At 66.7% G+C, this 56,222-nt stretch carries 55 protein-coding genes (2 of these 55 cut by a window edge); 30 read left to right on the plus strand and 25 right to left on the minus strand.

Going from position 1 to position 56,222, the window contains the following annotated elements:
* From QW845_RS26180 to QW845_RS26195, 4 genes are all read right to left on the minus strand, one after another.
* Positions 1–175 carry the 5' portion of a BMP family ABC transporter substrate-binding protein gene (locus tag QW845_RS26180; protein WP_315804403.1) on the minus strand. It extends 905 nt beyond the left edge of the window, so 175 of the gene's 1,080 nt are visible here — the first part of the coding sequence; it begins with the start codon at positions 173–175; its stop codon lies beyond the left edge, outside the window.
* A gap of 80 nt (positions 176–255) precedes the next feature.
* A complete protein-coding gene (locus tag QW845_RS26185) occupies positions 256–1,173 on the minus strand; it encodes an ABC transporter permease (RefSeq protein WP_315804404.1) in 918 nt (305 codons plus the stop codon).
* On the minus strand, positions 1,160–2,251 hold the full coding sequence (locus QW845_RS26190; protein WP_315804405.1) for an ABC transporter permease: 1,092 nt from the start codon (positions 2,249–2,251) through the stop codon (positions 1,160–1,162). Before QW845_RS26190 ends, QW845_RS26185 begins: the two co-directional genes overlap by 14 nt.
* Positions 2,235–3,800 (minus strand): ABC transporter ATP-binding protein, encoded by a 1,566-nt coding sequence (locus QW845_RS26195; protein ID WP_315804526.1) that lies wholly within the window; start codon positions 3,798–3,800, stop codon positions 2,235–2,237. Before QW845_RS26195 ends, QW845_RS26190 begins: the two co-directional genes overlap by 17 nt.
* 580 nt (positions 3,801–4,380) lie before the next feature.
* Here QW845_RS26195 and QW845_RS26200 point away from each other — a divergent pair.
* Positions 4,381–5,502, plus strand: a complete 1,122-nt coding sequence (locus tag QW845_RS26200) for a hypothetical protein (RefSeq protein ID WP_315804406.1) — start codon at positions 4,381–4,383, stop codon at positions 5,500–5,502.
* A 52-nt stretch (positions 5,503–5,554) separates the two neighbouring features.
* Here the strand turns inward: QW845_RS26200 and QW845_RS26205 are convergent, their stop codons facing one another.
* On the minus strand, positions 5,555–6,076 hold the full coding sequence (locus tag QW845_RS26205; RefSeq protein ID WP_315804407.1) for a nucleoside deaminase: 522 nt from the start codon (positions 6,074–6,076) through the stop codon (positions 5,555–5,557).
* A gap of 124 nt (positions 6,077–6,200) precedes the next feature.
* Here QW845_RS26205 and QW845_RS26210 point away from each other — a divergent pair, with 124 nt between their 5' ends.
* Positions 6,201–7,163: a cation diffusion facilitator family transporter gene (locus QW845_RS26210; RefSeq protein ID WP_315804408.1), complete on the plus strand. Its 963-nt coding sequence runs from the start codon at positions 6,201–6,203 to the stop codon at positions 7,161–7,163.
* A 90-nt stretch (positions 7,164–7,253) separates the two neighbouring features.
* Here QW845_RS26210 and QW845_RS26215 read toward each other — a convergent pair whose 3' ends face one another.
* Together QW845_RS26215 and QW845_RS26220 are read right to left on the minus strand one after the other, a co-directional pair.
* Positions 7,254–8,390 carry an MFS transporter gene (locus QW845_RS26215; RefSeq protein ID WP_315804409.1) on the minus strand — a complete coding sequence of 379 codons (1,137 nt, stop codon included), beginning with the start codon at positions 8,388–8,390 and terminating at the stop codon, positions 7,254–7,256.
* A gap of 32 nt (positions 8,391–8,422) precedes the next feature.
* The gene (locus tag QW845_RS26220) at positions 8,423–9,196 is read right to left on the minus strand and encodes a DeoR/GlpR family DNA-binding transcription regulator (protein WP_315804410.1); all 774 of its coding nucleotides are present in this window, start codon (positions 9,194–9,196) and stop codon (positions 8,423–8,425) included.
* 122 nt (positions 9,197–9,318) lie between these two features.
* On the opposite strand from QW845_RS26220, the gene QW845_RS26225 reads away from it, so the two are divergent.
* Positions 9,319–10,257 (plus strand): 2-dehydro-3-deoxygalactonokinase, encoded by a 939-nt coding sequence (locus tag QW845_RS26225; RefSeq protein WP_315804411.1) that lies wholly within the window; start codon positions 9,319–9,321, stop codon positions 10,255–10,257.
* Entirely contained in the window at positions 10,254–10,895 is a 642-nt protein-coding gene (locus QW845_RS26230; protein WP_315804412.1) for a 2-dehydro-3-deoxy-6-phosphogalactonate aldolase, read from the plus strand. Before QW845_RS26225 ends, QW845_RS26230 begins: the two co-directional genes overlap by 4 nt.
* 190 nt (positions 10,896–11,085) lie before the next feature.
* On the opposite strand, the gene QW845_RS26235 is transcribed toward QW845_RS26230, so the two are convergent.
* A complete protein-coding gene (locus QW845_RS26235) occupies positions 11,086–13,740 on the minus strand; it encodes a flavin-containing monooxygenase (RefSeq protein WP_315804413.1) in 2,655 nt (884 codons plus the stop codon).
* Between the two features lie 289 nt (positions 13,741–14,029).
* On the opposite strand from QW845_RS26235, the gene serA reads away from it, so the two are divergent.
* Both serA and QW845_RS26245 read left to right on the plus strand, forming a co-directional pair.
* The gene (gene serA, locus QW845_RS26240; RefSeq protein ID WP_315804414.1) at positions 14,030–15,277 is read left to right on the plus strand and encodes a phosphoglycerate dehydrogenase; all 1,248 of its coding nucleotides are present in this window, start codon (positions 14,030–14,032) and stop codon (positions 15,275–15,277) included.
* 21 nt (positions 15,278–15,298) lie between these two features.
* Positions 15,299–15,778 carry a TOBE domain-containing protein gene (locus QW845_RS26245; protein ID WP_315804415.1) on the plus strand — a complete coding sequence of 160 codons (480 nt, stop codon included), beginning with the start codon at positions 15,299–15,301 and terminating at the stop codon, positions 15,776–15,778.
* On the opposite strand, the gene QW845_RS26250 is transcribed toward QW845_RS26245, so the two are convergent.
* The 8 genes from QW845_RS26250 to QW845_RS26285 all read right to left on the minus strand — a co-directional run bounded on the left by QW845_RS26250 (position 15,687) and on the right by QW845_RS26285 (position 23,622).
* Positions 15,687–16,109 (minus strand): LysR family transcriptional regulator, encoded by a 423-nt coding sequence (locus QW845_RS26250; RefSeq protein ID WP_315804416.1) that lies wholly within the window; start codon positions 16,107–16,109, stop codon positions 15,687–15,689. The two genes, QW845_RS26245 and QW845_RS26250, sit on opposite strands and share 92 nt — an antisense overlap.
* Positions 16,106–16,696: a DUF2478 domain-containing protein gene (locus QW845_RS26255; protein WP_315804417.1), complete on the minus strand. Its 591-nt coding sequence runs from the start codon at positions 16,694–16,696 to the stop codon at positions 16,106–16,108. The genes QW845_RS26250 and QW845_RS26255 overlap by 4 nt, the downstream gene beginning before the upstream one ends.
* Before the next feature lie 11 nt (positions 16,697–16,707).
* Complete coding sequence (locus QW845_RS26260) at positions 16,708–17,571, minus strand: xanthine dehydrogenase (RefSeq protein ID WP_315804418.1); 864 nt, start codon at positions 17,569–17,571, stop codon at positions 16,708–16,710.
* A 206-nt stretch (positions 17,572–17,777) separates the two neighbouring features.
* The gene (gene modC / locus QW845_RS26265) at positions 17,778–18,872 is read right to left on the minus strand and encodes a molybdenum ABC transporter ATP-binding protein (protein ID WP_315804419.1); all 1,095 of its coding nucleotides are present in this window, start codon (positions 18,870–18,872) and stop codon (positions 17,778–17,780) included.
* Positions 18,869–19,558, minus strand: coding sequence for a molybdate ABC transporter permease subunit (gene modB, locus QW845_RS26270; protein ID WP_315804420.1), 690 nt, complete (start codon positions 19,556–19,558; stop codon positions 18,869–18,871). Before modB ends, modC begins: the two co-directional genes overlap by 4 nt.
* Before the next feature lie 26 nt (positions 19,559–19,584).
* Positions 19,585–20,352: a molybdate ABC transporter substrate-binding protein gene (modA, locus tag QW845_RS26275; RefSeq protein ID WP_315804421.1), complete on the minus strand. Its 768-nt coding sequence runs from the start codon at positions 20,350–20,352 to the stop codon at positions 19,585–19,587.
* 263 nt (positions 20,353–20,615) lie between these two features.
* The gene (locus QW845_RS26280) at positions 20,616–22,181 is read right to left on the minus strand and encodes an amidase family protein (protein WP_315804422.1); all 1,566 of its coding nucleotides are present in this window, start codon (positions 22,179–22,181) and stop codon (positions 20,616–20,618) included.
* 22 nt (positions 22,182–22,203) lie between these two features.
* On the minus strand, positions 22,204–23,622 hold the full coding sequence (locus tag QW845_RS26285; RefSeq protein WP_315804423.1) for a M20 family metallopeptidase: 1,419 nt from the start codon (positions 23,620–23,622) through the stop codon (positions 22,204–22,206).
* 298 nt (positions 23,623–23,920) lie between these two features.
* Between QW845_RS26285 and QW845_RS26290 the strand changes: the two genes are divergently transcribed.
* Positions 23,921–24,166, plus strand: a complete 246-nt coding sequence (locus tag QW845_RS26290; RefSeq protein WP_315804424.1) for a hypothetical protein — start codon at positions 23,921–23,923, stop codon at positions 24,164–24,166.
* Between the two features lie 6 nt (positions 24,167–24,172).
* On the opposite strand, the gene QW845_RS26295 is transcribed toward QW845_RS26290, so the two are convergent.
* A complete protein-coding gene (locus QW845_RS26295; protein ID WP_315804425.1) occupies positions 24,173–24,361 on the minus strand; it encodes a hypothetical protein in 189 nt (62 codons plus the stop codon).
* A 53-nt stretch (positions 24,362–24,414) separates the two neighbouring features.
* Entirely contained in the window at positions 24,415–24,570 is a 156-nt protein-coding gene (locus tag QW845_RS26300; RefSeq protein ID WP_315717764.1) for a hypothetical protein, read from the minus strand.
* Positions 24,571–24,686: 116 nt separating this feature from the next.
* On the opposite strand from QW845_RS26300, the gene QW845_RS26305 reads away from it, so the two are divergent.
* The 6 genes from QW845_RS26305 (at position 24,687) to QW845_RS26330 (ending at position 30,256) form a co-directional block, all read left to right on the plus strand.
* Complete coding sequence (locus QW845_RS26305) at positions 24,687–25,265, plus strand: cytochrome c oxidase subunit 3 family protein (RefSeq protein ID WP_315804426.1); 579 nt, start codon at positions 24,687–24,689, stop codon at positions 25,263–25,265.
* Between the two features lie 3 nt (positions 25,266–25,268).
* A complete protein-coding gene (locus tag QW845_RS26310; RefSeq protein ID WP_315804427.1) occupies positions 25,269–25,532 on the plus strand; it encodes a cytochrome C oxidase subunit IV family protein in 264 nt (87 codons plus the stop codon).
* A gap of 100 nt (positions 25,533–25,632) precedes the next feature.
* A complete protein-coding gene (locus QW845_RS26315; protein ID WP_315804428.1) occupies positions 25,633–26,085 on the plus strand; it encodes a cytochrome c in 453 nt (150 codons plus the stop codon).
* Positions 26,086–26,122: 37 nt separating this feature from the next.
* A complete protein-coding gene (locus tag QW845_RS26320; RefSeq protein ID WP_315804429.1) occupies positions 26,123–27,469 on the plus strand; it encodes a cbb3-type cytochrome c oxidase subunit I in 1,347 nt (448 codons plus the stop codon).
* A gap of 60 nt (positions 27,470–27,529) precedes the next feature.
* On the plus strand, positions 27,530–28,339 hold the full coding sequence (locus tag QW845_RS26325) for a CbbQ/NirQ/NorQ/GpvN family protein (RefSeq protein WP_315804430.1): 810 nt from the start codon (positions 27,530–27,532) through the stop codon (positions 28,337–28,339).
* 3 nt (positions 28,340–28,342) lie between these two features.
* Complete coding sequence (locus tag QW845_RS26330; protein WP_315804431.1) at positions 28,343–30,256, plus strand: nitric oxide reductase activation protein NorD; 1,914 nt, start codon at positions 28,343–28,345, stop codon at positions 30,254–30,256.
* Positions 30,257–30,259: 3 nt separating this feature from the next.
* Here the strand turns inward: QW845_RS26330 and QW845_RS26335 are convergent, their stop codons facing one another.
* Positions 30,260–30,694: a DUF2267 domain-containing protein gene (locus tag QW845_RS26335; protein ID WP_315804432.1), complete on the minus strand. Its 435-nt coding sequence runs from the start codon at positions 30,692–30,694 to the stop codon at positions 30,260–30,262.
* A gap of 1,263 nt (positions 30,695–31,957) precedes the next feature.
* Here QW845_RS26335 and QW845_RS26340 point away from each other — a divergent pair.
* Entirely contained in the window at positions 31,958–32,200 is a 243-nt protein-coding gene (locus QW845_RS26340) for a hypothetical protein (protein WP_315804433.1), read from the plus strand.
* Between the two features lie 297 nt (positions 32,201–32,497).
* On the plus strand, positions 32,498–33,292 hold the full coding sequence (locus QW845_RS26345) for a creatininase family protein (RefSeq protein WP_315804434.1): 795 nt from the start codon (positions 32,498–32,500) through the stop codon (positions 33,290–33,292).
* 104 nt (positions 33,293–33,396) lie between these two features.
* Here QW845_RS26345 and QW845_RS26350 read toward each other — a convergent pair whose 3' ends face one another.
* Positions 33,397–34,335: a LysR family transcriptional regulator gene (locus tag QW845_RS26350; protein WP_315804435.1), complete on the minus strand. Its 939-nt coding sequence runs from the start codon at positions 34,333–34,335 to the stop codon at positions 33,397–33,399.
* Positions 34,336–34,514: 179 nt separating this feature from the next.
* Between QW845_RS26350 and QW845_RS26355 the strand changes: the two genes are divergently transcribed.
* The 7 genes from QW845_RS26355 to QW845_RS26385 are packed head-to-tail and all read left to right on the plus strand — an operon-like array spanning position 34,515 to position 41,004.
* Entirely contained in the window at positions 34,515–35,465 is a 951-nt protein-coding gene (locus tag QW845_RS26355) for an N-carbamoyl-D-amino-acid hydrolase (RefSeq protein ID WP_315804436.1), read from the plus strand.
* A 26-nt stretch (positions 35,466–35,491) separates the two neighbouring features.
* Positions 35,492–36,313, plus strand: coding sequence for an ABC transporter substrate-binding protein (locus tag QW845_RS26360; RefSeq protein WP_315804437.1), 822 nt, complete (start codon positions 35,492–35,494; stop codon positions 36,311–36,313).
* Entirely contained in the window at positions 36,310–37,167 is an 858-nt protein-coding gene (locus tag QW845_RS26365) for an amino acid ABC transporter permease (RefSeq protein WP_315804438.1), read from the plus strand. Before QW845_RS26360 ends, QW845_RS26365 begins: the two co-directional genes overlap by 4 nt.
* A complete protein-coding gene (locus tag QW845_RS26370) occupies positions 37,164–37,931 on the plus strand; it encodes an amino acid ABC transporter ATP-binding protein (protein ID WP_315804527.1) in 768 nt (255 codons plus the stop codon). The genes QW845_RS26365 and QW845_RS26370 overlap by 4 nt, the downstream gene beginning before the upstream one ends.
* 4 nt (positions 37,932–37,935) lie before the next feature.
* Positions 37,936–38,754: an ABC transporter substrate-binding protein gene (locus tag QW845_RS26375; protein WP_315804439.1), complete on the plus strand. Its 819-nt coding sequence runs from the start codon at positions 37,936–37,938 to the stop codon at positions 38,752–38,754.
* Positions 38,741–39,634 carry a polysaccharide deacetylase gene (locus tag QW845_RS26380; protein WP_315804440.1) on the plus strand — a complete coding sequence of 298 codons (894 nt, stop codon included), beginning with the start codon at positions 38,741–38,743 and terminating at the stop codon, positions 39,632–39,634. Before QW845_RS26375 ends, QW845_RS26380 begins: the two co-directional genes overlap by 14 nt.
* Positions 39,631–41,004, plus strand: coding sequence for an amidohydrolase family protein (locus QW845_RS26385; protein ID WP_315804441.1), 1,374 nt, complete (start codon positions 39,631–39,633; stop codon positions 41,002–41,004). The genes QW845_RS26380 and QW845_RS26385 overlap by 4 nt, the downstream gene beginning before the upstream one ends.
* Positions 41,005–41,010: 6 nt before the next feature.
* Here the strand turns inward: QW845_RS26385 and upp are convergent, their stop codons facing one another.
* From upp to QW845_RS26400, 3 genes are all read right to left on the minus strand, one after another.
* On the minus strand, positions 41,011–41,640 hold the full coding sequence (upp, locus tag QW845_RS26390) for a uracil phosphoribosyltransferase (protein WP_315721502.1): 630 nt from the start codon (positions 41,638–41,640) through the stop codon (positions 41,011–41,013).
* A gap of 224 nt (positions 41,641–41,864) precedes the next feature.
* Positions 41,865–43,079 carry a URC4/urg3 family protein gene (locus tag QW845_RS26395; protein ID WP_315804442.1) on the minus strand — a complete coding sequence of 405 codons (1,215 nt, stop codon included), beginning with the start codon at positions 43,077–43,079 and terminating at the stop codon, positions 41,865–41,867.
* 15 nt (positions 43,080–43,094) lie between these two features.
* Positions 43,095–44,351, minus strand: a complete 1,257-nt coding sequence (locus tag QW845_RS26400; protein WP_315804443.1) for a GTP cyclohydrolase II — start codon at positions 44,349–44,351, stop codon at positions 43,095–43,097.
* Positions 44,352–44,609: 258 nt separating this feature from the next.
* Here QW845_RS26400 and QW845_RS26405 point away from each other — a divergent pair, with 258 nt between their 5' ends.
* Together QW845_RS26405 and QW845_RS26410 are read left to right on the plus strand one after the other, a co-directional pair.
* Complete coding sequence (locus tag QW845_RS26405; protein ID WP_315804444.1) at positions 44,610–45,839, plus strand: amidohydrolase family protein; 1,230 nt, start codon at positions 44,610–44,612, stop codon at positions 45,837–45,839.
* Positions 45,840–46,118: 279 nt separating this feature from the next.
* On the plus strand, positions 46,119–47,045 hold the full coding sequence (locus QW845_RS26410; protein WP_315804445.1) for an N-carbamoyl-D-amino-acid hydrolase: 927 nt from the start codon (positions 46,119–46,121) through the stop codon (positions 47,043–47,045).
* Between the two features lie 224 nt (positions 47,046–47,269).
* Here the strand turns inward: QW845_RS26410 and QW845_RS26415 are convergent, their stop codons facing one another.
* Positions 47,270–47,929, minus strand: coding sequence for an aspartate/glutamate racemase family protein (locus tag QW845_RS26415; protein WP_315804446.1), 660 nt, complete (start codon positions 47,927–47,929; stop codon positions 47,270–47,272).
* A 128-nt stretch (positions 47,930–48,057) separates the two neighbouring features.
* On the opposite strand from QW845_RS26415, the gene hydA reads away from it, so the two are divergent.
* The 3 genes from hydA to QW845_RS26430 all read left to right on the plus strand — a co-directional run bounded on the left by hydA (position 48,058) and on the right by QW845_RS26430 (position 51,437).
* The gene (hydA, locus tag QW845_RS26420) at positions 48,058–49,527 is read left to right on the plus strand and encodes a dihydropyrimidinase (protein ID WP_315804447.1); all 1,470 of its coding nucleotides are present in this window, start codon (positions 48,058–48,060) and stop codon (positions 49,525–49,527) included.
* A gap of 175 nt (positions 49,528–49,702) precedes the next feature.
* Positions 49,703–50,674 (plus strand): NAD(P)-dependent oxidoreductase, encoded by a 972-nt coding sequence (locus QW845_RS26425; RefSeq protein ID WP_315804448.1) that lies wholly within the window; start codon positions 49,703–49,705, stop codon positions 50,672–50,674.
* A gap of 1 nt (position 50,675) precedes the next feature.
* Positions 50,676–51,437 (plus strand): SDR family oxidoreductase, encoded by a 762-nt coding sequence (locus tag QW845_RS26430; protein WP_315804449.1) that lies wholly within the window; start codon positions 50,676–50,678, stop codon positions 51,435–51,437.
* 207 nt (positions 51,438–51,644) lie between these two features.
* Here the strand turns inward: QW845_RS26430 and QW845_RS26435 are convergent, their stop codons facing one another.
* Positions 51,645–52,541 (minus strand): LysR family transcriptional regulator, encoded by an 897-nt coding sequence (locus QW845_RS26435; RefSeq protein WP_315804450.1) that lies wholly within the window; start codon positions 52,539–52,541, stop codon positions 51,645–51,647.
* A 210-nt stretch (positions 52,542–52,751) separates the two neighbouring features.
* Between QW845_RS26435 and QW845_RS26440 the strand changes: the two genes are divergently transcribed.
* The 3 genes from QW845_RS26440 to QW845_RS26450 form a co-directional block, all read left to right on the plus strand.
* Positions 52,752–54,167 carry an NAD(P)/FAD-dependent oxidoreductase gene (locus tag QW845_RS26440; protein WP_315804451.1) on the plus strand — a complete coding sequence of 472 codons (1,416 nt, stop codon included), beginning with the start codon at positions 52,752–52,754 and terminating at the stop codon, positions 54,165–54,167.
* 124 nt (positions 54,168–54,291) lie between these two features.
* Positions 54,292–55,911: an ABC transporter substrate-binding protein gene (locus QW845_RS26445; RefSeq protein ID WP_315804452.1), complete on the plus strand. Its 1,620-nt coding sequence runs from the start codon at positions 54,292–54,294 to the stop codon at positions 55,909–55,911.
* Between the two features lie 18 nt (positions 55,912–55,929).
* Positions 55,930–56,222 carry the start of an ABC transporter permease gene (locus tag QW845_RS26450; RefSeq protein ID WP_315804453.1) on the plus strand. The gene runs 739 nt beyond the window's last position, so only the first 293 of its 1,032 coding nucleotides appear in the window; its start codon is at positions 55,930–55,932; its stop codon lies off the right edge, out of view.

Consider the following 56,222-nt stretch of genomic DNA (forward strand, 5'->3'; position numbering starts at 1 on the left):
CGAGCTCCTTCACCAGCGCCTGGCGCGCGAGCTCATGCTGATAGGTCCAGCCGAGGTCGCCGATCGGTCCGAGATAGATGAAGCCGACCTTCAGCTTGTCGGCGGCGTGCGCCACGCCGGCGATGCTTCCCGCCAGCACCAGCGCAACGGCAGCCCCCAGAAGCCTTTTCATCATCGTCCATGCCTCCAAACAATCGGGGGAAACCTCGTGAGCCAGAGCGCCGCGCCCCATCGCTGGCGCTCCGGATGATTGCTTCAGCGATCCGGCACGAACACCGTCCCCAGCGCCGCCGGCGCAGTGGAGCCGCCGGTGCGGGCGCGCGACAGCAGCACCAGCACGATCACCGTGGCGAGATAGGGCAGCGCCGACATGAACTGCGAGGGGATGCCCACGCCCGCACCCTGCGCATGGAGCTGCAGGATCGTCACCGCGCCGAACAGGTAGGCGCCAATGACGAGGCGGCCCGGTCGCCAGGATGCGAACACGACCAGCGCCAGCGCGATCCAGCCGCGTCCCGCTGTCATGCCGGGAATGAAGAACGGGGTATAGGCCAGCGGCAGATAGGCGCCGGCGAGCCCGGCGCAGCCGCCGCCGAACAGCACCGCGAGCAAACGGATGCGCAGCACGGGATAGCCGAGCGCGTGGGCGGAGACATGGTTGTCGCCGCAGGCGCGCAGCACCAGGCCGGCACGGGTGCGGTACAGGAACCACCAGACGGCGATGATCAGCGCGAGCGACAGATAGACGAACGCGTCCTCGCCGAACAGGATGCGGCCGACCAGCGGAATGTCGCTGAGACCGGGAATGGAGAGGTGCGGCGCGGTGCCGATGCGCTCGCCGACGAAGCGCGCGCCGATCAGGCCGGACAGACCGATGCCGAGGATGGTCAGCGCGAGGCCCGTGGCCACCTGATTGACGGCGAGGCCAAGGGTCATGAACGCGAAGATCAGTGACATCAGCATGCCGGCGACGATGCCGCACAATGCGCCGACGACGATCGAGCCGGACAGCCAGGCCCCGCCGAAGCCGCAGGCCGCGCCGACGATCATCATGCCCTCGACGCCGAGGTTGAGCACGCCCGAGCGCTCGGTGACCAGCTCACCGGTGGCCGCCAGCAGCAGCGGCGTCGATGCGGCGAGCACCGACAGGATGATTGCTTCAACCAGCACCACTTTGCACCTGCCGCGCGGCGAAGACGAGCTTGAAACGGTAGAGGATGAGGGAATCGCAGGCGAGCACGTAGAACAGCAGGATGCCCTGGAACACCTTGGTCACATCGAGTGGAATCTTCATCGTGATCTGGGCCTGCTCGCCGCCAATGAACGTCAATGCGAGGAAGAGCCCTGCAATGAATATTCCAACTGGATTGAGACGCCCGAGGAAGGCCACGATGATCGCGGTGAAGCCATAGCCCGGCGAGATGCCTGGTTGCAGATGTCCGATGGGGCCCGCCACCTCGATGATCCCTACGAGACCGGCCAATGCGCCGGACACCGCGAATGTCAGGAGGATGAGCTGGTTGGCGTTGAAGCCGCCGAAGCGTGCCGCGCGGGGGGCCGCGCCGACGACGCGGATCTCGAACCCCTTGATGGTGCGCTCGAGCAGCACGAAGGCGCCTGCAACGACGAGCAGCGCGATGACGCTGCCGAGATGCAGGCGTCCGCCCTCGATCAGCACCGGCACGGTGGCGACCGGGTCGAACTCCGCCGTGGTGGGGAAGTTGAAGCCGGCGGGATCGCGCCAGGGGCCGCGGACGAGATAGTCGAGCAGGAGATCGGCGACATAGACCAGCATCAGGCTTGTGAGGATCTCGCTGGCGCCGAACCTGACGCGGCACAGCGCCGGGATCAGCGCGTAGAGCGCGCCGGCTGCGGCGCCTGCGACCAGCATCGCCGGCAGCACCCAATGTCCGGCCTCGGTGCCTTGCGTCTTGACCGCGATCCAGCTGCCGGCAACGGCGCCGATCAGGAACTGGCCTTCGGCGCCGATGTTCCAGGCGTTGGCGAGGTAGCACAGCGACAGACCGATCGCGATCATCACCAATGGCGTCGCTTTCACCGCGATCTCCTGCAGCGAATAGCCGTCGGTGAGCGGCGCGACGAAGTAGACGCCGAGCGCGGTGATCGGGTTCTTGCCGAGCACGGCGAACAGCACGCTCATCGTGACGAGTGTCAGTCCGATCGCGATCAGCGGCGAAACCAGCGCGATGGTGCGCGAACGCTCGGCGCGCTTCTCAAGCACGAGCTGCATGCGCCGCCTCCTTCTCGAGGCTGGCGCCGCCCATCAACAGGCCGAGCCTCTCCCGCGTGGCCTCGGCGCGCGGCAGCGCCTCCGACAAGTGTCCATGAAACATCACCGCGATGCGGTCGGCGATCTCGATCAGTTCGTCGAGGTCCTGGCTGGTGACGAGGACGGCAGCGCCGGCGCTGGCGAGATCGATCAGCGCCTGGCGGATGATCGCGGCGGCGCCGGCGTCGACGCCCCAGGTCGGCTGGTTGACGACCAGCACCGCCGGCGTGCGCAGGATCTCGCGGCCGACGACGAACTTCTGCAGGTTGCCGCCGGACAGGCTCGCCGCTTCCGGATCCCGCTTGGCCTTGCGGACGTCGAATGTCTCGGTCGTCAGATCGACCGTCCGCAACGTCGCGGCCGCGTTGATGAAGCCGTGCCGGACCATGTCGCTCGCGGCGTGTCCGGTCAGCAGCGCGTTCTCGGACAGCCGCATCCGCGGCGCGGTGCCGTGCCCCAGCCGCTCCTCCGGCACGAACGCCGCGCCCATCTTGCGCCGTTGGGTGATCGAGAGATTCCCGCAGGCGAGGCCGTCGATGATGATCGTGCCGGGCTCCTTGACGAGGCGTTCGCCGGACAGCGCAGCGAACAGCTCGTCCTGGCCGTTGCCGGCGACACCGGCGATGCCGAGGATCTCTCCGCCCTTCAGCTCGAAGGAAATGTTCTTGAGAGCCACGCCATGAAGCTCGCCCGGGGCGAGGGTGAGATCATTGACGACCAGACGCGGCACGGTGGTGTGCCGCTCGGCCGGCGGCTTCACCTGCTTGATCTCGGTGCCCACCATCATGCGGGCCAGCGAGGCAGCCGTCTCCAGCTTCGGATTGCAGGTCGCGACCTTCCTGCCGCCGCGCAGGATGGTGGCGGTGTCGCACAGCCGCTTCACCTCTTCCAGCTTGTGGCTGATGTAGAGAACAGCGCGGCCTTCCGCTTTCAGGCGCTCCAGGACGACGAACAGTTGGTCGGCCTCCTGCGGCGTCAGCACGGCGGTGGGCTCGTCCAGGATCAGGAATTTTGGATTCTGCATCAGCGCGCGCACGATCTCGATGCGCTGCCGCTCGCCGACCGACAATTGCCATACCTCGCGCTTCGGATCCAGCGGCAGGCCATAATCGCGCGCGACATCCGCGAGCCGCGCCGACATGGCCTTGAACGGCTCCTTGCCGTCGAGCCCGAGCGCCACGTTCTCGGCCACGGTGAGGTTGTCGAACAGAGAGAAATGCTGAAACACCATGCCGATGCCGAGGGATCGCGCTTCGGCCGGGCCGGACAGCTGGACCGGCTCACCCTGCCAGCGCAACTCGCCGGCGCTCGGCTGCACCAGTCCATAGATCGTCTTCACCAGGGTCGATTTCCCCGCACCGTTCTCGCCGAGCAGGGCGTGAATCTCGCGTGGCCGGATCTCGATGTCGATCTTGTCGTTGGCAACGAAGTCGCCATAGCGCTTGGTCAATCCGACCGTCTGCAGGAGCGGAGGCGTAGATTTCGGATCGACCGGCGCTGGGTCAGGCATTTGCTGCGTCATGGGGCAGGGGGAATGAAGCTGCCTCAATTGTGATCTAATTTGCCGCGGCGCGTAAGAGGCGAAAAGCGCCATCCTTTGCCCAACTCTTGTCCAACGGTTCATCCGCGGAGACCGGCGAATGCAGCGCGCCGTCGGTTGCAGGCATCGCAGGCCGCAATCGAGTCGAGCGCAGCGCCCCATGAAGTTCTGTGGCACTTCTGCGACACTGGCCGGGAAATCGATCCGGTCGCAGCAGGCTGCACGTTGGATGAGCAGCGTCATGCAATGCGCGTCCAATGGCGCGCTTGCGCTCACGGGTGATCGCGAAATCGTGCGAGAGGCCAGGCGACGCTTTTCGGAAAAACTTCAGCAATGTGAAGCAGCAAGATCGTGATCCGGGAGCGTCGCGGCCGCGGCCAATCGTCCCATGGTCGCGCCCGCGACCGCCACCGTCGACGCCGCAATACGGCATAACCTTGATCAAACTGCGGGCAAGTCCTGGAGAAAGTTGAGGCTTCTCCGGCCGGTGGAACGGCGCAACTGTGCATGCAAGTCGGGAATCTGCGCTTGTCAACTGGGGGTGTTCGGAATGTCGTTTCGTCAAATAATCGCGGCGGCCGTCGCGCTGGGCGCGGTCGCACTGACGTCAATCGGTGTCGCTGGGGCCGCTGATCTGCCTGCCAAGGCGGTCGCGAAAAAGGCTCCGGCCGAGGTGCCGTTCTTCCTCGTCGTCGACAATCGCGTCAGCTACTCCTACATCTTCGATGCCAGCCAGCCTGGTGCATGGAGCGTGAACGGCAACGGCACATTCAACGCCAAGACCGCCAAGCAGGTCTACTCGTTCACCCATTTCGACGTCTGGGGCTACGGCACCAACTTCTTCACGATCTCGCTGTTCAAGTCGGACCACAACGATCCCGCCGGACCGTGCACGCAGACCGGCGGCATCGTCTCGCCCAACGCCGGCTTCGCGTTCACGCCGGCGAGCTGCGCCGGCGCGACCGAGATCTACGGCCTGTTCCGCTCGACCTTCGGCTGGAATCAGATCTTCAACACCAAGGCCTTCACCATGGGCCCGCTGCAGAACATCTCGTTCGAGGTGGGCATGGATGCCAACACCGAGAACCGCTATTTCGGCGCCGCCAAGCGCGACGTGGTCGCCGGCCTGCAGTTCGCGTTCAACCTGCCCTACAAGGGCTATTTCAACGTCGCTCCCCTGATGTATTGGGAGTTCGCCAACCACAACTCGTTCTCACAGTGCGGCGCCGGCTGGTCGAACCCCTGCATTACTGACGGCAATACCTCGTTCAAGCCGACCTGGGCGGTCGAGACCAACTACTACATGGATCTCGGTTTCCTGCCCGAGAGCATGCAGTTCTTCTCGATCTCGGGCCGCGCCGGCTGGTACGGCAAGAAGGGCACCGATACCGAGCCGCTCCCGGCGAGCGTCGCGAACGGCGTCTATCCGACGAAGGTCGAGTTCAACTCCGAGCCGATCCGCCTGACCTTCGACGCGTCGAAGGCGATGTGGGGCGAGAAGCAGAGCCACATGATCGACGTCTGGGTGGCCTATCGCTACTGGCAGAACAAGTTCGGCCTCGACCACAACAACGCGGTCGGCTGTTCCGTCGCCGGCGTCGGCGGCACCCGCGTCGCCACGGGCGCCTGCACCGAGTCGTCGCTGTATTCAGGCGTGACCGTGAAGTTCTGATATCGACCGAGCCACGCAAGCAGGCACCGCGCCTCCGGTCGCGGCGCCTGCTTCATTTGTCCCAGGCTCCCTCATGCAGCGTCGCGGCTTCGTCCTCCAGCAGGGGGCCGACGACTTCGGTCGCACGCTGGCCGCTCGCGAACACGTCGCGGCAGGGCAGGTCGAGGGTCGGGTTCTCCGGATGGTTGCCGGTGAGGTCGCGCAGCCGCCCTTCGCTCAGCCCATAGACCACGCGTCCGATGCCCGCCCAGTAGATCGCGCCCGCGCACATCGCGCATGGCTCGGCCGACGAATACAGGGTGGCAGCCGCTCTGATTTCGGGCGCAATCGAAATGCAGGCCTGGGTCGCGGCCAGCCGCTCGGCATGCGCCGTGGCGTCATGTGCCGGCATATAGCCGTTCTCGGCCTCGATCAGAACGCGGCCGTCGGCCGCGATGAGCACGGCTCCGAACGGATGATTGCCGTTGGACGTCGCACGGCGCGCGATGGCGAAGCTGTGGCGCAGGAAATGTGCGTCCCGGTCTTGTGCGTCGGCCTGCCTCTGTCCGTCTCTTGCCTGATCTGCCGGTCCCATCGCCACTCTGCTCCGTTGCGGGTCGGGGGATCCTGCGCCGGCGCGGAGACGTCCGCAACCGCGGGAACTGATGGCCCGCGGCTCGCGTTTCCCGGCGCACGAGTGCGGAGAGCGGGCAGGCGACATGGCGGCAAACGCGGATTCCAGGGTGGCCGTGTATGCGGCGCTTGCCGGCAATCTGCTCGTGGCCTGCACCAAGATCGCCGCGGCGATCTGGACCGGCAGCTCGGCCATGATGAGCGAGGCGATCCACTCCGTCGTCGACACCTCGAACGAGCTCCTGCTGCTCTACGGCTTTCATCGCGCGAGCCGTCCGCCCGACCGACGGCATCCGCTCGGGCATGGTCGTGAGCTCTACTTCTGGAGCTTCATCGTTGCGCTGCTCTTGTTCGCGCTCGGCGCCGGCGTCTCGCTGTACGAAGGCGTCGCGCATCTGATGCATCCGCTGCCGATCGAAGACCCGACGGTGAACTACATCGTGCTCGCGCTCTCATTCGTCTTCGAGGCTGGGTCCTGGTGGGTGGCGGTGCGACGCTTTCGTGCGGCTGCCCCGGGTCTCTCCTACCTCGAGGCATTCAGGCGCAGCAAGGACCCGCCGGCCTTCATGGTCGTGTTCGAAGACACCGCGGCCCTGATCGGCATCGTCATCGCTGCTGCTGCCATGGCCGCGGCCGTCGCCTTCGATCAGCCGGCATGGGACGGCATCGGGTCCATCCTGATCGGCGTGCTGCTTGCGGTGACCTCGATGGTGCTCGCGCGGGAGAGCAAGAGCCTCCTGATCGGCGAGCCCGCGGATCCCGAGCTGGCGCGTTCGATCCTCGACATCGCGCGCAGGAGGCAAAGCGTCAAGTCGGCCAACGGGCTGCTCACGGTGCAGCTGTCGCCGCAGCAGGTCGTCGTCGCGCTGAGCATCGAGTTTGCGGACGATCAGCGCGCCGACGATATCGAGCGGGCCGTCGTGGCAATCGAAAGCGAGCTGAGGGCGCGGCATCCGATCGTCGCAGCGCTGTTCGTCAAGCCGCAGACCGGCGCCCGCTATCAGGAAATGCGTGAGAGCCTGCTGCAAGATGGTTCGGCTTCGGCGTGAGATTGGCGGCTCAGCGGTCAGACGCCGCCGTTTCGTGCAGGCGAATGGTCGAGCCATGAGATGCTGGAGCCTGAGCCGCGCACAGCGCTCCTAGGGCGGTGTCCGCGCGGCCAACGGCGCGCTCGCGAGCACGATCACCAGCAGCGCGGCCAACATCCAGAACGCGGCCGGGAGGCTCGTGGCCGCGGCGACGAAGCCGATGCCGGCCGGTCCGAGCAGCACGCCGGAGTAGCCTGCGGTGGTGACGGCAGCGACGGCCAGCCCGACCTGCATCGCGGTCTGCGCCCCGGCCCGGCGGAACAGCACCGGGACGAGGTTCGACGCGCCCAGGCCGATCAGCGCAAAGCCCGCCATGGCAGCAGCAACCAAGGGAGCCGTGAGCAGCAGGACGAAGCCGGCGATCGCGATCGCGCTGCCCCCCAGCAGCGTTGCGCGATCACCGATCCGGGCAACCACGGCATCCCCGACGAGGCGCCCGGCGGTCATTGCGATCGAGAACATGATGTAGCCCAGTCCGGCCTGTGCGGCCGGCAGGCGCCCGGAACCGGCGAGCAGCAGCGCGCTCCAGTCGAGCATCGCGCCTTCGACCAGGAACATGATCGCCGCGAGCGCCGCCAGCAGCAGCACCGCGCCATGGGGAAGCACGAGCAGAGGCCCCGTTTGCGCGGGCTTGCTCGCCATCAGTCGTGGGGCAGCGACGATCATCGCGGCCAAGGCGAGTGCGCAGCAGGCCAGCGTGCCGAGCAGCGGCGCGACGTCGAACGCAAGCAGCGCGGTCATGACGCCGGAGCCCGCGAAGCCGCCGATGCTGAACTGGGCATGGAAACCCGACATCAGCGGACGCTCGCTCAGCCGCTCGACGTCGATCGCCTGGATGTTCACCGCGACGTCGAGCGAGCCCAGCGCCGCTCCGAAGGCGAACAATGCGAGCGCAAGCGTCGCTGGCGTTGCGGCGATCGCCAGCAGCGGCAGGAACAGCGCGAGAGCGATGCCGCTGACGACAACGACCGGCTTGCTGCCATAGCGGGCGCTCAGCAGACCTGCCGCCAGCATCGATGCGACCGAGCCCACGCCGAGCGAGAGCAGCAGCAGGCCGAGCGTTGCATCGTCGACGCCGAGCCGCTGCTTGGCAAACGGCACCAGCGGTGCCCAGCAGGCGATGCCGAAGCCGGCGACGAAAAAGGCCAAGCGGGTCGCGAGCCGCGCCGCGCTGTGATCAGAACTCATTTGGAAGATTCCTGACTTTCTGAAAGGCGCTGTCACACCGGCGGAGCGGCCGTCACGATGGTCGCTCCCGCCCGTTTGAGCAGGGCAAGTCGAGCCGCCGGCGCATCATGCTCGACGGTGAGCTGGCTGATCGTCTTGGCGCCGGCGACACGGTGAGGCGCTCGGGTCTCGAGCTTCTCGTTGGTGACCATTGCGACGCTGACGCGGCTCAGCGACAGCAGCGTCCGCTTGAACGCTGCGTCGGTCGGATCAATCGCGCTGATGCCGCCTTGCGCCGACACGGCGCAGGCGCCGATGAAGCAGCGGTCGATGTTCAAGCGCTGCATCTGCATGAGGGCGTCGGCGTCGACACAGCCGCCGACTGCGGGGTGAACGGAGCCGCCGATCATGATCAGTTGCAGGTCCTGCCGATGCAGCACGGTTGCGGCAATGTCGATGGCGTTGGTTGCGACGGTGAGATCGAAATCATCGGGCAGGACCTCAGCGAGCGCGAGGTTGGTGCTGCCACTATCGAGGAAAAGAAATTCGCCACGCGCGATGCCGCGGGCGGCTGTCCGGGCGAGCGCCAGCTTGCGTTCGCGATCCTGCCCGATCCGCGCCGCCATCGGGGTCATGCCGCCGGCGATCGGCAATGCGCCGCCGTACACCCGGCGGCAGCGTCCTTCGGCGGCAAGCGCGCGAAGATCGCGCCGGATCGCATCCTCGGAGACGCCGAATTCATGGGCCAGGGCGGCCGCGATGACCGCGTGCCCTGTAGCGAGGCGGCCGGCGATCTGGTCGCGACGCGCCAGTGGAAGGTCTGACATGCCTCCTCATATCAGGCAGGAACAAGAATAACAACGTGCATAATCGTGCACGATGCAATTTGTTGTTTGCGCGGCCAGCCGGGCATGTCATTGCCAGATGTCGAACTGTTCGGGAGCAGGACGTGACCGCCGCCGATTCGTCAGCAACGCCGGCCTTTGTCGCCGTCGACTGGGGCACCTCCAGTTTCCGTGCCTGGCTAATGGCAGGAGACGGCACGGAGCAGGCGGAGAGCCGTGGTGGCGAGGGCATGCTGCATTGCGCGACATCGGGCTTTGCGCCGGTGCTGCGCGATCATCTGGCGCAACTCGGCGCGCCGGCCGATGTTCCGGTGCTGATCTGCGGCATGGCCGGCGCCCGGCAAGGCTGGGTCGAGGCGCCGTATCTGCACACGCCGACCCGGCTGGAGGCGTTGCACGCCGGCGCGATCGGCGTCGACACCGAGGGCGACGTCAGGATTCTGCCGGGGCTGGCGCAGGCCCGTGCAGATCAGCCGGACGTGATGCGCGGCGAGGAAACCCAGCTGCTCGGCGTCACCGAGCCGGACTTCACCGGGATCGTCTGTATTCCGGGCACGCACAGCAAATGGATCCGGATCGATGCCGGCGCTGTGATCGATTTTGCCACCTACATGACTGGCGAGCTGTTCGCTGTCGTCTCTCAGCATAGCATTTTGATGCACGCCGTCGAACCGGAAGCCTCGACCGTCGCGCACGACGCGGCATTCCGCGAGAGCCTTGCGGCGGCGCTTGCCGCGCCGACGTCACTGACCAATGCGCTATTCCGGCTCCGCGCAGCCCAGCTCCTCAATTTCGAGCAGCGGTCCGACGGGGCTGCGAGGCTCTCCGGGCTTCTGATCGGCAGCGAGATCGCCGACGCGCGGGTGCGGTTCGGCGCCGAGCTTCCGCTGCGGTTGATCGGAGCGGGCCGGCTCGGCCGTCTCTACTGCGCGGCGCTGGCGGCTGCTGATTTCGACGTGAACGAATGTGATGCCGAGCAGGCGTCCCGGCGCGGCCTGGTCAAGGCCGCGCGGCAGATCTGGGGAGCGCGTTTCCGACCATGACAAAGTCCGTTGCCTGGCCGCACGTCAAGCGGTCGCTCGTCGCGATCCTGCGCGGCATCAAACCCGACGAGTCCGAGGCCGTCGTCGATGTCCTGATCGAAGCCGGTTTCGAGCTGATCGAGGTTCCACTCAACTCGCCGGAACCGTTCGCCTCGATCGAGCGTCTCGCCGCCCGGTTCGGCAAGCACTGCCTGATCGGTGCAGGGACGGTCGTCAATGCCGCAGATTGCGTGCGGGTCGCGGAGGCCGGCGGGCGTCTGATGGTCAGCCCCAACGTCGACGTCGAAGTGCTGGCGACCGCGCAGGCCTATGACATGGTGACCATGCCCGGGGTGTTCACGCCGAGCGAAGCGTTTCTCGCGCTGCGCTGCGGCGCCTCGGCCCTGAAATTTTTTCCTGCCTCAGTGCTCGGTCCGTCGGGAATTGCCGCGCAGCTTGCCGTCCTGCCGAAGGGCGTCGTGGTCGGCGCCGTCGGCGGCGTATCGGACAGCAATCTCGCCTCCTATGCTGCAGTCGGCGTGCGGGCCTTCGGACTGGGCTCGAGCCTGTACAAGCCGGGCATGAGCGCGAGTGATGTACGGCAGACCGCGGCCGCTTCGGTTCGTGCCTATGACGAGGCCATCGCAGCGGCGAGCTGAGTGCGTCCACGCTCGATGACGGTCTCGTGATGTTGTCGGACGAGCGTCGCGACCGCCTTCGTCACCGCAACGACCGGCTGGCTCGTTGTCTCGGTGACGGCGTGGACGATCCGGCGCAAGCTGCGCGTCACGGCAACGGCCCGCAAAGCTGCGGGTCGTTGCGACAACGCTCGGCGGCGGCCTCCGCTGGTCAGCTCGCGGCGGCGTTGATCTCGGGCGATTCGCCTTCCTCCGCAGACTGCGTGAACGCCTGCAGCGCCTCCGCCATCTGCATGCGGCCGCCGACGCCGGTGATGACGACGTCGACCATCGTGAACGACGAGTGGAAGTGGCCGTGGGCCTTGAGTTGCCCGACCGGCACGCCGGCGGCGGCGAGCGCTTCCGCATAGGCGACACCCTCGTCGCGCAGCGGATCGAACTCGCAGGTGACGATGTAGGCCGGCGGCAGGCCCTGCAGCTTGCCCCGCAACGGCGACGCGCGCGGATCGGTGCGATCCGCCGGCGAGCAGTAGATGTCCCAGAACCAGTACATCAGGCCGCGCGTCAGGAAGTAGCCGGCCGCATTATCGGTGTAGGAGGGACGATCGAAGCTGCAGTCGGTGACCGGGCACACCAGCAGCTGACCGCCGATCGCAGGCCCGCCGCGATCCCGAGCGAGCTGGCAGGTGACGGCTGCGATGTTGCCGCCGGCGCTCCAGCCGGCCACCAGCACCGGTCCGTCGCGTCCGCCGAGCTCGGCGGCGTGCTCGGCGACCCAGCGCGCCGCTGCATAGCCGTCCTCGGCCGCCGCCGGGAAGCGGTGCTCGGGCGCGTGGCGGTAATTCACGCTGACGAAGATCATGTTGGAGCGGCGGCACATGTCGCGGCAGAACGGATCGTCCGACTGCTCGTCGCCGAGCACCCAGCCGCCGCCATGGAAATACACGACGATCGGATGCGGCCCGGGCGTGGCCGGACGGTAGAGGCGGTAGGCAAGAGGGCCCTCGGCGCCTTGCAGAGTGCCGTCCTTGACCTCGCCCACGGGGCGGCCCGGCGGTCGGGCCTTGTTGAATTCGGCGACGAAGTCGCGTGCGCCTTGCGCGCCCATCGATTCGATCGGCGGCAGGTTCATCTCGGTGAGCATGTTCAGCACCAGCCGCACATCCGGCTGCAGCTTCACGATCTCGCCGTCGTTGCACTGGCTCGCACCGTTCGGGCCCGTGAGCTTGAAGCCGAGCATGCCGCGGCTGACGACCTCGTTGCAGATGCCGCGATAGGGCCCGACGCCGCCGGTGTATGGCATCAGCGTCTGCGGCTTGCCCGGCACGTTGGCGCCTGTGTACCAGGTGTTGGCGAGCCGGTGCAGCGTGACCGTCGAGCAGTCCGCCATGTGGCGCATCCAGCCGGCCTGCGCGGTCTCGGTCGGCTCGATGGTGGTGAAGCCGGCGTCGCGCATCGCGGCGAGACGATCGACCACGAAGTCGACGTGCTGCTCGATCGACACCGCCATGTTCGACAGCACCGATGGACTACCGGGACCGGTGATCAGGAACAGGTTGGGGAAGCCGGCGACCGTCAATCCAAGATAGTTCTCCGGGCCATCAGCCCAGCTGTCGTCGAGCGACTTGCCGCCACGGCCCTTGATCGGATGCACCGCGCGGATCGCGCCGGTCATGGCATCGAAGCCGGTCGCGAACACGATGACGTCGATGTCGAAGCTGCGCTTGTCGGTCTTGATGCCATTGGATGTGATGGATGCGATCGGCTCCTTGCGCAGGTTCACCAGCGTCACGTTCGGACGGTTGAACGTCGCGTAGTAGTTCGTGTCCAGACATGGACGCTTGGCGCCGAACGGGTGATCGTGCGGCGTGAGCGCCTCGGCCGTCTCGGGATCCTTGACGATCTCGCGGATCTTCTCGCGGATGAGATCGGCGAGCAGCGCGTTGCCGTCGGCATCGACGCCCTGGTCGGCCCAGAGCTGCGTCAGCATGCCGACGAGATCGCCGGAGGCCCACATCTTCTCGAAGCGCTCGCGGCGCTCGGCCTCGCTCAGCGCCCAGCTGAACTCGGTGGCCGGCGGGATCGGCACGCCGGTCATCGACCAGCGTGCCTGCTCGCGCAGCCCCTTGCGATCCTCCGCGAGCTGCGCGGCGCGATCGGCCGGGAGCGGACCATTATGCGCCGGCAGCGCGAAATTCGGCGTGCGCTGGAACACCGTGAGCTGCGCGGCCTGCTCGGCGATGATCGGGATCGACTGGATGCCGGACGAGCCGGTGCCGATCACGGCCACGCGCTTGCCACAGAGGTCCACGCCATCATGCGGCCAGCGGCTGGTGAAGTAGATCTCGCCCTTGAAGTCGTGCACGCCGTCGATCTCCGGCGGCTTCGGCTGCGACAGGCAGCCGGTCGCCATGATGTAGTGGCGGCAGGACACGGCAGGGCCGTGGTCGGTCGTCAGCAGCCAGCGCTCCCTGGCCTCATCCCAGGCGGCGCCGAGCACGCGGGTGCCGAAGCGGATGTCGCGGCGCAGATCGTAGCGATCGGCGACGAAGCCGAGATAGCGCAGGATCTCCGGCTGGGTGGCGTATTTCTCCGACCACTGCCAGGCCTTTTCGAGCTCGGGATCGAAGGTGTAGCTGTAGTCGACGGTCTGGATGTCGCAGCGCGCGCCGGGATAGCGGTTCCAGTACCAGGTGCCGCCGACGTCGTTGGCCGTATCCAGAGCCACGGTCGAGAAGCCCGCCTTGCGCAGGCGGTGCAGCAGATATAGCCCCGCAAATCCGGCACCCACGACGGCGACATCGACCGTCTGCGTTTCACCGCCCGACACCTCCGACGCGCGTGTCTCGACAATCCCGTCTGACATGCTGACCTCCCGATGATTTTGTGATTGGCGGAAAGGCTAGCTCTGCTCGCATGGTTTGTCAGCAGCCAAAACAACGATCTGCGGTTGTTGCAGTGCGGACCGTGCAGCGCCGCAGGTATGCCAGGCGCTGATTTTGCATCGCCGGTCAAAAGGCCGCGACGGAGTGGACAAGACCCTGAGAAAGCGACAGAAAGCCACCCTGCCGCGTCGCATTCACCAAGTTTCAACGCATCGCGACTGTAACAACCGCTACACTACGCCACCTCCACGACTGAATCAGGCCAGGCCCATGCCGCTATCGCTGCCCAAGCAAAAGATCCGCGTTCTGCTCCTCGAGGGCGTGAACGACTCGGCCGTCCGCATGTTCGAGGCCAACGGCTATACGGAAATCGAACGGCTGCCGAAGGCGCTCGGTTCGGCGGAGTTGAAGCGTATGCTGTCGGGCGTGCACATGCTTGGCATTCGCTCGCGCACGCATCTGACCGAGGAAGTGCTGCAGGCCGCCGACCGGCTGATGGTGGTCGGCTGTTTCTCCGTCGGCACCAACCAGGTCGATCTCGATGCCGCCAAGCGGCTCGGCATCCCCGTGTTCAATGCGCCCTATTCGAACACCCGCAGCGTCGCCGAGCTGACGATCGCCGAGGTCGTGATGCTGATGCGCCGCATCTTCCCGCGATCGGTGTCGGCGCATGCGGGCGGCTGGGACAAGTCCGCCAATGGCAGCCGAGAGGTGCGCGGCAAGACGCTCGGCATTGTCGGCTACGGCAACATCGGCTCGCAGCTGTCGAACCTCGCCGAGGCCATGGGCATGCGGGTGATCTTCTTCGATCTCACCGACAAGCTCCGCCACGGCAACACCGAGCCGGTCGAGAGCCTCGACGAGCTCCTGGCGATCAGCGACGTCGTGTCGCTGCATGTCCCGGAGACGCCGGCGACCGCCAACATGATCGGCGAGCGCCAGATCCGTCACATGAAGGACGGCGCCTATCTGATCAACAATTCGCGCGGCACGGTAGTCGACATCGAGGCGCTGGCCAGCGCGTTGCGCGAGGGCAAGCTCTCAGGTGCTGCCGTCGACGTGTTTCCGGTCGAGCCGGCCTCGAATGCCGATCCGTTCGTCTCGCCGCTGCAGGGCCTGCCCAACGTGATCCTGACCCCGCATGTCGGCGGCTCCACCGAGGAGGCGCAGGACCGCATCGGTGGCGAGGTTGCGCGCAAGCTGATCGACTATTCCGATGTCGGCTCGACCTTCGGCGCCGTGAACTTCCCGCAGGTGCAGTTGCCGGCACGCCCGACCGGCACGCGCTTCATCCATGTCCATCGGAACGTGCCGGGCGTGCTGCGCCAGGTCAACGATGCGGTGTCGCGGCACAACATCAACATCCTTGCGCAATATCTGCAGACCGATCCCGAGGTCGGCTATGTCGTGCTCGAGACCGACGTGGTCGGCGGTGAGGGCGAGGCGCTGCTGTCGGAGCTGCGCGCGGTGGAGGGCACGATCCGCGTGCGCGTCCTGTACGATCACGACCGGCCCTGAGGCTGTGGAGGCTGCCGCGCGATGACCGGCTCGTCTGCATCGTCTTCAGCCTCGTCCGTCGTTCTCAGCACGACGGTGCCGGCGCGCGTGCTGCGCCATGATCCGCAATACGGCATGTCGACATTGTTCTTCGCCGACGGCGAGCTGCGCGTGCCGATGGTCGATGCGGCTGTTGACGCCGGCGTCTCCGTGACCATCGAGGCCCGCGACGTCTCGATCGCGCTGTCGCGGCCGATGGATGTGTCGATCACCAACCGGCTGCCGGGCCGGATCGAGGAGATCCTGCCGCTCGATCCGCCCTATGTGCGCGTGACGTTCGATCTCGGTGCGACCAGGCTCCACGCGCTCGTGACCTTGGAATCGGTCGAGCGGCTGGCGTTGGAGCCGGATCTATCGGCCTGGGCGATGATCAAGAGCGTCGCGATCGGACCCGGCGCGGTTCGGCCTTCGGAGCTGCCTCGGCCGCGCCGCTGGCCCGCTTCTGATAGCGCGGATCGGTAGCCTTCTGCAGCTCGACGAGCGCCGCAGCGGTGGCCGTGCGGGTGCGCCGCTCCATCGAGCGATACAGCGCGATCAGCCGCTCGCCGAACGGCGTGATCTCGGCGCCGCCGCCGCGGCGGCCGGGATGGGTCTCGAACACCGGCGTCTCGAAGGTGCGGTTGAGCGCATCGACCATCAGCCAGCATTTGCGGTAGGAGATGCCGCTCGCGCGCGCGGCGCCCAGGATCGAGCGCTCCCGGCGGATGAAGTCGATCAGCAGCAGATCCTCGGGCGACAGACTTCCGCCGTTGCCGAAAGTGATGGTCAATGCGATCTGAGCTTCGCGCTTCATCCTATTCCGATCCGCTCGCGTTGTGAGCCGATCATGTCACGCGGGCTCTGCGCTGTCACCATGCGGCCGGACCACGCTTCGATCCAGCCGGCACGGCGCGCGACTTCGACCGGGACGCATTCGGCGAACACGCCGGCGAAGCGCGTCCACGCCTCCATCATCGCAGGCGATACCGCCGTGATGATCGGAAGCCCGGCTGACATCGCCGAGCCGAAGGCGTCGGCGAGGCCACCTCCCGCCGCCTCCTGCTTGCCGAACTTGCTGAGGATCACGACATCCGTGCCACGCGCGATCGACTGCTGCACGGCGGCGCAGGCCAGCACCAATCCTTCGGGATCGAGGTTGCAGGCCTGCGATCCCGGGCCGAGATCCTGCGAGATCGAGAACATGCGGTTGTCGTCGAGGCTGCGCAGCATCATGGCCTTGCACGGCCTGGTCTTGTCGACGCTGCTCTCGATCACGCCGGAGACGCGCAGCCCCATGCCTGCGAGCCGCGTGGCGAGTTCGTCGAGCAGCTCCTGGATGACGGTGGACGCGGCGCCCTGCAGCGCCACGATCTGACATGTCCCGACCTCAGCGACACCCATGGCAGTCCTCCTCACGCATTGGCGGAGACGCGGCCCGCCTTCCGACCGGTTCGCATGATCTCTTGGACAGCCGAGACGACGCTCGCGGCGATCGATCGCCCGCGGTCGTCCATGCCGGTCCATGCGGCGTGGCGGCCGCGCGGATCGATCTCCAGCAGCTTGACGTTGGCCGGCACGCGCAGACCGTCGCGCGCGATGCCGCGCAGTGCGCCATCGAGCGGCGCCAGCACCGGCGTGCCGCCGAGCGATCCGAGCTGCAGTCCTTTGTAGACGCGGGTGCCGATGTCGAGCGGCGTATGCCAGACGGCATCCTGATCGGAATAGACGAAGCGCTCGCGGCCTGCGCCGCCGAGATCGCGTGCCTTGCCGTCCGCATCGCGCGTCGTTCCGTGCGCCACGATCGCGCCGGTCTCGCAAGGATGTGTCTCGACCGCGATGTCGCAATTGTGCCCGACCGCAAAGCGCGGCCCAATGCCGACGGCGATGCCGGCGACGCCGCGCAGATCCGGCGTCGCCAGATGCTTCTGCATCCGTGCATCGACGATGACTGCGGGATAGCGGAACGCGATGATGTCGGTGAGATGCATCCCGGTGACGGCGACCCGGCCTGGCTCGCGATGAATGCGCACGACGTCCGCGATGCCCTCGGCCCGGCAGCCGATCACGCCGTCGATGTCGCACGTCTCACCATACAGGACGTCGTGAAAGGCCATGCCGCGTCGGATCACCGGCGGAAAGGCGTCGTGACAAAGGACGAGCGCGAAGCGCTCATGGTTGAGCTTCGCCGCGATCGCGGAGGCGATCTCGTTGGTGCCCAGCACCAGCGCGAGCGGCTTGGGCGCGTTCGGATGCCAAGTGACGGCGGCGGCTTTCATGCTGATGACCTCGTGTTGCGAGATCGAATGAGCAAGCCGCGGGCCAGATCGTCAGGCGCCGACCAACTTGTTCATTGTATTGAGGAAAGCAGGGAGGCTTCGGCTTGTTCGATCCAAAGCTGTATTGTTTAGGATATAACAATGGATGCTGTATTGTCACATATACAACATGTTGTGATGGCGCGGGGGAGGTCGGCGCGTGCCGATCAGACGATGGGCTCTTCGCGCCGAACCAGCGCGACGCCCTTGACCTGGGCGTAGACGGCAAGTCCCGCCTGCAGGCCGAGCTCGTTCCACGAGCGTTGGGTAACCCGCGACAGCAATCGCGCGCCCTCACCGTCCTCGCCGAGGCCGAGCAGGGCGGTGACGCGGTGGTCCGATTGGCTGCGGATTTCCAGGATCTTCGCGCGCAGCACGTTGACGATGGTGCTGCGGCTCGGCATTTCCACGGCGAGGCTGACGTCATCGGCCAGCACGCGCAGGCGGCGGCGTGTTCCGGACGCAAGCGGCTCGGCCGGCAGCACGAAATGCCCGCCGGGCACCGCAAGCGTCACCATGCCGTCGATGGCGTCGTGCTTCAGAACGGTGGCGTCGAGACTCACCGCAGCATCGCGGGAGAGCGCGAGCGGCAGTGTCAGGTCGGCTTGGAGCACGGACAGCGGGCCCGAAGCCAGGACGCTGCCATTGCGCATCAGCACCAGCTGATCGGCAAGCCGCTCGACCTCCGCGATATCGTGGCTGATGTAGAGGATCGGCAGGTCGAGCGCGGCATGCAGGCGCTCCAGATAGGGCAGGATCTCGTCCTTGGTCATCTGGTCGAGCGCCGACAGCGGCTCGTCCATCAGCAGCAACTTCGGCTGGCTGAGCAGAGCGCGGCCGATCGCCACGCGCTGCCGCTCGCCGCCGGACAGATGGCGCGGCGAGCGCTCCAGCAGCTTGGCAATGCCGAGCAGCGACACGACCTCATCAAAGCCGATGGCGGTGGGACCGGACGGACCGGGATGGCCGTACATCAGGTTGCGGCGGACGGAGAGGTGCGGAAACAGATTGGCTTCCTGGAACACGTAGCCGATCGGGCGCCGGTGCACGGGACGGAAGGTCTTCTCGTCCTGCCAGACGTCGCCGGCGACGGAGCATCGTCCGTCCAGGTGGTTGAGGCCGGCGATGCTGCGCATGACGGCGGTCTTGCCACAGCCGGACGGGCCGAAGATCGCGGTGACGCCGCGCGCCGGCACCTCGAACCGCGCGTTCAGCTCGAAGCGCCCGAGCGTGCCGCGGAAATCGACCTTGACGGTGCTCATGACGCCCGTCGCGTCATCTTCTTCTCGATCAGCATCATCGTCAGAATGACGCCGAACGAGAACACGACCATGCCGAGCGCCAGCACGGAGGCTTCGGTCCATTGCGAGGTCTCGACGTAGTCGTAGATCGCGACCGACAGCACCTTCGTCCTGCCGGGAATGTTGCCGCCGATCATCAGCACGACGCCGAACTCGCCGACAGTGTGGGCAAAGCCGAGGATCGCGCCGGTGAGGAAGCCGGGGCTCGCCAGCGGCACGGCGATCGTCCAGAACGCGCGCCAGGGCGAGGCCCGCAGCGTGGCGGCTGCTTCCAGGGGCTTCTCGCCCATGGCCTCGAAGGCGTTGCGGATCGGCTGCACCACGAACGGCATCGAGAACAGCACCGAGCCGATCACGAGGCCCGGGAAAGTGAAGGCGAGGGTGCGTGCGCCCCACAAGGAAGCCAGTGCCCCGCCCGGACCGCTCGGGCCGAGCGCGACGAGCAGATAGAAGCCGAGCACGGTCGGCGGCAGCACCAGTGGAATCGCCACCAGGGCTGCGACCGCCTCTTTCCACCACGCCTGCGACCGCGCCAGCCACCATGCGATCGGTGTTCCCACGATCATCAGAATGACGGTCGTGATCACTGCCAATTCGAGGGTCAGGCTGACCGGTTGCCAGATATCGGCCGAGACGTGCAAGTTCATCCCTGGAAGTTCATCGACGTGAGCGCTCAGCTGCCGGACTTCGGGTCCAGAGCATAGCCGAACTTCTCGATGACCGCACGGGCTTCCGGAGTCTTGAGGAAGGTCAGGAACGCAGTCGCCGCCTCGTTGCCGGCGGATGCCTTCAGCAGCACGGCATCCTGGCGGATCTCGGTGTAGAGGGTCTGCGGCACCAGCCAGCGCGACCCGCCGGCATTCGGCATCAGCTGCGACAGCGCGACGAAGCCCACCTCGGCATTGCCGGTATCGACGAACTGGAACGCCTGCGAGATCGTGTTGCCCTGCACGATCTTGGGCTGGATCGCTTCATAGAGCTTGAGCGCCTTCAGCGTCTCCACTGCGGCCGCGCCATAGGGCGCGGCGGTGGGATTGGCGATCGACAGCTTGTTGAACGCGTTCGCCTTCAGCGTTTCCTCGCCCTTCACCGCCTTCGGATCCTTGCTCCACAGCACGAGCTTGCCGATGGCGTAGGTGAAGCGGCTCTCGGCGACGCCGAGGCCCTCGTCGACCAGCTTCTTAGGCCGTTCGTCGTCGGCGGAGAGCAGGATCGCGAACGGCGCGTTCTCCTTGATCTGGGTGTAGAACTGTCCGGACGCGCCGAAGCTCAGCACCAATTCGTGCCCCGTCTTGGCCTTGAACAGGCCGGCGATCTCCTTCGCCGGCTCGGTGAAGTTGGCGGCCACGGCGATGTTGGCGCTGCCGGCAAACGCGTTTGCCCCAGTCAGGAGAGCGGCAGCCGCGCACAGAGCAGCGGCGACGAAGCGCATCGATCTCATCACAATTGTCCTCGTTCATATCGACAGAGACGGGTTCGCTTCGGTGAATTGCAAGTCCCGTTCCGGCGCAGCGGCCCGTACCGATGCCGTGCTATATTCATTCGTATACATCAAAATAGACAGGTCGGCGACGTCCCGTCAACCCGAGGGGCTCCCTCGGGCAAACGCGATGGGCGTCAGTGTTCGACTTTCGACAATCGAGGCTGAAGCGATGTCGGAAACGTGACGGCCCGAGAACCAGGGGTCCTCGGGCCGGCGCGAGACTAAGCCATCCGCTCCCAGAGCTGCCGCACCAGCATGCCCGCGCGCTTCTCGATCGCCGCGGCGGCATCGAGCGCGAGGTCCTCGCGATAGCGGCCGGCGATCAGCTGCACGCCGATCGGCTGGCCATTGTGAACCGCCACCGGCACCACCGCGCCGGGCAGCCCGAGCACGTTGATGGCCGAGATGAAGCGGATCTCGTTGAAGAAGATATCACGCACGCGCTCCGGGCTTACCGTGTCCTCGCGCGGGCCCGGCGTCGGCTTGACCGTCGTTGGCGCCAGCACCACCGGATACTCCTCGAAGAACATCTGCCAGGCGCGGATATGGGTGGAGCGCTGCGCCGTCGCGTTCATCCAGCCTGCGAGGTCGAGGATCTCGGCCTTGGCGCGCATTCCGCCCCACGCCTTGTGGAAGTCTTCGGAGGTGACGGCGAGCATCTTGGCTTCCTGCATCACAACCACCTCGGTGGTGATGACGTCGCACCAGGTCTGCCAGACGCCGGAGATGTCGGGGACCTCGACCTCGCTGACCCGGTAGCCGGAGCGCTCCAGATGATCCGCGGCCTGCCGGAGCGCGGCCTGCACCGAGGGATCGACGTCCATGTCATCAGGAATCTTGGCGAGCGCGACCTTGATCGGCCGCTTGGGCGTCTCGCCCTCGAGCGGGGCCGGCACCCACCAGGGATCGCGCGGATCGCGCCGGCTCATCACCTCCAGCGCCAGCCTGACGTCGGCGACGCTGCGCGCCAGCGGCCCCTGCGACGACATCAGATGCGCGAGCATCGGCCGCTCGGCCGCGGCGCTTTCATTATAGGCCGGGATGCGCCCCTGCGTCGGCTTGATCGTGACAACGCCGTTGCAATGCGCCGGCCAGCGCAGCGAGCCGCCGATGTCGTTGCCATGCGCGATGGTGCCGATGCCGGCGGCGACCGCAGCCCCGGCGCCGCCCGACGAGCCGCCACAGGTGATCTCGGGATCCCACGGGTTCAAGGTCAGCCCGTGCAGCGGGTTGTCCGTGAAGCCGCGGAATGAGAATTCCGGCGTGTTGGTGAGGCCGAGCACGATCGCGCCCGCCTTCTTGAGGTTGCGCACGACCGGCGCGTCCGACGGCGCGATGATCCCCATCTGTGCCGGAACGCCGTTGGGGTTTGGCCGTCCCTCATAGTCGACGTTCTCCTTGATCGTGACGGGCACGCCATGCAGCAGGCCGTCCTTGTTGCGCGCCTTGTCCGCGGCGCGCGCAGCTTTCAAGGCTTCTTCGGACAGATCGACGACGACCGCATTCAGCTTCGGATTGACCTCATGCATGCGCGCGAGATGGGCCTCGGTCACCTCGACCGAGGAGACCGCGCCGGAGCGGATCGCAGCGGCGGTGTCGAGCGCCGACCACTGCCAGACCGGTCCTTTCGGCAGCCGCGGCTTTGGCGCGGCTGCCTTCGCCTGTGGTCTGGCCTGCGGCTTCGCCTTTGCGGGCTTCCTATTGGCCGTGGCGCGCGCGGCCGCGCGCTTCGGAGCCGGCTTGGCGGCCTTCGCCGCCGGCTTCTTCTTTGTCGCTGTCTTTGCCATCGTGTTCCCCCCAGTTTCTCTCTCAAACGACCGACATGGTCAGCGGCGGCTCGACCTCGGCGGGCAGCGGGCTGACATAGGGCGTGCGCTGTGTCCGCTTCTTCAGGTCGGCCTTGGCGGCTGCGATCAGCGCCGGCTCATTGAACGCCTTGATGCCGAGACCGGCCATGGCCTTCGCGGCCTGCACCATCGCCTTGTGCGCGGCCGGCGTCTTGCCTTGCGCGACGACCTGCCAGGTATGGAACGGCGTGCCGATCGCCACCGTCGGCGCGTGCACCTGCACCGTTGGCACCACCCAGCTGACGTCGCCGACATCGGTCGAGCCGATCTGCGGATTGCGCTTGGCGTTCAGCGGCACCAGGAAGTCGGCCAGCGGCTTGTCGGTCGGGTCCATGCCGATGCTGTAGTAGACGGATTCGATGTCCTTGTCGGTCAGGGTCGCCTGGATCTGCCCGGCGAAATCCTTGTCGGTCGTGTCGAAATGCGGCGGCCCGAGCTCTTCCATGATCCCGTGCAGCGCCTCTTCGAGCGGCGTGTTGGGCAGGATGTTGGAGACCGCCGAGATGATCTTCATCTCGACCTTGGTCTCGGTCATCATCGCGGCACCTAGCGCGATCTTGTGCACGCGCCCGACCAGCTCGTTCATGCCGGGCAGGTCGCGCGCGCGGATGGAGTAGCGCACGCGCGCATGCGCCTGCACGACGTTGGGTGCGATGCCGCCGGTGTCGAGCAGCGCGTAATGCACGCGGGCGTCGCTCGGCATGTGCTCGCGCATGTAGTTGACGCCGACATTCATCAATTCCACCGCGTCGAGCGCGCTGCGGCCGAGATGCGGCGAGGCGGCCGCATGCGAGGTGCGTCCGGTGAAGATGAAGTCCGCGCGCGTGTTGGCGAGCGAGGGCGTCATCACCACTTCCCAGAAGCTCGACGGATGCCAGGTGATCGCGATGTCGGCATCCTCGAACGCGCCTGAGCGCACCATGAAGGCCTTTGCGGCGCCGCCTTCCTCGGCAGGGCAGCCGTAGTAGCGCACGCGTCCCGGGACCTTGTTGGCGGCGAGCCAGTCCTTCACGGCGGTGGCCGCGAGCAGCGCCGCCGAGCCCAGGAGATTGTGGCCGCAGCCATGGCCGTGGCCGCCGGTCTCGATCGGACGATGCTCGGCAACTCCTGCTTCCTGGCTGAGGCCGGGCAGGGCGTCGTATTCGCCCATGAAGGCGATGACCGGACCGCCTTCTCCCCATTCGCCCATCAGCGCCGTCGGGATGCCCGCGACCTTTTCGGTGATGCGAAAACCCTGGTGCTTGAGCTCGGCGAGGTGTTCGGCAGATGAGCGGGCCTCAGTGTAGCAGACCTCGGGCATGCTCCACACCCGGTCGCTGAGCTCGATGAAACGGGTCTTGATCGCGTCGACGCCGCGCCAGATCTCGCTGCGGTTGTCCATCTCCGGTCTTGTCCTCTTTAGCCGATAGGAAGCCGGTATGGTTATCAGCTAAGTTCCCCGACGCCTAGCGATCCGCCGCGAGAGCAGCCATGCGGCCCGCGGCAAGGCGCGGAGGAGCGCGCGTCATCCTTTGAGCAGATGATGCTGCGATGGGATGCAGCGCGATGCTTTCGGCGGCGCAGCGAGAAGGGTGGGGACTCCGTCCTCGAATTTCGGAACTGCCGCCGTGCGCCGTTGCCGCGTCCGTCCTGGAACCATCGTTGTCCCGTCCTGTTCTCGTGTCAGGAGTGCGACCGCCATGCGGGCAGGACCGATCACCATCATCGTTGCATTGCTGCTGATTCTCGCAGCCGCCGTCATCTTCGCCTATCAGGGCATGACCCTGCCTGGCGATCCGATGCCGGCCGAGGGCTGGATCGCGCTCACGCTCGGCGTGGTGTTTTCGCTCATCGTGGGGATCGGGCTGATGGTGCTGTTGTTCTACAGCAGCCGCAAGGGCTACGACGAACCATCACAGTTCGGGGCTGATGATCATCGCGACTGAGACCGCTCACGCCGGGCGCGGCGGATGCTGTGTCCGCGGATGCCGGTCGTGAAGCAGCTTGGCGAGTTCGTGCCTCAGATCGTCGTGACCGCGCATCGCCGTCTCGAACAGCGCCTCCTGGATGTCGCGCGGCATGTCGCCCCAGACGCCGATGGCGGCGCTTCCGAGCAGCTCTGCGAACCGGTTGTCGTCCATGCGGCACCTCCGGACGATCTGACGCCCGAGAGCGGCAAAGGTTCCAGGCCCGGTTACTGCGTGGTGAACAGGACAACCGCAATCGCAACGGAGAGCGCGATCGCGGACACCGTCCCGGTGGTCGACAGCACGCCCATGCGCCGCAGCGCCGCTGCAAACACGATGATGATCGGGGTGGCGGTGACGAGGCCGAGCTGCGCTTCGGTCATGGACATGCTCCTGATGCCGATCCCGTAGCGCATCCAGGCGCCGTGCTGTTTGTGCGCCGACAAAGAGCATGTCTGCCGCCCCGACTAGCTTTGCCGACATCTGATCGGAGGTGGCGGTGTCGGCACTCACATACGAACCGGAACCAACGGAGCGCTGGGGCGTGCTCGACGGGTTGCCGGGCGACCCCATGATGTGGGTCCTGATCCTCAGCGAGCTCGTCGCTTTCGGCCTGCTGCTCGGCGCCTTCGTCGTGGCGCGCGCAGTCAATCCAGTCGTGTTCGCGGCCGGGCAGGCCATGCTGGACGGACCTCTCGCCGCATTGAACACAATCGTGCTTGTGACGAGCGGGTGGGCTGCGGCGCGCGCGGCGGCCGCGGCGAGAGGCGCATCGCCGCCCACCGCACGGCGTTGGATCATGCTGGCGATCCTGCTCGGCGCGGCCTTCATTGCCGTCAAGCTGACCGAGTATGGCAGGGAGATTGCCGCCGGCGCAGGCCTGGAGACGTCGCCGTTTTTCACGCTCTATTTTCTGCTCACGGGCTTCCATCTGCTCCACGTCGTGCTCGGGATGGTCATCCTGGGAGGCGTCGGTCGTCATGCCGCGCCCGACAGCGTCGAGACCGGGACGGCGTTCTGGCACATGGTCGACCTGGTCTGGATCGTGATGTTCCCGATCCTCTATCTGGTGGGATGAGTCATGGTCCGCGATCGCCTCACGCTCGCCTGGCTTCAATTGCTGAGCCTCGCCACCGCCACGCTCGCGGCCTCGCTGCTGCTGCCGAATCGCTGGCTCGCCGATGCTCTCGTGCTCGTGCTCGCATTGGCCAAGGGCAGGGTGATCGTGCTGGATTTTCTCGGCCTGCGCCATGCGCCCGCGCTGTGGCGGGGCCTGCTCACATCGTGGCTCCTAGGCCTGGTCGCGCTCGCCGGGCTCGCGGTGGCGATCCTCGCACTGGTCTGACGCGCCATCGCCATGCTGCTTGCGCCGCGACAAAGAGACTCCCGGCAGTGCCGGTAGATTGCCTTCACCATCGACCTTCACCAAACGGAAAGGACGTGTCATGGCGGAACGCCTGACCAAGTCTGCCGCACGGAACGTCTTCTACGGCGGTTCGGCCTTCTTCTTTGCGATCTTCCTCGGGCTCACAGCGCACAGCCACTACTACATGGTCACGACCTCGACCAGTGCGTCGACGCTGTCCGACGGCGTCGCTCGCGGCAAGCACGTCTGGGAGAAAAACTCCTGCATCAACTGCCACACGCTGCTGGGCGAGGGCGCCTATTTCGCGCCAGAGGTCGGCAATGTCTGGGACCGCTGGGGCGGCAGGCAGGACCCGGCCGCCGCGCGCGAGATGCTGAAGTCCTGGATGCAGTCGCAACCCTCCGGCGCGCCCGGCCGCCGGCAGATGCCGCAGTTCAACCTGTCCGACCAGGAGCTCAACGATCTCGCGGACTTCCTGCAATGGACCGACACGATCAAGCGCCAGGACTGGCCGCCGAACAAGGCCGGCTGAGCCGGCATCCCGCCCCCCGTCATGAGAGAGATCCGCGATGAGATATGAGACCCAGAAGGTCGCGATGCTGTATTTCTACGGCGCGCTGACGCTCTTCCTCGCTCAGGTCATCTTCGGCCTGCTCGCCGGCACGATCTACGTGCTGCCGAACACGCTGTCGGTCCTGCTGCCCTTCAACATCGTCCGCATGATCCACACCAACGCGCTGATCGTGTGGTCGCTGATCGGCTTCATGGGCGCCACCTACTTCCTGCTGCCCGAGGAGACCGAGACCGAGCTCTACAGCCCGCTGCTCGCCAAGATCCAGTTCTGGATGTTCTTCGGCGCCGCGGGGGCTGCCGTCGTCGGTTATCTCTTCCACTACCATGAGGGCCGAGAGTTTCTCGAGCAGCCCTTCATCATCAAGGTCGGCATCGTCGTCGTCTGCCTGATGTTCCTGTTCAACGTCACGATGACGGCGCTCAAGGGTCGCAAGACCACGGTGACCAACATCCTGCTGTTCGGGCTGTGGGGCGTGGCGATCTTCTTCCTGTTCGCCTTCTACAATCCGGCCAATCTCGCCGTCGACAAGATGTACTGGTGGTACATCGTCCATCTCTGGGTCGAAGGCGTCTGGGAGCTGATCATGGCCTCGATCCTGGCCTTCCTGATGATCAAGCTCAACGGCATCGATCGCGAGGTGGTCGAGAAGTGGCTCTACGTCATCATTGGCCTTGCGCTGTTCTCCGGCATCCTCGGCACCGGCCATCATTTCTACTGGATCGGCGCCCCCGGCTACTGGCAGTGGATCGGCTCGCTGTTCTCGACCCTCGAGGTCGCGCCGTTCTTCACCATGGTGATCTTCACGGTGCAGATGACGCTCAAGGCCGGCCGCAAGCATCCGAACCGCGCCGCGCTGCTGTGGTCGGTCGGCTGCTCCGTCATGGCGTTCCTCGGCGCCGGCGTGTGGGGCTTCCTGCACACGCTGTCCAGCGTGAACTACTACACCCACGGCACCCAGGTCACGGCGGCGCACGGCCATCTCGCCTTCTTCGGCGCCTATGTGATGCTCAACCTCGCCGTCATGGCCTATGCGGTGCCGCAGCTGCGCCAGCGTGCGCCGTATAACCAGTGGCTCTCGATGGCGAGCTTCTGGATCATGTGCACGGCGATGATGACGATGACCTTTGCACTGACCTTCGCCGGTATCATCCAGGTGCATCTGCAGCGCGTGCTCGGCCAGAGCTACATGGACGTGCAGGACCAGCTCGCGATGTTCTACTGGGTGCGGCTCGGCTCCGGCGTGTTCGTGGCGATCGCGGCGCTGATGTTCGTCTGGGCCGTGCTGGTGCCCGGCCGCACCAAGGAGGCAGCGCTGCCCGGCGCGCTGCAGCCGGCGGAGTGAAATCCCGCAGGCGGCGGCCTCGATGCCGCCGCCTGCATCCCCCTGATACGGAGAGTTGTCATGAAGCCCGCGCTGCACGCGATCCATACCGCCCCGTCGTTCCCCTCGTACACGCCGACCGGCCATGAATGCGCGCTGTTCGAGCATGCGTTCCGACATCGCCTGCCGGTGCTGCTGAAGGGGCCGACCGGCTGCGGCAAGACCCGCTTCGTCGCGCACATGGCGGCGCGACTGGGCCTGCCGCTGCACACGGTCGCCTGTCACGACGACCTCACCGCCGCCGACCTCACCGGGCGCTATCTGCTCAAGGGCGGCGACACCGTGTGGACCGACGGCCCGCTGACCCGCGCGGTGCGCGAGGGCGGAATCTGCTATCTGGACGAGGTCGTCGAGGCCCGCAAGGACGTCACCGTCGTGCTGCATCCCCTCACCGACGACCGCCGGATCCTGCCCTTGGAGCGCACCGGCGAGGAGCTGATCGCGCCCGACGGCTTCATGCTCGTGGTCTCCTACAATCCCGGCTACCAGTCGCTGCACAAGGCGCTCAAGCCGTCGACACGGCAGCGCTTCATCGCCATCGAATTCGGCTTCCTGCCGGCCGAGCAGGAGATCGTGGTGGTTGCCGCCGAGAGCGGGCTGGCGCCGGAGCGCGTTCGGCCGCTGGTGGCGCTCGCGCATCGGCTGCGCGCGCTGCAGGGCCATGACCTGGAGGAGGGCGTCTCGACGCGCTTGCTGGTCTATTGTGCGACGCTCGTCGCCGCCGGAGCATCCATCGCGGACGCCGTGCTCGCTGCGATGATCGAGCCGCTCACCGACGACGCCGACGTCAAGGCCGCGCTGCGCGAGGTCGCGCATGCCGTGATCGGGTGAGCCATGCTCGACTTCCTCGAACTGGAGGAGACCGTCGGCCGTGCCTGGCATCGCATGGTCGGCACGACCTCGAGCTATCCGGTCCATCCGGACCAGGCCGTCGCCCTGAACGAGATCAGCGGCCGCATCGCCGTCATGTTCCGCGCGCTGGGCGGCGAGAGCGGCGTGCAGATCGCCGGAGCCAAGGCGCGCAAATCGGGCCATCGGCTCGGCTGGCGCCAGCGCATTGGCCTCGGCGACGAATGCCTCGACCAGGCCGGGCGCGACGGCGCCACCGTGTTCCTGCCGGAGACCATCGCGCTGCTGCCGGATCGCGCGCTCAATGCGCAGCTCTATCACTGGCTCGCGGCGTGGTTCGCGACCATGGCAGTCGAGCCGATCGCGGAGCGCGATCCGCTGCGGCGTGATCTGCTGGCGCTGCGCCGGGCCTGTGAGACGACCTCGCTGGTGCTGGCGCGCTTCCCGGGGCTGGCGCGTCCGCATGCGCAACTCGCTGAAGCGCTGGCTGCGGCGCGGCCGCGGCGGCCGCTGCCTCGGCTCGAGCAGCAGGTCGAGCACATCGTCATGGCGCTGCTCGGCGCGGGCGCGCCGCCCAAAGGCGCGCTGTGGAATGCGGTCATCGCCGGCGGCCCGTTGCCGCAGGCCGCCCCGCCCGGCTATCGGCCGATGCTGCCGTGTCCGCTGTGGGGCGATTGCTGGGGTCGCGATGCCGTTGCCGCGGCGCGCGACGACGACGAGACGCAGACGCCCGCAGAGCAGGAGGGGGCACCCGACACCCGCAAGCGATTCGCGCGGCGCGAGCGCGACGACACGGCCAAGCGCGATCCATTCATTCTCAACCGCTTCGAGAAGATCCTCGCGATGGCGGAGATGGTCAATGTCGATCGTCCGTCCGACGATACCGACGATGACGACGCCCGCAAGGCCGCCGACGATCTCGACGAGCTTGCGATCGCCAGGCGCAAGGGGCGGCCGGCGAGCAAGCTGAAGTTCGACCTCGATCTGCCGCCCGAGGCGGTCGACACCGCGAGGCTCGACAGCGGCCGGCTGTATCCCGAATGGAATTATCGCAGCGGCGCCTATCTGCCGGATCATTGCCGCGTCGTGACCGGCGACGCCGCCGAAGCGGGCGAGGCGTGGGCTCCGGACGATGCGATGCGCCGGCGGATCCGCAGCGTCCGGCGCAGGTTCGAGACCTTGCGGCCGCGCCACGAGATCATGCGCGCGCAGGCCGACGGCCACGACCTCGACATCGACGCGCTGGTGCGCGCGCGCAGCGATCTCAATGCCGGCCATGGCGGCATCGACCGCGTGCACCTCGCGATGCGCCCGCTGGCGCATGATCTCGCGGTGACTCTCCTGGTCGACGTGTCGCTGTCGACCGATGCATGGATCGATGGCGTGCGCGTCCTCGACGTCGAGAAGGAGGCGCTGCTGGTGCTGGCGCATGGGCTGTCGGCCTGCGGCGACAGCCACAGCATTCTCACCTTCACCTCGCGGCGCAACTCGTGGGTCCGCCTGGAGACCGTGAAGGCATTCGGCGAGCCGATGAGCGGGCGGGTCGAGCGCCGCATCGGCGCGCTCAGGCCCGGCTACTACACGCGTATCGGCACGGCGGTGCGTCACGCCGCCGGCGAGCTCGCCGAGCGATCCGAGCGCAAGCGCCTGCTGCTGGTGCTGACCGACGGCAAGCCGAACGACGTCGATCACTATGAGGGACGGTTCGCGATCGAGGACACGCGCAAGGCGGTGCGGGAAGCGCGACGCGGCGGCGTCGCGGTGTTCGGCGTGACCATCGATGCGTCGGCGCAGTCGTATTTTCCAACCCTGTTCGGTCGCGGCGGCTACGCCATCGTCGGCAACATCCGGCGACTACCGGCCGCACTGCCGGCGCTGTACCGGCAGTTGGCGCACTGACGCTTACGTCGCCGGCTCGCGCAGATTGCGCAGCGACACGGGCAGGTGAGCCATCAGCTTGTCGAACTCGCCGGGATCGAGCTTCTCCCAGAGAATCTCGAAGATGCCGCGCGCCGCCGTGAGCGGATCGACCGGGAATTGCGGCGGCAGTTGGCGGAAGATGTCATCGACGAAATATTCGAGATGGCGGTCCTTGGTCGGGGTTGCCGCGTGGTGCCAGCCCTCGTAGTAGATCCCGCGAATGAGCATCGGCAACTGGACGCCGAAATTCACGGCGACGGCCAGGGGCATGCGGTCGCGCAGCACATGAAGCACGGCACGCAGTGCATTGTAGGCCTGCTGCCGGCTCGCCAGCGCGAGGCGCTGCTCGATGGCCTTCAGCCAGATGTTGGTTTCCTGGACGGTGTGATCCAGGGCGGTCACGCCGGTCTCGCTCATGTGGTTCTCCATGATGACAAGTGCACAGGACCGTTCGAGGGACGCCGAACGAGGTAACGGCAAGGCCTGATTCGCTTGAACGCCTTGTCAGTAGGTGGTGCGTCCGGGCCGGGCATGTTGACCTGCATCAAATCACGATGTCGTGGTCGGACCGTGAGGTAAATGGCGGGTCAACGGTCTGCCCAGCCGTTTACGATCCCTGGCTGCCGGAGCGGCACCGGCGGTCGGCAAGCCCATCCGTCATCTTACGGAGATCGTCGTGCCCCCGTGCACGGCACGCAACATTGGTCAGCAGTTCACTCTGACAAACAGCCATCGACAAACAGAACGTCTACAAATCAGCACGTCGCGATCTCGCGGCGCGGATCGCGCCCGAGTCTTGCTTGACGGAACCCTCTTCAAGGGAGAGGGCGCAGGGAAGGCCGGGAGCTCGCCGCCCCCATGGCCCCCGTGCGGAAAGAATGCACGGGGCAGGAACCACAGGTTCGGCCGAGACATCCCGGCCTTCCCTGCGCGACGGTGTTACGGCTTATACGCACTCTCCCCGGTGAACGGGCTGTCTTGCCACCGTCACCCGCGCGAGGCTGAAACCTCGTCGCGAGCTTGACGCCAGCGTCGCGGCGCCAGGACCATGCGATTTCGCCGTCCGCACCGTGCCGTTCGTCCGCAGGCATGACACCCGCTGCGACACGTCGCGTCCATCGCATCCCGCACTCCACGTCTCGTGACGTTCGCGACACGCCCCTCTTCATGAGGCGGGATGCGCGGAAATGTGCAGGTGATTTGCCCGACGGCGCAAGCGCCAAACGTGCGACGAACTAACACGACGGGCAATTCGCGCATGGCGGCCATGCTGATTCGTTCGTTCGATGGTGGCGGGATTTTGCGTCTACCCGTGCTCAGTCGGAGAGCGCATCTCAAGTTGGCATCGGGCTGCTGCCTTGGGGGTGGTGCGAGGTGGGCGCTGCGGGCGCTGAGAGACGCGCGACCACAGCGCTCCTCGTTCGCGGTGGCGAGCATGATGCCGAGCCACCGGAACGTTCGCGTCGCAAGTCTGGAACTTGCGCGACTCGTTCGCGCTGAACATCCCGAGATCATCGCGGGCCGGCGCTGCGCCGTCAGGTTGAACCGTAGTTGTCCTGCTTGTGAAGAACACGTCTTCGCTTGCTCGTCGCGACAGACTCACCTTACATCGGAGTCGTCCGAGGCGGAGAGATCGCGCGCTCGGCACCCCTTCAACTCACGAATCGACGTCGGCTCGCAATGCTCAAGTCTGCCCAAGAGAAGTCTGTTCACAACAAGCCTGCTCAAGACAAATCCGGCAAAGACCTTCCGCTGACCGGCTATGCCGTCGTGGTCGATGGTCAGATCAAGACCGAATTCAAGACCAAGGATGGTGCACACAACGGCGCGCATGACCTCAAGCGCCGGTTTCCGATGTTGCAGATCAGGGTGTACGACGCGGAGACGAAGCAGACCCACGACATCGAATTGACGCGGGCGTGAGACTGGCCCGCCGCGCGGGCCGTGGTGTTGTGAGGACGCAGGGCCGTTGCACCTTGTCGAGGTCGAAATCGCTGCCGATGTTTGAGCGTAGCATGCTCCTGATGTAGCCGAGGGTGCGGTCCGGGTTGCCGCGCCGTCACCCTTGTGGGAGAGGCCGCTGTATCGCGCGGTGGCGTGCGGGCCTGGCTGCACGCAGGCGACTGTTGGCCTGCGTGCAAGAGACGCCGAGATGGGCTGTTGCGGTCGCTGCGTGATCTGAGCCAATCTGCCTCATCTCCGACCATGCGAGCAGCCATCATGACCGAAACCGCCTGGAACAGACTTTCCGCCGCAGCGCTTCGCGCGCTCGCGGCCCGAGACGCGATCGTGCTGTTGCCGGTGGCCTCGACCGAGCAGCATGGTCCGCATCTGCCGACGGGAGTTGATGACTTCCTGTGCAGCGAGGTCTGCCGTCGCACCGCGCTGGAGCTGACTCCAGACTATCCCATCGTGGTCGCGCCGACCGTTTGGTGCGGGCTGGCCGACCATCACGTTCCGTTCGGTGGCACCTTCACCCTCAGCCTCTCCACCTACCACGCCGTGCTCAGGGACCTGTGCCGCTCGATTCTGAATGCCGGCTTCCGCCGCATCGTGATCGTCAACGGCCATGGCGGCAACATCCAGGCGCTGGCCACCCTCACCGGCGAACTGACGCGCGAGCTCAATGCGTCGATCGCGACGACGACCTATTTCATGGAAGGGCGGGAGACCATGGCCAAGGTCCTCGAGGATCAGGACGGCGTGATGCATGCCTGCGAAGCCGAGACCTCGATGATGATGGCGGCTCATCCCGGCCTCGTCGACGCGGCGAGGCTCGACGCGGCCTTTGGGCCGAGCTTCGACATCATGGGCTCGCTGGTGCCGTCGCTGAAAATGTTCAGATCGTTCGGCGACATCACCACCTCCGGCGTCGCAGGCGATGCGCGCAAGGCATCTGCTGCAAAGGGCGAGAAGCTGCTCGCCGGCTGCGCGGCGGCGCTGGCGGCGCGATTGCGGTCGGGCGAGCCATGGTCGACTGCAACAATTCCGCCGCCAGCCGCAAGACGACAGTGACGCGGCGCATCATCCCGAGAAGCCCGTCGCAGGCGGGCGTTTCTGGATGATGGGCCGCAAACGATGCGTCCACGGGTTTAATGGACGCATTCCGATCGGCAAGCTCAGCCGCGTTGTGTGGAAGCGGCGAGACACGGAGCCCCGATCGCGTCGAGGCCGCCCGCAAGACTGCGGCTCGCGTTTCGCACCTCGCTGCGAAACGTCTTCGCCAGGTTCGACAGCGGCCGCGCCTCCGACCACAGCACATAGGCCGAGACTTTGGTGCTCGGCGTGAACGGCCGTACCACGAGATCATGCCCGCCCTGGCGCGGCGAGAATGGATCGACCACGGCGACGCCGACGCCGGTCGAAGCCAGCACGCAGGCCGTGTTGCAGTAACGCACTTCGACGGTCGGCTGGAAGTCGGCATCGGCTTGCCGAAAGCTCTCGCGCACGGCTTCGCCGAGGCGCGTGCCGCGTTCGAGACCGATCAGCGGGAACCCGGCGAGATCCCGCGCTGAAATCACGTCGCATTCCGCAAGCGGATGCCGGGCCGGCATCACGCACACCATCTCGCCGGTGTGCACGACCTCATGGGCGATCCCGGGATGGTCAGACAGTCCGAGCGCGAAGCCGAGCTCGGCGACGTTGCCGAGCACGCCCTCGATGATGCCCTCGTAGCGGCGCACGTCGAAGAACATCCGCGTCTGCGGCCGGCGCCGCAGGAAGCCTGACAAGGTCGGCGGGATGATGCTGTAGGCGAGCGGCGGCGTGGCGACGATCGACAGATGACCCGTCTTCTGCTCGCGCAGGTCACGCACGCGGTTTTCGAGCCGGGCGTGCAGGGTGAAGATCGCCTCGCTCTCCTCATAGAGCGTCATCGCCTCGGGCGTCGGGAACAGCCGGTTGTTGACGCGCTCGAACAGCGTGAAGCCGGCCTGCGCCTCCATCGCCTTCAGCGCATTGCTGATCGCAGGCTGCGACAGCGCGAGCTCCTCGGCGGCAGCGACCGTGGTGTGGTGGCGGATGACCGCCCGCAGGATCTCCAACTGGCGCAGGTTCATGGCATGGTCGCCCTATTAGCCCGGGTGATGGTCTCGGCCAAAATATCATAGACCGAGGTCGTCCCGACTGGTTGCAATTCCTGCGCCGGTTTCGCTTCATTGATGCTTCTCTTGCGCGTCGCAGAGGGCGGTGCTGCCGCCTGCTGGAAAGGCATGACGCACAGATCGGAGGCAGAATTTTGAGCCGTATCTTCCGCGCCGCCGCCGCCCAGATGGGGCCGACCCAGCGCGCCGACAGCCGCGGGCACACGCTGTCGCGCATGATCGGGCTCCTGGAACAGGCGGCCGCCCAGGGCGCGAAGCTGGTGGTGTTTCCGGAACTCGCATTCACGACCTTCTTCCCGCGTTGGATCCTCGAAGGCGATGAGCTCGACAGCTATTTCGAGCGCGCGATGCCGAATCCGTCCGTTGCCGCGCTGTTCGACCGGGCGCGGGCGCTTCGCGTCGGCTTCTATGTCGGCTATGCCGAGCTGACGCCGGACGGACGCCGCTTCAACAGCTCCATCCTGGTCGATCCCGACGGCGAGATCATCAGCAAATATCGCAAGGTGCATCTGCCAGGCTCGGTCGAGCCGCGCCCGGGTGCCAAGTATCAGCAGCTGGAGAAGCGCTATTTCGGCTATGGCGATCTCGGCTTTCCGGCGGTGCGCGCGGGGAGCGATTGGGGCGGCGCCATCATGGGCATGATGATCTGCAACGACCGGCGCTGGCCGGAATCGTGGCGCGTGCTCGGACTGCAGGGCGTCGAGCTGGTCTGCGTCGGCTACAATTCCGCGGCCTATGATCCGAATGGCGGCAACACCGAGGATGCGTCGCTGCGCACCTTCCATTCGACCCTGGTGGCGCAGGCCAACGCCTACATGAATGCGACGTGGGCGATCGCGGTCGCAAAGGCGGGCGACGAGGACGGCAGCGGGCTGATCGGCGGCTCCTGTATCGTCGATCCCAATGGCTGCATCGTGGCGCGGGCGAGGACGCTCGCTGACGAGGTCGTCGTCGCCGACATCGACCTCGATCTGTGCCGCCAGGGCAAGGACAAGATGTTCAACTTCGCGGCCCATCGCCGGCCGGATCAGTACAGGCTCATCACCGAGCGCGCCGGCGTCGTCGAGCCGGTCGTGGTCGATTAGCCGTTCACATTGGGGAGTGTTGCAGGATGCGCCGTTCGTTGTTTGCAGGTCTCGTCATCCTCGCCTCGTTTGCTGCGGCGGGGGCGGCGGAGCTGCCCGCTGAGATCAAGCAGGCTGGCGTGCTCAAGCTCACGGTCAACTCGACCTACGCGCCGATGGAATATCACGACCCCGCCACCAACGAGCTGAAGGGTCTCGACATCGACCTCGCCAACGCGCTGGCGAAGCGCCTCGGCGTCAAGATCGTCTGGAGCGAGACGCCGTTCGCCGAGCTCATTCCGTCGCTGCAGACGAAGCGCGTCGACTTCATCATCTCCGGCATCTCGGATCGTGCGTCGCGGCGCGAGACCGCCGATTTCGTCGACTATCTCGTCACCGGTCCGCAGTTCTTCGTGCTGGCGGACAGCGATGCCAAGGCCGCGACCGATCTGTGCGGCCGGAAGATCGGCACCACGCGCTCGACCAGCTTCCCGCAGGAGATCGAGAAATGGAGCAAGGCCAGTTGCGAGGCCGCAGGGAAGCCCGCCGCGCAATATGCGCCGGGGGAGAACTCGATCGATGTCCGCAATCAGCTCAAGCAGGGCCGCATCGATGCTGCCGTGCAGGGCAGCGAGACCTTGCCCTATGCGCAGTCGCAGGAGGCCGGCAAGTATCGCATCGTCGGTGAGCCCATCGCCTTCGGCTACCAGGGCATCATGTTCCGCAAGGATGATGCCGCGCTGCGTGAAGTGGTGACCGAGCAGCTCAAGGCGATGATCGCCGACGGCAGCTACAAGGCCATCCTGGACACATGGGGGCTTGGGGCCAATGCGGTCCGCGAGCCCATGCTCAACGCGGCGCCGCAATGAGCCGCAGCGAGGCCCTGGCCGACGGCTTCCCGGATCTGTCCGGACACGGGATCGCGCGGCAGGCGCATTGGGGCCGCTGGCTCGCGGCCGCGGTCATCGTCGTCGTCCTCGTCGCGATCGGGCGGGCCTTCGCCAAGGGGCAGATCGAGTGGGTGTTCGTCGAACGCTTCCTGACGGCGCCGGTGATCCTGCGCGGCATCGTCAACACGATGGTCATGGCGGTCCTGGCGATGATGCTCGGAATCGCGCTCGGCGTCGTCGTTGCGATCATGCGGCTGTCGCCCAATCCGGTGCTGCGGTCGGTCGCCGCCGGCTACACCTGGCTGTTCCGCGGCACGCCGCTGATCCTCCAGTTGTTGTTGTGGTTCAATCTGGCGCTGGTGTTTCCAACCATCGGCATTCCCGGCCTGTGGAGCGCGCGCGCGGTCGATGTGATGACGCCGTTCCTGGCCGCGCTGCTCGGGCTCGGCATCAACCAGGGCGCCTACACGTCCGAGGTGATGCGCGCGGGCCTGCTGTCGGTCGATATCGGGCAATACGAGGCGGCGCAGGCGATCGGCATGGGACGATTGCAGGCGCTGCGCCGGATCATTCTGCCGCAGGCGATGCGCGTGGTGATCCCGCCGCTCGGCAACGAGTTCATCGGCCTGGTCAAGGCGACCTCGCTCGCCAGCGTGATCCAGTACCCGGAGGTGCTGCATTCGGCCGAGAACATCTACTACGCCAATTCGCGCGTCATCGAGCTCCTGATCGTCGCCGGCCTGTGGTATCTGCTCGTGGTCTCGATCCTGACGCCGCTGCAGATGCTGCTCGAACGCCGCTTTGCCCGCGGCATCGCGCGAGGCGGCCGCTGATGAGGCCGCTGGTCGCGATCCGCCAACTGAGCAAGCGCTTCGGTGAATTTCAGGCGCTGAAGCAGGTCTCGCTCGACGTCTTCGAGGGCGAGGTGGTTTGCCTGATCGGGCAATCCGGTTCCGGCAAGACCACCTTGCTCCGCTGCGTCAACCAGTTGACCACGGCCGACAGCGGCGGCATCTGGCTCGACGGCGTGCTGCTCGGCTTCCGCGAGCAGGACGGCCGGCTGCACCGGCTGTCGGAGCGCGAGATCGCGCGGCAGCGGCTCGCCTGCGGCATGGTGTTCCAGCGCTTCAACCTGTTTCCGCACATGACGGCGCTGGAGAACGTGATCGAGGGGCCGGTGCAGGTGCAGAGGCGCAGGCCGGCCGAGGCGAAGGACGAGGCGATGGCGCTGCTGCGCCGGGTCGGCCTCGCCGACAAGGCGGGCTCCTATCCGTCACAATTGTCGGGCGGCCAGCAGCAGCGCGTCGCGATTGCGCGGGCGCTTGCGATGAAGCCGCGGCTGGTGCTGTTCGACGAGCCGACCTCGGCGCTCGATCCGGAGCTGGTCGGCGAGGTGCTTGCCGTGATGAAGGAGCTCGCGACATCGGGCATGACCATGCTGGTGGTGACGCATGAGCTCGGCTTTGCGCGCGAGGTCGCCGACCGGGTGGTCTACATGGACCAGGGCGTGATCGTGGAGAGCGGCCCGGCCCGCGAGGTGCTGCGCGCGCCGCGCGAGGCGAGAACAAGAGCGTTTCTGGCAGCGGAAGTGGGGTGAGGTGATGGATTTGAAGTGGATCGTGTTGGCTGGACTCATGAGCGCCGCCGTGGCGGGCACGGCTCTCGCCGCCGAACTGCCGGCCGAGATCAATCAGAACGGCCTGCGCATCGCGGTGGTGCCGAACTATCCGCCGATGGAGTTCAAGGATCCGGCCACATCGACCCTGACCGGCTTCGATGTCGAGCTCGGCGAGGCGCTGGCCAAGAAGCTCGGCGTCAAGGCTGTCTGGCAGGAGACGAGCTTCGACCAGTTGATGCCGGGCCTCGCCACGCAGCGTTTCGACATCATCCTGACCGGCATGACCGACTACAAGAGCCGGCAGGACACCGCGACCTTCATCGATTATCTGCGCAGCGGCCCGCGCTTCTTCGTGCAGGCGTCGCGCGCGGCCGAGCTCAAGGAGCCGACCGCGCTGTGCGGCAGGAAGGTCGGCGCCTCCAGGCGCACCAAGTTTCCGGACCAGATCGCGGCCTGGAGCGAGAAGAACTGCGGATCAAGCCCGATCCAGTTCGTCGGCACTGAAGGCTCGGCCGACGCGCGGACGCAATTGAAGCAGGGCCGCATCGATGCCGCCGTGCAGGGCAACGAGACCTTGCCCTACATCATGGACCTCGAGCCGAACGCCTACGCGCCGGTCGGCGAGATGATCGCGCTGCAATATACCGGACTCGCGACGCCGGTGAAGGCGGACGAGCTCCGTGGCGCGCTGCACGCTGCGCTGGAGGGCCTGATCGCCGACGGCAGCTACAAGGCGCTTCTGGCGAAGTGGAAGCTCAGCGACAACGGAATCGAGAAGGTGCTGATCAATGCTGGACAGTAAGGCGCTCGCGGGGATCCCGGTCGTTCCCGCCAACACTGCGCCGCCGGCGCCGGACTATCCATGGCCTGCGCCGTACAGAGCGGCGATGTTCCTGTCGTTCGACATCGACGCCGAGAGCGCCTGGACGTCGAAGGATCCGGCGCACGCCGCGCGCCTGGTCACGATGAGCTTCGGCGGCTACGAGGCGCGCGTCGGCACGCCGAAGCTGCTCGAGCTGCTCGCCGAGCTCGATCTCAAGGCGACGTTCTTCATCACGGGATGGGCGGTCGATGCGCATCCGGCGATGGCGGAGGCCGTGCTGAAGGCGGGCCACGAGATCGGCCATCACGGCTATCACCATCTGCTGCCCGATCCGGGCGATCCCTTCATCGTCGAGGAGATCGAGCGCGGCTTCGAGGCGATCCAGCGTCGGCTCGGCATCCGGCCGATCGGCTACCGCGCGCCGTTCGGCGAGTTCTGCGAGGAGCTGCGGATAGCGCTGGTGCGCCAGGGAATCGTCTACACCTCGTCGTTCCGCGACGACGTCAGGCCCTATCGCCATTGCCTCGCCGACGGCAGGCCGGGCACGATCGAGATCCCGGTGACCGCGAGCTATGACGACTGGATGCACGGCCTGTCGGCGCGGTTCTCGCCGCGCTCGATCTTTCCGAAGGAGCATGTGCTGTCGATGTGGAAGGATGAGCTGGACGAAGTCCGCGACTGGGGCGCGATGGTGACGACCGTGCTGCATCCGCAGGTCTCGGGCCGGCCGATGCGCTTCCGCCTGCTGCGCGAGTTCCTGACCTACGCCAAATCGTGCCAGGACGTCTGGATCACGACCGGTGCCGAGATCGCCGCGAACTACCAGCGCCACGAGGCGGCGGAAGCGAAGGGCGCATGAGCACGACCGCGATCTTCGGCAGCTATGTGCTGACGCGCAGGGACGGCGCGCAGGACGTGCTGCGCGATCACTGGGTGGTGGTCGAGGGCAGGCGCATCGCGGCCGTGACGCGCGACAGGCCGGCGGCGGACGAGGTGTTCGATCGTCCGGGCCGATTCGTGCTGCCGGGGCTGTTGAACCTGCACAACCACATCTTCAGCGAGGCGATCGCACGCACGCTCACCGAGGACGGCAACGGCCGCCGCAACAACAAGAGCATCGTCTACACGGTGCTGCTGCCGCTCTCCAAGCGCGGCGCGGAGATCCTCACCGCGGAGGAGCGCTTGGCGATCGGCCGCATGGGCGTGCTGCAGCTCCTGAAGGGCGGCGCGACCACGGTGATGGAGCCGTTCCGCAACGCCATCCCGGAGCTGTTCGATGCGGCATTCGAGATGGGCCTGCGCTTCTACGGCGCGCCCTATCTGTTCTCGAACTCGGACGCCAAGGCGGATGCCTCGGGCACCGTGCACTATGCCGGTGACGACGGCGAAGCCGACATGGCGACCTGGAACGCGCTGCATCAGCGCTGGCACGGGCAGGGCGACGGCCGCATCCGGCTCGCGATGAGCCCGCACGCGACGGATACCTGCGGGCCGGATCTCTTGCGCGCGGCCGCGAGCCGGGCGCGCGAGCTCGACGTTCCCATCACGACGCACATGGCGCAGAGCCCAGGCGAAGTCGCGACGATTGCGCAGCGCCATGGCGGCCGCACGCCGGCCGAATATCTCGACTGGCTCGGCCTGCTCGGTCCCGATCTGCTGGCCGCGCACTGCCATGCCTCGACCGATGCCGACCTCGCGCTGATGGCGGCGCGCGGCGCCGGCGTGCTGAACTGCCCGCGCGTGTTCGCGCGCGCCGGCGTCACCGCCGCCTTCGGCCGCTTCGCCGCGCACGGCATACGCACCGCGGTCGGCACCGACGGCTACAACATGGATCTGCTCGGCGAGCTCAACGCGGCGTCGATGATCTCGAAGATCGCGCTGGGAAGCGCCGAGACGGCGAGCGCGCCGGAATTGATCGACGCCGTCACCACGACGGCCGCCGCCATGATCAAGCGCGACGATCTCGGCGTCCTCGCGGCGGGGGCGACCGCCGACCTCACCGTCGTCGACATGACGCATCCACATCTTCGGCCGCTACATGACCCGCGCCGCGGCCTGATCGCGCTCGCCAACCGCGCCAACATCGACCAGGTGATGATCGACGGCCGGCTGCTGATCCACGACGGCCGCTATCTCCACGGCGACGAGGCGGCCATCACCGCCGCGGGTACTGCTGCGATCGAGAGGATCTGGGCGCTGCCGGAGGCAGAGGCGGCATTCGCCGGCTGAATGCTGCTACCGCGTGCCGTAGGCGCGGTCGCCGGCGTCGCCGAGGCCGGGGACGATGAAGGCGTCATCGTCGAGGCCATCGTCAATCGCGGCGGTCCACAGGGTGACATCGGGATGCAGGCCGCGGACGCGCTCGACGCCTTCGGGGGCGGCGATCATGCAGACCATGCGGATGTCCTTGGCGCCGCGCTCCTTGAGCCGGTCGACCGCGGCGACGGCGCTGTTGCCGGTCGCGAGCACCGGCGTGACGACGACGGCCAGGCGCTCCTGCAGGTCGGACGGCGCCTTGAAGAAGTACTCGACTGCGGTGAACGTCTGCGGCTCGCGGTAGAGGCCGATATGGGCGACGCGAGCGGTCGGCACCAGATCGAGCATGCCGTCGACGAAGGTGACGCCGGCGCGCAGCACGGGCACGAACACCAGCTTCTTGCCGGCGATCTTGGCCGACTGCATCCGCGCCAGCGGCGTCTCGACCTCGACCTCGGTCAGCGGCAGGTCGCGCGTGACCTCGTAGCAGAGGAGCATGCCGATCTCCTTCAAGAGCTCGCGGAACGACTTGGTCGAGATCGACTTGTCGCGGATCAGGGTCAGCTTGTGCTGCACCAGCGGATGATCGACGACCGTGACGCCTTCCATGGCTTTCATCTCCGAAGCGTAGGGTGGGCAAAGGCGCGACGCGCCGTGCCCACCGCGATCTTAGCTCAGCTTGGAATGGTGGGCACGCTGCGCTTTGCCCACCGTACGCGCAACTGATCAGTTTCGTCATGGCGAGGAGCGAAGCGACGAAGCAATCCAGACGTCCTTCCCGCTTTGCTCGCAATGACGGAACCGCGAGGTCGGCGACCTCAGGCCCAAACCCCTTAAAACACCGTGCCGTCGGTGAGGATGGTCAGCGGCGGCGAACCGTCCGGGCGGCGGGCGAAGGCGAGCTTGCGGCCGGCGGCCCAGCTGCCGCCTTCGAGGATGCGCGCCAGCGGTAGCTGCTCCGCGGTCTGGCCGGTGCGCCGGCGGATCAGTTCGGCCAGCCGGTCGAGCAGGGCGACGGTCAACGCGCGCCATTCCACCACCAGCGGAGAATCGACCTCATGCACGCGCGCGGCATCGGCGGGATCGCGCAAGCTCAGCACACCGCCGTCGACGAACAGGCCGCCATTGCGGTATTCGGCGAGGCCGGTGAGGCCGTCGATGTTGTCCACCACAAGGCCGGCGCGCTGCAGCGGTTCGATCAGCGAATAGCTCAGCCATTGCGACAGCTTGTGCAGCGGGACGAGACCGGTGGTCGCGTCATCGGTGATCAATGATGGATGCCGCCAGCAATCGCCGAGCGCCGTGCCGTGCAGCGTCAGGCGTGACGGCCAGATCGGGCCGAGCTGACGCAGCACCTGCTGCAAAATCGAAGGGGCCTCGATGCGGCCGCCAGCAGCCAACCGATCGAACAGGCCACCCGGCCGCGGACCGTCCTTCGCACCGAAGACCTCGGGACTTGCCGCCACGACGGCGCCTAGCCGCCGCAGCAACTCCACGCGCCCCTCGAGCCCGACCAGCGGATTGTCGGCACCGACCTGAAAACCGCGTTCGAGATCCGCGACCGTGAGCTGCCTGAGCCTCGCCGCATCGGCCCGCAGCGGATCGCTCGCATTGGACGAGAACGCGCCGCTTGCGAACATCTCGAGGCTGGCCAGCGCCAGCCCCTCGGAGCGGCCGACGCTGAAGCCGCTGGCTTCGTCATGATAGCGCCACGCCGCGCCGGCGCCGGCGTCGAGCAGCACGCTCGCGATGGCGAGATCGAACTCGGCGCGCGCCCGCGACGCCGCATTCGGCCAATTCACTTTGTCGGCGATCGCGGCCCAGCGATCGACACCACCGACCACGAAATGCCGCCAGCGCGAGTGGAACGGCACCTCGCCGTCGGGATAGGCCTTGCGGGTCACATCAAGCACGACGTCGGCGATCGCGTCGAGCCGGGCGATGTCGATGCGGAAATGCGGCAGCTTGTCGGCGAGACCGAGCGCAAGCAGCTGATGCGACCGCTCGCGCACGGCGCGGGCCGACAGGAGATATGAGACGTCGTCCATGATCTGCTGCTGCGCTCAGTACTTCTCGAGCGGGCGGCCGACGGTGTCGCCGAGCGCCTCGGGTTTCTGCGGCTCCAGCGAGAAATAGCCGGCCGCCTTCTTGGCCGCGATCTCGACATGGGCGTCGGCGGGAATCAGCTCGTCCGGGATCGGCACGCGCTCGACGATGTCGACGCCCTGGCCCACCAGCGCGTCGTGCTTCATGTCGCTCATCGAGATGAAGCGGTCGATGCGTTTGATGCCGAGCCAGTGGATGACGTCGGGCATCAACTGCTGGAACCGGGCGTCCTGCACGCCGGCGACGCATTCGGTGCGCTCGAAATAGGCCGCTGCGGCGTCGCCGTCCTCCTGGCGCTTGCGCGCATTGTAGACCAGGAATTTCGTCACCTCGCCGAGCGCGCGGCCTTCCTTGCGGTTGTAGACGATGATGCCGAGCCCGCCGTTCTGCCCGGCCGCAACGCATTCCTCGATACCGTGGATCAGATAGGGGCGGCAGGTGCAGATGTCGGAGCCGAACACGTCGGAGCCGTTGCACTCGTCGTGTACGCGGCACGTGATCTTCGTTCGGCCGTCGTTCAGCTTGGTGACGTCGCCGAACAGATAGACCGTGGTGCCGCCGATCGGCGGCAGGAACACCTGCAGATCGGGCCGGGTCACCAGCTCCGGATACATGCCGCCGGTCTGCTCGAACAGGCCGCGGCGCAGACTGGTCTCGCTGGTGCCGAAGCGCGCGGCGACGCCGGGCAGGTACCACACCGGGTCGATCGCGACCTTCACCACCGAGACGCTGCCATTGGCATGCACGACGTCGCCGTCATGGACGAGGCGCTTGGCCGCGAGCGCTGCATGCAGCTCGGGGAGCTCGATGCGCGCCTTGGTCACGGCGATGGTCGGCCGGATATCGATTCCTTCCGCGATCTCGCCGCCGAAATTCTCGGCCACCAGATGGCCCCAGGGATCGAGCGCGACGATCTTCGCCGGATCGCGCCACTGCGCGAACGGGCCGATCGTGGCGGCGGGATGGGTGTTGGTGAGATCGGGGCGGCGGATCGGATCGAGCGCACCGGATGATACCGCGAGCGCGCGGTAGACCGTGTAGGAGCCACCATGGCTGCCGATCACGTTGCGGTCCTGCGGCCGCGACACGGTGCCGATGATCGGCCCGCGCTCGCGCGCGGTCTCGGCGCCCCAGTGGAGCGGGAAATTATGCTTGGCGCCTGGCACCGGGTGCGAGGTCAGGCGGATATGATCCGTGCGGTTGGAGCGAGTCATCGGACAGCCACCCCCAAAACGGCAACGGCCCGCCTTGACGACGGGCCTGAGCAGAACGCGTTCACGTTTTCCATGCATCAATATAGCAGTTTTTCTGCAGCAAACAAGGGTATCCCGGGCGGCATCTATTTGTAAACGAATGGTGACGACGGCCGGCTTGCAATGCAGCGCGGCCTCGCCCGCTGGCATGGCGCTTGCCTTTTGGACGCGACGCCGCCAGCTTGGCGCGCGTAGGGAGTCTTCGGCGGCAAAGGCGGCATGGACCTGATCATTCGCAACGCGGTGCTGGCGCAGCAGGGCGAGCTGCGCCGCGCCGATATCGGAATTTCCAAAGGCCGCATCGCCGCCATCGAGTCCGCGCTGCCGGCCGAGGTGGAGGAGCGCGACGCCGAACATTGTCTCGTCGTGCCCGGCTTCATCGAGACCCATATCCACCTCGACAAGACCTGCATCCTCGATCGCTGCAGCATCCGGGAGGGGACAGTCGCCGAGGCGGTGCGGGAGACCGCGGCGGCCAAGCGCAACTTCACGCCGGAGGATGTCTATGCCAGGGCGAAGCAGACCGTTGAGCGCTGCGTCAGCCATGGCACGATGCGGATGCGCACCCATGTCGAGCTCGATCCCGGCATCGGCTTCATCGCGTTCGAAGCCATCCAACAGCTCGCGCGCGACTACGCCTGGGCGCTCGATCTCGAGATCTGCGTGTTCCCGCAGGAAGGCCTGACGAACTATCCGGGCACCGAGGAGCTGCTGATCGAAGGACTGCGTCGTGGCGCGCGCACCATCGGCGCCGCCCCGTATTTCGACACCAACCCGCCGGCGCAGATCGACCGCATCTTCGCGATCGCGCGCGAACACGACGTCGACATCGACATGCATCTCGATCTCGCCGAGACGCTCGACCACATGCAGATCGAATATGTCTGCCGCAAGACCGAGGAGTACAAGTGGGGCGGGCGCGTCGCTGTCGGCCATGTCACGCAGCTGTCGCTGCTGCCGCCGGAACGCTTCAACGCGATCGCCGCGCAGCTCGCCAATGCCGGTGTCGCCGTGACCGTGCTGCCCTCGACCGACCTGCATCTGATGGGACGGCGGCAGGATCATGCGATCCCGCGCGGCGTGGTCCCGCTGGAGCCGTTGCGCGAGAGGGGCGTGACCTGCTCGCTCTCGACCAACAACGTGCTCAACCCGTTCACGCCCTATGGCGACGGCTCGCTGATCCGGATGGCCAACCTCTACGCCAATGTCTGCCACGTCTCGCGCCCTGACCATCTCGCCGGCTGCCTCGACATGGTGACCCATGATGCGGCGAAGCTGATGCGGCTCGGCAACTACGGCATCACCGTCGGCGCGTCGGCCGATCTCGTCTGCATCGATGCCGCCGATCCGACCGAGGCGGTCGCAACGCTGGCGCAACCGCTGTGGGGCCTGAAGCGGGGGCGGCCGTCGTTCTCGCGCACGCGCCCGGTGCTGCATCGGCCGGGATGATGGCGGCACCAGGTACTTTCGGCATAGTGGCACACGCCGCTCTCTCGATATCGGTTCGGTGCCGCCGGTCATCTCAGCGCTGTCCGATGCAGCGCCCTCTCCCCTTGTGGGAGAGGGCATGTACGGCCATCCGCGTACGCGGTCGGGTGAGGGGTCTCGTTCGACGAGTGCCGCTCGTGGAGAAAGACCCCTCACCCAACCGAGCTTGCCGAGACGTCATACATGCCCTCTCCCACAAGGGGAGAGGGCGCATATACGAACTGATTGTGGAGTTCCATCATGCGCATCATCAACGTTGCCGCGGCCCAGATGGGGCCGATCCAGCGCGCTGACAGCCGCGAGGCCGTCGTCACGCGCATGATCGCACTGCTGGACGAGGCCAAGCGCAGGGGCGCTGATCTCATCGTCTATCCGGAGCTGGCGCTCACCACGTTCTTTCCGCGCTGGTACATGGAGGATCAGGCCGATGTCGATGCCTGGTTCGAGCGCGAGATGCCCAACGCCGCGGTGCAGCCGCTGTTCGACCGCGCAGCGCAGCACGGCATCGCGATGTATCTCGGCTATGCCGAGCTGACGCCGGATGGGCATCACTACAACACGGCAGTTCTCACCGACCGCGCCGGCAACATCGTCGGCAAGTATCGCAAGGTACATCTGCCAGGCCACGAGGAGTTCGAACCGGAGCGCAGCCACCAGCATCTGGAGAAGCGCTATTTCGAGCCGGGCGATCTCGGCTTTCCCGTCTGGCGCAATCTCGGCGGCATCATCGGTATGGCGATCTGCAACGACCGCCGCTGGCCGGAGACTTATCGGGTCATGGGCCTGCAGGACGTCGAACTGGTGCTGATCGGCTACAACACGCCGTCGGTGAATTCGCTGAAGTCAGCGGAGGGACTGCAGCAGCGCCTGTTCCACAACCGGCTGTCCGCGCAGGCCGGCGCCTATCAGAACTCGTGCTGGGTCGTGGCGGTCGCGAAGGCTGGCGTCGAGGACGGTCATCACCTGATCGGCGGCAGCCTGATCGTCAATCCCGACGGCGAGATCGTCGCGGAAGCGCTGACGGAGGGCGACGAGGTGCTGGTCGTACCTTGCGATCTCGATGCGACACGGTTCGGCAAGGAGACGATCTTCGACTTCGGGCGGCATCGCCGGGTCGAGCATTACGGGCTCATCACCAGCCGCACCGGCGCAGTGCCGCCGGAGTGACCCAATGTTGTAGTTTGTAGGCGAAATCCTCGCGCTGATCTCGGTGCGCTCCCTCTCCCCGTTCTTACGGGGAGAGGGTTGGGGTGAGGGGCAGCCACGCGCACCGACCGTGCGGAGAGTCCCCCTCACCCGGATTGCATCTGACGATGCAATCCGACCTCTCCCCGCAAGCGGGGCGAGGTGCACCGAGGTCGCCGCGCGAGTGTTGCCACCAAACAATGCGCTCAGCTGGCAAACGCCACCGCGCCGAGCGCCATCGTCACCGCAGCCTGGGTCGGATCGATCACCGGGATGCCCAGCGCGTCCTCCAGGTTCTTGCGATGCCGCGCCATGCCGGCGCAGCCCATCACGATGGCGCCGGCGCCGTCCTCCTCCTTCAGCGCGCGGCCGACCGCGATCATCTTCGCCAAGGTGCCTTCACCAGATGCCGTCTCGGCCACCGTCATGTCGAGCGGACGCTCGGCGGCGAGGCGGTCCATCAGCCCCATCTGGCGGAGATAGCGGATGTGGCGGCGGATCGAGCGCTGCGCGATGGCGAGCACGCCGAACGTATCGGCGCGGGTCAGCGCGGTGAGCACGCCGCATTCGGCGATGCCGAGCACCGGCCGTGCCGTGGCCTCGCGGCAGACATGCAGCCCAGGGTCGCTGTAGCAGGCGATCACGAAGGCGCTGGAGGCGTTGTCGCCCTCGACGAAGCGTCGCAGCGGCAGAGTGACGCTGTCCGCGTCCTTCTGGCTCTCGATGCCGTAGGGGCCTTCCTTCAGTGTCTCGCAGACGATCTCGGGCCCCTCCGCGAACATCAGCGGCTTGAGCGCCGCCGCGAGACCGTCGGTGACCACCTGGTTGGAGTTCGGGTTGATCACGGTGATGCGCGGGCGGGACATGGGAGCTACCTGCTTCTTCAGTGTTGACGGCGCGTGACAGGCAATCACTATGCCACGGCTGACGCAATGGGGCCGATGCGGCCATCTCGCGTCGACGGCGTTCCATTTGACAGAACTAGGAGATCGCGATGACCGAGCCGGCCTACGACCTGATCATCCGGGGCGGGCGCGTCGCCACTACCGCGGATACGTTCGAGGCCGACGTCGCTATTTCAGGCGAGACCATCGCGGCGATCGGCCGCGCGCTCGGGCCCGCCAGGCGCGAGATCGACGCGCGCGGCAAATACGTTCTTCCCGGCGGCGTCGATAGCCATTGCCACATCGAGCAGCTCTCGGCTGCCGGCATCGTCAATGCCGACACGTTCGAGAGCGCGACGACCTCCGCCGCGTTCGGCGGCACCACCAGCGTGATCTCGTTCGCCGCGCAGCATGTCGGTATGCAGCTGCCGCAGGTGCTCGAGGACTACCACGCGCTGGCGCGCAAGGGTGCGGTGATCGACTACGCGTTCCACATGATCATTGCCGATCCGACCAAGGAGACCTTGGAGCGCGACCTGCCGGCGCTGATCCGGCAGGGGCACGGTTCGATCAAGATCTTCATGACCTATGACCGGCTCAAGATCGACGACGAGCCGCTGCTCGACATCCTCGTCGCCGCGCGCGAGGGCGGCGCGATGCTGTGCGCGCACGCCGAGAATCACGGCATCATTTCGTGGATGGTGAAGCGGCTGCTGGCACGCGGCTACACCGCGCCGAAATATCACGCCATCAGCCATGCGCGCTTTTCCGAGGCCGAGGCGTTCAACCGCCTGATCGGCATGGCGGCGCTGGTCGATCAGCCGATCATGATCTTCCACGTCTCGACCGCGGAAGGCGCCAAGGTGATCCGCGACGCGCGCGGGCAGGGGCTGAAGGTGTTCGCGGAAACCTGTCCGCAATATCTGTTCATGACGGCTGATGATCTCGACAAGCCCGGCATCGATGGCGCCAAGTGGATGTGCAGCCCGCCGCCGCGCCGCGCGCCCGACCAGGAGGCGCTGTGGCAGGCGCTGGCGCTCGGCGATTTGCAGACGATCTCGTCGGACCACGCGCCGTATCGCTTCGACGAAACCGGCAAGCTGCGCGCCGGTCCGAGCCCGAACTTCAAGCAGATCGCCAACGGGCTGCCGGGCCTCGAGCTGCGGCTGCCGCTGCTGTTCGACGCGATGGTGTCGAAGGGCCGGCTCGGCCTCAACAAGTTCGTCGAGCTGACGGCGACGGCGCCGGCGAAGATTTACAATCTGCATCCGCGCAAGGGGGCGATCGCGATCGGGGCCGATGCCGACATCGCGCTGTGGGATCCGGACAAGCGCGTCACGATCACGGATGCCGCGATGCACGACCTCGCCGGCTACACGCCGTTCGCCGGACGCAGCGTGCAGGGCTGGCCGGTGACCGTGCTGTCGCGTGGCCGGGTGATTGTCGATGACGGCAACGTCTCGGTGCAGCCCGGCTCGGGCCAGTTCCTCGCCCGCAGCGGCGGCGAGGCGGCGAAGCCGACGGGGCGGCTGGTAGCGGACATGGACCCCGAGCAGAATTTCGGGGCGACGCTGCTGTGAGGGCGCGAGCACACGTCGGCCGGTGGCCTCGTGCTTCGAGACGGGCGCTACGCGCCCTCCTCAGCATGAGGAGCGAGGGCGAGGTTCGCGGCGCGCGAGCCGTGTCCCCTCATGGTGAGGAGGCTGCGTCAGCAGCCGTCTCGAACCATGAGGCCCTCGGGGAGGCGTCTTTCGCATGCATGTCCTGATCTTCGGCGGGGCCGGCTTCGTCGGCCTCAACATCGCGCAAGGCCTGCTGGAGCGCGGCCATGCCGTGACGATCTTCGACGCAACAGGTCTGCCCGCGGCGGCGCAGCGTGCGTTTGAACCCTATCGCGAGCGTCTGCACCTGGTGCAGGGCGACGTCACCGATGCGAGCGCTGTGGCGGCCGCGATCGGCAATGGCTGCGATGCCGTCGTGATGGGCGCTGCGATCACCGCCGGAGCCGAGCGCGATGCCGCCGACCCCGAGCGCATCCTCGCGGTCAATCTGCTGGCGCAGGTGCCGATCCTGCGGGCGGCGCGCGGCAGCGGCATCCGCCGGGTCATCAACCTGTCCTCGGCGGCGTCCTATGGCGCGAGCGGTCAGCGCTTTGCCGTGCTGGAGGAGACGACGCCGTGCGAGCCGGTGTCGCTCTATGCGATCAGCAAGTTCGCCTCCGAGCGCGTCGCCGCGCGGCTGAGCGATCTGTGGAAGACGGATGTCATCAGCGTGCGCCTGTCCGCCGTGTTCGGCCCGTTCGAGCGCGGCGGCGGCGTGCGCGACACGCCCTCGCCGCAGGCGCTCATCGCCGCCTGCTGCGCGCGCAACGAGCCTGCGCTGCTGAGCGAGCCGGGCGACAAGGACTGGGTTTACGCGGTCGACGTCGCGGATGCTGTCTGTCTGCTGTTGGAGGCTGAGAAGCCGCAGCACGCGCTCTACAACATCTCCAACGCGGCGACGTTCACAGCCGAAACCTGGGGCCGCGCCTTCGCGACCGGTCGAGCTGGATTCACCTGCCGGCTCAAGGAGCAGGGGGAAACGCCGACGGTGCCGGTGTTCGCGCCCAATCGCGGCCGGCTGTCGACGACGCGGCTGGCCGAGGAGTTCGGCTGGCGCGCGCGCTTCGACTGCGCGGCTTCCGCCGAGCATTTCGGCCGCTGGTTCGATCAGTACGGGAGAGACTGAGATGAGGCTCAAAGCCAAGGTCGCCGTCATCACCGGCGGCGGCTCCGGCATCGGACGCGCCAGTGCTGTGATGTTCGCGCGCGAAGGTGCGTTCCTCGCGTTGGTCGATCGCGATGCTGCAGGCGCCGAGGAGACACTGGCGCTGGTGTGCAACGCGGGCGGCGACGGCAGCGTCCATGTCGGCGATGTCGGCGACGCCGACTTTGCCAAGGCAACCATCGAGAGCGTGGCCGCCGCGCGCGGCCGGCTGGACGTGCTGATGACCGCGGCCGGTTTCTCCTGTGGCGGCACCGTCGTCACGACCGATCCGGCGGATTGGGATGCGGTGTTCCGCGCCAATGTCGGCGGCACCTGGCTGTGGGCGAAAGTCGCCGTGCCGATCATGCAGAAGCAGAAGGCCGGCTCGATCATCACCGTCGCGTCGCAGCTTGCGGTCGCCGGCGGCAAGGGCAACAGCGCCTATATCGCCGCGAAGGGCGCGATCATCAGCCTGACCCGCACCATGGCGGTGGACTTCGCCACCGATGGCATCCGCGTCAACGCACTGGCCCCCGGCGCGATCGACACGCCGCTGCTGCGTCGGAGCTTCGCGCGCCACGCCGATCCCGAGCCGGTGCGCGAGGCCTCGCGCCAGCGCCACGCCATGAAACGTTTTGGCGAGGCCGACGAGGTCGCGGCGGCCGCGCTGTTCCTGGCGAGCGACGAGGCGTCGTTCACGACCGGTATCGTGCTGCCGGTCGATGGCGGGTGGTTAGCGGCGTAGAAATAGAGCCAACTTGTCTCTCATCGTTTGAGCGGAACCATCGCCGCAAGAACCGGTATGCTCCCTCTCCCCGTAAGGACGTAAGGACGGGGAGAGGGAGCGCACTGCTGTCGGCGCCATAGCTCGGCTCTCACCATCTGCGACGCAGCGGCTCGTGACAAAAATGACGGAATCCGGTTGTCATCTCTGTCACGCCGTTTCCGTAACTTACCGCTTCGTCGCCGCTCCCTTCCGATCACGCCCCCGCAAGATATCCGCGAGTGCCGCCGCATTCCGTGACAGCGGCTCGAAGCGCGGCGTCAGCAGATAAGCGCGCATCGGCGTCTTCGGCGCCAGGGGACGTGCCGCGAGGTCGGGCCAGGCGTGGCCGCGCAGCACGAACTCGTCGACGACGGCGAGGCCGGCGCCGGCGCGCACCATGGCGCAGGCGTCGGGCGTGTAGCGCACGATCGTGGCTGGCTCCGGGCCGCCGGCCAGGGCCGACGTGACGATGTGACCATAAGGCGTCTGCGGGCCGAAGCCGACCAGCGGATAGGGCAGCATGTCCTTCGGCCTGATGCTGCGCAGCCTCGTCAGGGCATGGTCGGCCGGCATGATCACGTGTAGCGCGCCCTCCGCAATCGTCTCTACCGCGACTGTCGGCTCGTCGACCGGCAGCACAGTGATGCCGAGATCGGCGCGGGCTGTGCCGACGCGGCCGACGATCTCCAGCAGGGTCAACGATTCGAACTCGACGCGCAGATCTGGAAAGCGGCCGCGCAGCCGCGACAGTGCCTCCGGCACCATGCCGTGGCCCGCGCTCGGGCTCGCCACCACGCGGATGGTGCCGGTGCCGCCGGCGCGCAGTTCGTCGGCGAGGTCGTTGATGCGCGCGACGCCGCGATGGACGTGCTCGACCTCGGCGAACAACCGCTTGGCCTCCGGCGTCGGCTGCACCCGGCCGCTGATGCGCTCGAACAGCTTGAGCTTGAGGCCATCCTCGGTATAGGCCAGCAGCCGGCTGATCGCGGGCTGCGATACCGAGAGCAGCCGCGCAGCGCCGCTGATCGAGCCTGTCATCATGATCGCGCGGAACACCTCGATCTGGCGCAGATTGAGCGGCATGCGACCTCTTGTCTCGCTGTGGATGGCTGTCGACTCTAGCCGCGGCTGCCGCCCCATAACAAGCTGTTATGGGCGGCGGACAAATCGGTATGGTCGGTCCCAGACCTGCTTTGCTAAGCTTCGCGTGCCGGGTGACATGACTGATGGAGAGAGCGTGAGCGACAGCGAGCGTTCCGATCGCGATTGCGCGTGTTTCATCCGGTGGCCGGCATGAGCGACGGTCTTGCCGCGCTGACGGCCCAGGTTCGCAGCGATCTTGCCAGGATCGCGCATCCCAGCATGCCATGGCTGACGCCTGTCACCGGTCCCGATGGCGGACCTGCGTTCGATGTGCTGATCGTCGGGGGCGGGCAATCGGGTCTCGCGACCGCCTTCGCGCTGCTGCGCTCCCGCGTCGGCAACATTCTCGTGCTCGACAAGGCTGAGGCAGGCCGCGAAGGACCGTGGCTCAGCTATGCGCGCATGCCGACCCTGCGCAGCCCGAAAGACTTCACCGGACCCGATCTCGACATACCTTGTCTGACCTATCAGGCGTGGCACGAGGCGAAGTTCGGCGGCGAGAGCTGGCGCAATCTTGATCTGATTCCGCGCGAATATTGGGCAGACTATCTCGCCTGGTATCGCGAGGTGCTCGACCTTCCCGTGCGCAACGGCTGCGACGTCGTCGATATCGCACCCGCCGCTGACGGACTGCTGCAGGCGACCGTGCGCAGCAAGGATGGTGAGACGACGATCCATGCCCGCAAGATCGTGCTGGCGACCGGGCAGGAGGGGATGGGCGACTGGAGCATTCCGGAGCCGCTGCGCCATCTGCCCGCCACGCGCGGCGCCCATTCCGGCGCCGAGATCGATTTCGACAGCCTGCGCGGCCGCCGCGTCGCCGTGATCGGCGCCGGTGCCTCGGCGTTCGACAATGCGGCGGCTGCACTCGAAGCCGGTGCGGCGCGCGTCGATCTGCTATGCCGCCGCGCGGAAATCCAGCTGATCCAGCCCTATCGCTGGCTGACGTTCCGCGGCTTTCTCAGGCACTTCTCCGAGCTCGACGATGCCTGGCGCTGGCGCTTCATGCGCGCAGTCCTGGAACTGCGCGAAGGTTTTCCGCAGCACACTTATGATCGCTGCGCCCGCCACGCGGCGTTCCGCCTGCAAGAAGGCGCGCCGGTCACGGGCGCGCGCGAGACGGCCGACGGCGTCGTGCTGCAGACAGCGAAGGGCGAGATCACGGCGGACTTCGTGATCAGCGCAACCGGCATCTCGATGGACTTCGCAAAGCGGCCGGAGCTGCGGCGCTTCGCGGCCAACATCGCGCGCTGGTCTGACCGCTACACGCCCGATGCGAGCGAACGCAACGATCGGCTCGGCGCCTTCCCTTATCTTGCAGACGACTATGCGCTGTGCGAGCGCAACGCGGGAGAGACGCCGTGGATCGGCAACATTCACGTGTTCGCCATCGCCTCGACGATGAGCTTCGGCGCGTCGGGATCGTCGATCAACGCAATGACGACCGCAGTGCCGAAGCTCGTGCATGGTTTGACGCGTGGGCTGTTCACGGCTGATATCGACAAGCATTGGGCGAACTTCCGGGCCTATGATGTGAAGCAGGCGACGGTGCGCCGTGGCACGTGATTTGCTGTTGAGCGTCGATGCTGAGAGTCGATCTTGTGCGTCGATCTCATGGTAGCGCGTCGCGGATCTCCGCCGACGCGCGATTTCAGTGCCGGATTTTGAGACCAATGAGGGAACAGGGGCGATGAGTTTCGAGATGTCCAAACGTTCGTTGTTCGCGGCGACCGCGTGGCTCGCGGTGATGCTGGCTGCGCCGTCGGTGCATGCGCAGAGCCGCGCCGAGACTCTGCGCTACGTCACCGGCGCCACCGTCAACACGCTCGATCCGAACATTCCGGGCTCGACGCGCGAGGCCTTCGCGCTGTCGATGTCGAGCTACGACCGGCTGGTGTCGTTCGGCCGCAAGCAGCTCAATGGTAAGTGGGTGTTCGATCTCGACACGATCACCGGCGAGCTCGCCGAATCCTATTCTGTCAGCGCCGACGGTCTGAAGATCACCTTCAAGCTGCGCCCTGATGCGAAGTTCCAGGACGGCTCGCCGGTCACCGCCGAGGACGTCAAATGGTCGCTCGACCGCTGCGTCACCGCGCCGATCCTCGGCAAGGCGCAATTGCTGACGGGGTCGCTGACGTCGGCCGATCAGTTCAAGGTCATCGATCCCCTGACGTTCGAAGTGACCTTGCCGAAGCCGGACAAGCTGGCGCTGCCGAACCTCGCCACCGTCTATCCGATCATCATCAACTCCAAGCTCGCCAAGGCGCATGCGACGGCCGAAGATCCGTGGGCGCTGAACTGGACCAAGGAGAATGCGGCCGGCAGCGGCGCCTACATCGTCGAGACCTTCAAGCCCGGCGAGCAGGTGATCGCCAAGCGCAACGAGGCCTGGAACCGCGGCACGCCGGACAAGCCGGCGGCGTTCAAGCGGCTGATCATCCAGTCGGTGCCGGAGCCGGCGACGCGCGCCAACCTCGTCGAGCGCGGAGACGCCGATCTCGTGATCGACCTGCAGGCCAGCGACGTGCAGTCGTTGGAGGGCAAGGGCAAGCTGAAGGTGATCTCGACGCCGCAGTATAATGCGGTGACCTTCATCTCGATGAACAACACCATTCCGCCGTTCGACAACGTCAATGTGCGCCGCGCGATCGCCTATGCGCTGCCTTATGACGACATGTTCAAGGCCGCGCTGTTCAGCCGCGGCGCGCCGCTCTATGGCGCGACCTGGGCCGACGGCAAGCCGCCGAGCGGCGGCTATCCGATCCCGCAGCCGATCAAGCTCGACCTGGAGAAGGCCAAGGCCTATCTGAAGGACGCCGGCATGCCCGACGGCTTCTCGACCACCTTCAGCTTCAATGTCGGCCAGGCCGCGACCGCCGAGCCGATGGCGGCGCTGGTGAAGGAGCAGCTCGCCAAGATCGGCATCAAGGTCGACATCCAGAAGTTGCCGGACGCGCAGATGTCGACCGCGATCAACGAGAAGAAGCTGCCGTTCTTCACCGAGGGCATCGTCGCCTGGCTGCCCTCGACGGACTATTTCTACCGCAACTTCTACACCGGCAAGCAGCGCTGGAACTATTCCTCGACCGACAATGCCGAATTGGAGAAGATCGCGCAGGAGGCGCGCTTCGAGGCCGACAAGGCGAAATACGAGGAGCAGGGCAAGGCGCTCAACGCGATCCATTTCGACCAGATGTTCCAGATCCCGATCTGGCAGGCGGCGCAGGATGCGGTGATGCAGCCGACGGTGGACGGCTACGTCTACCAGTTCACGCGACAGGTCGATTATCGTAACCTGAGCCGCAAGTAACCGGGACGGCTGAGGACCATGGGCACGATCGGCGCAACATTGCTGCGGGCGGGACGGCGTTTCGTCTCGTCGCTGCCGGCACTGTTCGGTGTCCTGGTCTTCACCTTCCTCTTGATGCGCGTGCTGCCGGGGGATCCGGCCGTGTTCTTTGCCTCCGGCCCCAATGCCGGCCAGGAGGAGATCGAGGTCATCCGCCGGCAGCTCGGGCTCGACAAGCCGCTGCCGAATCAGCTCGCGATCTACCTCTATGAGGTCGGTCGCGGCAACCTCGGCCGCTCGATGATGACCGGGCAGCCGGTCGCCAAGGATCT

It is taken from the genome of Bradyrhizobium sp. SZCCHNS3002 (genome assembly GCF_032377435.1).
Classification (GTDB): domain Bacteria; phylum Pseudomonadota; class Alphaproteobacteria; order Rhizobiales; family Xanthobacteraceae; genus Bradyrhizobium.

Coding starts and splice junctions, on each gene's coding strand:
- QW845_RS26190 (WP_315804405.1), bottom strand. CDS start 2,251: ATGCAGCTCGTGCTTGAGAAGCGCGCCGAGCGTTCGCGCACCATCGCG.
- QW845_RS26195 (WP_315804526.1), bottom strand. CDS start 3,800: ATGCCTGACCCAGCGCCGGTCGATCCGAAATCTACGCCTCCGCTCCTG.
- QW845_RS26200 (WP_315804406.1), top strand. CDS start 4,381: ATGTCGTTTCGTCAAATAATCGCGGCGGCCGTCGCGCTGGGCGCGGTC.
- QW845_RS26205 (WP_315804407.1), bottom strand. CDS start 6,076: ATGGGACCGGCAGATCAGGCAAGAGACGGACAGAGGCAGGCCGACGCA.
- QW845_RS26210 (WP_315804408.1), top strand. CDS start 6,201: ATGGCGGCAAACGCGGATTCCAGGGTGGCCGTGTATGCGGCGCTTGCC.
- QW845_RS26215 (WP_315804409.1), bottom strand. CDS start 8,390: ATGAGTTCTGATCACAGCGCGGCGCGGCTCGCGACCCGCTTGGCCTTT.
- QW845_RS26220 (WP_315804410.1), bottom strand. CDS start 9,196: ATGTCAGACCTTCCACTGGCGCGTCGCGACCAGATCGCCGGCCGCCTC.
- QW845_RS26230 (WP_315804412.1), top strand. CDS start 10,254: ATGACAAAGTCCGTTGCCTGGCCGCACGTCAAGCGGTCGCTCGTCGCG.
- QW845_RS26235 (WP_315804413.1), bottom strand. CDS start 13,740: ATGTCAGACGGGATTGTCGAGACACGCGCGTCGGAGGTGTCGGGCGGT.
- serA (WP_315804414.1), top strand. CDS start 14,030: ATGCCGCTATCGCTGCCCAAGCAAAAGATCCGCGTTCTGCTCCTCGAG.
- QW845_RS26245 (WP_315804415.1), top strand. CDS start 15,299: ATGACCGGCTCGTCTGCATCGTCTTCAGCCTCGTCCGTCGTTCTCAGC.
- QW845_RS26250 (WP_315804416.1), bottom strand. CDS start 16,109: ATGAAGCGCGAAGCTCAGATCGCATTGACCATCACTTTCGGCAACGGC.
- QW845_RS26255 (WP_315804417.1), bottom strand. CDS start 16,696: ATGGGTGTCGCTGAGGTCGGGACATGTCAGATCGTGGCGCTGCAGGGC.
- QW845_RS26260 (WP_315804418.1), bottom strand. CDS start 17,571: ATGAAAGCCGCCGCCGTCACTTGGCATCCGAACGCGCCCAAGCCGCTC.
- modC (WP_315804419.1), bottom strand. CDS start 18,872: ATGAGCACCGTCAAGGTCGATTTCCGCGGCACGCTCGGGCGCTTCGAG.
- modB (WP_315804420.1), bottom strand. CDS start 19,558: ATGAACTTGCACGTCTCGGCCGATATCTGGCAACCGGTCAGCCTGACC.
- modA (WP_315804421.1), bottom strand. CDS start 20,352: ATGAGATCGATGCGCTTCGTCGCCGCTGCTCTGTGCGCGGCTGCCGCT.
- QW845_RS26280 (WP_315804422.1), bottom strand. CDS start 22,181: ATGGCAAAGACAGCGACAAAGAAGAAGCCGGCGGCGAAGGCCGCCAAG.
- QW845_RS26285 (WP_315804423.1), bottom strand. CDS start 23,622: ATGGACAACCGCAGCGAGATCTGGCGCGGCGTCGACGCGATCAAGACC.
- QW845_RS26290 (WP_315804424.1), top strand. CDS start 23,921: ATGCGGGCAGGACCGATCACCATCATCGTTGCATTGCTGCTGATTCTC.
- QW845_RS26295 (WP_315804425.1), bottom strand. CDS start 24,361: ATGGACGACAACCGGTTCGCAGAGCTGCTCGGAAGCGCCGCCATCGGC.
- QW845_RS26300 (WP_315717764.1), bottom strand. CDS start 24,570: ATGACCGAAGCGCAGCTCGGCCTCGTCACCGCCACCCCGATCATCATC.
- QW845_RS26310 (WP_315804427.1), top strand. CDS start 25,269: ATGGTCCGCGATCGCCTCACGCTCGCCTGGCTTCAATTGCTGAGCCTC.
- QW845_RS26315 (WP_315804428.1), top strand. CDS start 25,633: ATGGCGGAACGCCTGACCAAGTCTGCCGCACGGAACGTCTTCTACGGC.
- QW845_RS26320 (WP_315804429.1), top strand. CDS start 26,123: ATGAGATATGAGACCCAGAAGGTCGCGATGCTGTATTTCTACGGCGCG.
- QW845_RS26325 (WP_315804430.1), top strand. CDS start 27,530: ATGAAGCCCGCGCTGCACGCGATCCATACCGCCCCGTCGTTCCCCTCG.
- QW845_RS26330 (WP_315804431.1), top strand. CDS start 28,343: ATGCTCGACTTCCTCGAACTGGAGGAGACCGTCGGCCGTGCCTGGCAT.
- QW845_RS26335 (WP_315804432.1), bottom strand. CDS start 30,694: ATGAGCGAGACCGGCGTGACCGCCCTGGATCACACCGTCCAGGAAACC.
- QW845_RS26340 (WP_315804433.1), top strand. CDS start 31,958: ATGCTCAAGTCTGCCCAAGAGAAGTCTGTTCACAACAAGCCTGCTCAA.
- QW845_RS26345 (WP_315804434.1), top strand. CDS start 32,498: ATGACCGAAACCGCCTGGAACAGACTTTCCGCCGCAGCGCTTCGCGCG.
- QW845_RS26350 (WP_315804435.1), bottom strand. CDS start 34,335: ATGAACCTGCGCCAGTTGGAGATCCTGCGGGCGGTCATCCGCCACCAC.
- QW845_RS26360 (WP_315804437.1), top strand. CDS start 35,492: ATGCGCCGTTCGTTGTTTGCAGGTCTCGTCATCCTCGCCTCGTTTGCT.
- QW845_RS26365 (WP_315804438.1), top strand. CDS start 36,310: ATGAGCCGCAGCGAGGCCCTGGCCGACGGCTTCCCGGATCTGTCCGGA.
- QW845_RS26375 (WP_315804439.1), top strand. CDS start 37,936: ATGGATTTGAAGTGGATCGTGTTGGCTGGACTCATGAGCGCCGCCGTG.
- QW845_RS26380 (WP_315804440.1), top strand. CDS start 38,741: ATGCTGGACAGTAAGGCGCTCGCGGGGATCCCGGTCGTTCCCGCCAAC.
- QW845_RS26385 (WP_315804441.1), top strand. CDS start 39,631: ATGAGCACGACCGCGATCTTCGGCAGCTATGTGCTGACGCGCAGGGAC.
- upp (WP_315721502.1), bottom strand. CDS start 41,640: ATGGAAGGCGTCACGGTCGTCGATCATCCGCTGGTGCAGCACAAGCTG.
- QW845_RS26395 (WP_315804442.1), bottom strand. CDS start 43,079: ATGGACGACGTCTCATATCTCCTGTCGGCCCGCGCCGTGCGCGAGCGG.
- QW845_RS26400 (WP_315804443.1), bottom strand. CDS start 44,351: ATGACTCGCTCCAACCGCACGGATCATATCCGCCTGACCTCGCACCCG.
- QW845_RS26405 (WP_315804444.1), top strand. CDS start 44,610: ATGGACCTGATCATTCGCAACGCGGTGCTGGCGCAGCAGGGCGAGCTG.
- QW845_RS26410 (WP_315804445.1), top strand. CDS start 46,119: ATGCGCATCATCAACGTTGCCGCGGCCCAGATGGGGCCGATCCAGCGC.
- QW845_RS26415 (WP_315804446.1), bottom strand. CDS start 47,929: ATGTCCCGCCCGCGCATCACCGTGATCAACCCGAACTCCAACCAGGTG.
- hydA (WP_315804447.1), top strand. CDS start 48,058: ATGACCGAGCCGGCCTACGACCTGATCATCCGGGGCGGGCGCGTCGCC.
- QW845_RS26425 (WP_315804448.1), top strand. CDS start 49,703: ATGCATGTCCTGATCTTCGGCGGGGCCGGCTTCGTCGGCCTCAACATC.
- QW845_RS26430 (WP_315804449.1), top strand. CDS start 50,676: ATGAGGCTCAAAGCCAAGGTCGCCGTCATCACCGGCGGCGGCTCCGGC.
- QW845_RS26435 (WP_315804450.1), bottom strand. CDS start 52,541: ATGCCGCTCAATCTGCGCCAGATCGAGGTGTTCCGCGCGATCATGATG.
- QW845_RS26440 (WP_315804451.1), top strand. CDS start 52,752: ATGAGCGACGGTCTTGCCGCGCTGACGGCCCAGGTTCGCAGCGATCTT.
- QW845_RS26445 (WP_315804452.1), top strand. CDS start 54,292: ATGAGTTTCGAGATGTCCAAACGTTCGTTGTTCGCGGCGACCGCGTGG.